Origin of the sequence: Polymorphospora sp. NPDC050346 (genome assembly GCF_040655695.1) — a bacterium.
Lineage (GTDB): Bacteria > Actinomycetota > Actinomycetes > Mycobacteriales > Micromonosporaceae > Polymorphospora > Polymorphospora lycopeni.
This window is the reverse complement of record NZ_JBFAKM010000011.1, coordinates 163,795-220,095: the sequence shown is the minus strand read 5'-3', so window position 1 is coordinate 220,095 and position 56,301 is coordinate 163,795. Positions and strand designations below refer to the sequence as shown.

Genomic DNA, 56,301 nt, shown 5'->3' with positions numbered 1-56,301 from the left:
CACCGGAAGGCCCCGGTCTGCTCGGGGCGGTCACAGGAACGAACCGTCGGCGGTGGCGGGTCGGCCCGCCACCAGCCATCCAAAATACACGGCTTGCCGCGCCGCCCCGTCGTACGCCGCGGGAGGTCAGGCCGCCAGCCAGACCGGCTGCCAGTCGGGCAGCTCGTGGTAGCGGCGCAGCTCGGCCAGGCCGGACAGGGTGCCGGCCCAACCCGCGTACGGCGGCCGCCCGGTGTCGAACCCGCTCTGCACCAGGGTCAGCCGGGTCCGGCCGGCGGAGCCCTCCAGTTCCCAGGTGTTCACCCCGGCCGGACCCCAGTCGACGGTCAGCCGGCGGCCGGGGGTGAGGTCGACGATCTTCGCCGGGTTGGGGTTGTTGTCGAAGCCGCCCATGGCGTACCGGCCGCCGACGTGCGGCTCGATCTCGATCGGGTAGCCGAACCAACTGCTGGCCGCCGCCGAGTCGGTCAACGACTCGAAGATCTTCTCGGCCGGCGCGTCGATCTCGACCTCGGCGCGGAGTTCGGCGGAGGTGAAGTCGACCCGAGGGGTGAGCGGCCGGCCCTCGAGGTGGTCGATCAGGTTGGCGATGGACAGCGCCCAGAAGGTGTTCAGGACGCCGCGGATGCTCTTGCCGGTGATCACGTCGGAGAAGTCGAAGTGGGTCTGCGAGAGGGTGATCAGGGTCGAGTCGGCGGACTCCGCGGTCAGGTCGATCGCGAGGGTGGTCTCCTCGCCGTCGAGCACCCAGGCCAGCCGCAGGCTCTGGTCGTCGACGTGCAGCAGCCGCTGGTGCGGTGCGTCGCCCTCGGGGGTGTGGCGGCCCCAGAACTCGTAGTGGTGCGGCAGTTCGACCTCGGCGTGCTCGGCGAACCAGGTGCGCAGCGCCCCGGCGTCGGTCAGTGCGGTGTGGACGGCGGCGAGTGGGGCGGCGACCCGGGCGCGCAGGGTCATCGGCTCAGTCACGGTCTTCTCCCTTGGGATAGCAGGCGACGGCGAGTTTGAACGCGTCGCCTTCGGCTCCGCCGTAGCGGGTGAACAGGTCCTGCAGCGCGGACTGCAGGTCGTTGAGGAACTGTTGGCGCTGTTCGGGTGGCACCCGGATCTCGCCGGACAACCCGACCGACGGCAGTTCGGGCGCCGTGCGGTCGAGGCCGGCGATGTCGGCCTGGACCTCCTCCATCAGGTCCAGGAGGTAGCCGAGGCTGAACTCGTCCTGCACGCGGCGCAGGCCGAGCCGGCCGACCAGGCGCGGGGACAGCCAGTAGGTCCGGGCGCTGGCCTGGTAGATCCCCTCGTGGATGCCCCGGACCTTGCGTTCGGCGACCTGGTCGACCAGTCCGGCGTCGACCAGGCGTTTGACGTGGTAGTAGACCCGCTGCGGGGTCTGGCCCAGCCGGGCCGCGACTTCGCCGCAGGTGCCGGGTTCGGCCAGTTCCCGCAGCACCTCGATGCGCTGCGGCTTGAGCAGGGTCTCGGCCTGCTCGATCTGCTCCAGGTACAGGACGTCTCTCATGGCAAAATCAGTTTGTATGTAAAGCCAGATTTTGTCAATCGGTTCGTCACGGCCGGACCGACGGCGTCGCGGCCCGGAGCCGGGTACCGTCCGGACATGCGCTTCGCTGAACTCGACACCGCCCGACCCATGTCCAAGATCGGTCTCGGGACCTGGCAGTTCGGTTCCCGGGAGTGGGGCTACGGCCCCGAATACGAGCAGATCGCGCGGGTGATCGTCCGCCGGGCGCTCGACCTCGGCATCACCCTCTTCGACACCGCCGAGGTCTACGGCTTCGGGCGCAGCGAACGCATCCTCGGCGCCGCCCTGGGCGACGAGCGGCCCCGGGCCGTGGTCGCCACCAAGCTCCTCCCGGTGCTGCCGCTACCGCCGATCGTGCAGCAGCGGGCCGTCGCCTCCGCGGCCCGGCTCGGCGTGCGAACCATCGACCTCTACCAGGTGCACCAGCCGAACCCGCTGGTCAGCGACCGGACCATCATGCGGGGGATGCGGACGCTGCAGGGCGTCGGGCTCGTCGGCGAGGTCGGCGTCAGCAACTACGACCTGCGCCGCTGGCGGATCGCCGAGGCGGCGCTGGGTGGCCGGGTGCTGTCCAACCAGGTCCAGTACAGCATCGTCGCCCGCGCCGCCGAGGACGACCTGATCCCGTACGCGGAGAAGGCCGGCCGGATCGTGATCGCCTACAGCCCGCTGGCGCAGGGTTTCGTCTCCGGCCGGTACGACAGCGCCAACCCGCCGCCGGGCGCGATCCGCCGGGCCAACCCGCTGTTCCTGCCGGAGAACCTGGAGCGTGGCCGGGGGCTGCTCGACACGCTGCGGGCGGTCGCCGACGCGCACGACGCCACCCCGAGCCAGATCGCGCTGGCCTACCTGATCCGGCACCCCAACGTGGTGGCCATCCCCGGCGCGTCCTCTGTGGAACAGGTGGAGGCCAACGCCGCGGCCGCCGACATCGACCTGCGCGACGACGAGTACGCCACCCTCGCCACCGCCGCCCGCGCGTTCCGTCCGGTGACCGGGCTCGCCGCCGTACCGGACCTGGTCCGCGCCCGCCTGCGCCGCTGACCGCCCCTGCCGGAGTCAGCCGCCCGGCTGCGCCGCTGGCTGTCCCCGCCGGAGCCAGCGGCCGCTGCGCCGTTGGTCGCCGCCGGCCGGAGTCAGCGGCGGCGGGGGAGCGGGAGCCCGCGCAGCAGCGTCCGCAGGTCGGCCGCGATCAGCACCAGGAGCAGGAGCACGGCCAGCCAGAATCCGATCCCGACACCGACGTAGTCGGACGCGTCGCGGTCGGCCGGCACCGTACCCAGGGCGTCGACCCGTGCGGTGAGCTGGCGCAACACCAGCAGTTCGCCGGCGACCAGCAGGACGGCGGCGGCGACGCAGAGCCGGCCCGGCAGGTCGGGCCGTGGCCGGCGGGCCGGTGACGGGCCGGTCTGCCCCGCCGGCCGGGCCCGGAGGCGGAGCGTGACGACGAGCGCCCCGATCACCACCAACGCGGCGGCGAGCAGTGGCAGCTGCGGCGGAAGCCGGTCCGACCGCCGGTCCGCCGGTGCGGCGAGATGGCCGTCCGACACCTCCGGAGCCGTGCCGGTGGCCAGGGTGCCGCCCCGGTAGGTGGTGGTCCCGCCGGCCTCGGCGCGACCGTAGCCGCCCGGCAGCCCGCACGAGACGGTGGCGAACGGCAGCCCGAAGCAGAGCACGACGGCGGCCAGCAGCACCGGGCGGGCCCATCCGTGCCGCGCGCGTACCGCCGGCGCCGGTGGTGCCGGCGGTGGTGGTGCGGGAACCCGGTCCGTCGGGGGTGCGGTCGGCGGCTCGGCCGTGGGCGGCGCCGGCATCCGGTCCGCGGGCCGGGGCGGTACGGCGACCAGCGCGCCCTCGACGACCGCGGTCTCCGGTCGTTCGACGGTGGTCGGGGCGACGCCGAGCCGGCTGTGCAGCACGTGGGCCGCCAGCGGGATCCGGCTGCCGCCACCGACGAGGAACACTCCGGCGAGCCGCTCCGGCGCTACCCCCGACGCCGTCACCACCCGTTCGGTGAGCGCGCCGACCCCGGCCAGGACCGGGGCGGCGACCGTTTCCAGTTCGTCGCGGGTCAGGTGGGTCGCCGCCGGCCGGCCGGGCAGCCGCAGCGGGGTGTGGCTGGTGCGCGACAGGCTCTCCTTGGCCGCCCGGACCTCCTGCCACAGCGGTACCCGGTCGCCGGCGTCGGCCGGGACCGGCCCGCCGACCAGGTGTGTGACGAGGGCGGCGTCGATGTCGGCGCCGCCGAGGTCGGCCCCGGCCCGGGCGACGACCTCGAGGTCCGCGCCGCGCCGCACCACCGCGACGTCGGTGGTGCCGCCGCCGATGTCGACGATCGCGAGCGCCGTGCCGGCCGGGTGCGGTCCCAGCCGGGCGGCGAAGTACGCCGCGGCGGCGACCGCCTCGCCGACGAGGCGCACCGGGCCGAGCCCGGCCCGGTCGGCCGCCTCGGCGAGCACCCGGCGGCGGGCCGCTCCCCACCCGTCCGGGCAGGTCAGCACGGTGTCGATCCGGCGGGTGGGCAGGCCCGCCTCGGCGCGTACCCGGGCCAGGACCGCCGCCAGCGCGTCGCGGACGTCGACCTGGTGCGCGCCGAGCAGGAGCATCCCGTCGTCGATCCGCCGTTTCGGGTGCGGCTCGAACCCCGCCGGGTCGACCCGGCCGAACCGCTCGGCGTCGCGGCCGGTCAGCAGGTCGGTGCCGGTGCGGGCGAAAACCGCCGACGGCAGCAACTCCGACCCGTCGAAGAGCAGGGGCCGGGGCGCGGCACCGGCACCGTCGAGCACGGCGACCGTGTTCGACGAGCCGAGGTCGATCGCCAGCCGGTACGCCCCCACGGCCGCCGAGCCTACGGCAGCCCCGCCACCGCGTCCCGGTACGCCGGCCATGACCATCGGCACTTCCGGCCGGCTCGCGCCCGGCGCAGGCTGGGCCGTACGCCGGAAACGCCGGCCCGTGACGAGGAGCCCGAATGCGCCGCTACAGTCCGACGGAACTGCTGCTGGTGGCGGGAATCGCGGGCCCGGTGCTGTTCGTCGTGGTGTCCACCCTCGACGGAGCGACCCGGACCGGCTACGACCCCGCCTACCACCCGATCAGCGCCCTGAGCCTCGGCGGCCGGGGCTGGCTGCAGATCACCAACTTCATCGTGTCCGGCCTGCTCGTGACGGCCTTCGCGGTAGGTCTCCGGCGCCACTGGCGGCCCGGCCCCGGCGCCCGGTGGGGGCCGGCCCTCGTGGGCATGTTCGGGATCGGCCTGGTGCTGTCCGGGGTCTTCGTGATGGACCCGATGCGCGGCTATCCGCCGGGTGCCGTGACCGGTGACCCGGCCACGTTCAGTTGGCACCACACCCTGCACGACCTCTTCGGCATGGTGGTGTTCCTCAGCCTGCCGCTCGCCTGCTTCGTCGCGGCGCGCCGGTTCGCCGCGCGGCCGGGCCGTCGGGGCCGGGCCGGATACAGCGTGCTGTCCGGGGTGGCCGGTCTGGTGCTCATGGGTTTCTTCGGCACGGCGTGGGAGACCGACGACGCGCTCACCGGCGTCGTGCAGCGGGTGATGATCGTGGTCGATTGGCTCTGGCTCGCGCTCCTGGCGTCGTGGCTGGTGGCCGACGCGCGCCGCGCGCGGGACGGGGACCCGGATGTGTTGCGGGCGGCGGACCAGGGGCGCGAGGGGTCCAAAACAGATCGAGGCTAAGCCGATCGCAGTAGGTACACCTGGCGCGCGCACACGGTACGGTGACTCCGGTCCCGTCGATCGACGCCGGTGAGCTGGGCTCCGCGCGCCCGTCGATGGGCGATGGCACACCCCCAAAAAGGAGGTTTCATGGCACGTAGCCGTATTGCTGGGGCAGCCGCCACAGTAATGGTTCTGCCGTTCCTGACCGTCGTGGCCGCGACGGCGCCGGCCGCGGCGGCACCCCCCGCCGCGCCGAAGACGAATCTGCCGAGCGACACCCGCTCGTTCGTCCCCAAGGCCGAGACGGTCGACGGCAAGGCGATCGAGGTGCCGCGGGAATACCAGCCGAAGTCCAGCGCGCGCAACCGGGCACAGACCCAGGCCGCCGGCACCCCGGCGGTCGGTACGGTCCGGCAGTGGGTCGCCCTCGACGACGTCCAGGGTGGCGCCTACCGCAAGGACTACACCCTGCGTGGCGTCGGCGACAAGATCGAGGTCTGGGTCGCCAACGACCTCGCGTTCCTGCCCGGTGACTGCCGTCTCCAGATCCCGTCGTCCACCGAGATCACCGACGCGCAGGTCGCGCGGCTGATCGACGAGTTCGACAACAACATGTACCCGAAGGAGACCGCCGCCTTCAGCACCCCGCCGGACCGGGACGGCAGCAACGCCGTTCTCGGCCCCGACGCGAACGGCAACGGCGGCGACTACACCGGTGACGGCGACAAGACCGTCGCGCTGATCGACAACGTCCGGGACGACAACTTCTACGACTTCCCGGCCGCGTCGTCCTACATCGCCGGCTTCCACTGGTCGTACTTCAACGAGCTGCTCGACCGCAACGTCATGACCATCGACGCGTACGACTGGGCGCACCGCACCGGTGACAACCCGCCGAACGAGCCGACGAACGACGTCTGCACCAGCCGGCCGGCCCGTCCGAACCTCTACGAGGGCACGTTCGCGCACGAGTGGCAGCACCTGCTCCACTACTACACGGACCCCTTCGAGGGCATCATGATCAACGAGGGGCTGTCGGACTTCGCGCAGACCCTCACCGGCTACACCGACGCCACCAAGACCGTGTTCGACCTGGGTGGTGACGGTCACCTCTACTGCTACCAGGGCTTCGGCACGGTCCAGACGCCGAACAACACCAACCCGCGTGACTGCGGTGGCCCGGAGAACTCCCTCAACCTGTGGAACGAGGGCAGCAACCCGAGCGCCGTGCTCGCCGACTACGGCAACGTCTACCAGTTCATGCTGTTCCTGTACGACCGGTACGGCACGGAGTTCATCTCGCGGCTGCACCAGGACGGCGACCTCCAGGGCCTGGCCAGCATCGAGGCGGCTCTGGCCGCCGAGGGCGAGAACGACCTCTACAAGGTCATCCACGACTACCAGACGATGACCCTGGTCGACAAGATCATCGGCGACTCCCGCTTCGGGCTGTCGCTCGGTGTGCCGAAGGGCCGGGTCACCTCGCCCAGCCTGCGTTCGACGGTCAACCTGGCCAACCCGGCGGCGAACATCACCCCGGGCGCGGCTCCGAACGGCGCGGACTTCGTGCCGCTCCAGAAGGCCAACGGTCAGGTCCTGCGCGGCCGTGACCTGCGGTCGGTGAAGTTCAACGGCTCGCCGTCGCTGCCGGCGGTCCCGCTGGCCTGGACCCTGGTCGACAACGACCCGGACCGGCCGGGCAACTCGGTGCTGTGGTCCGGCAACGGCAACAGCCTCGACGTCGGCGCGATCGCCTCGGTGGCCGTCCCGACGACCGACCCGACGCTGCGCTTCCTCGCCAAGTACGGCGCGGAGGCGGGCTACGACTACGGTTACGTGGTCGTGTCCACCGACGGAGGCGCCACCTACACGGCCATCGCCGGTGACAAGACCATCGACGGCCCGCTCGGCCCGTCGCTGAACGGCACCACGAACGGGTTCGAACCGCACTCGTTCGACCTGTCCGCGTACGCCGGTCAGACGATCCTGGTCGGGTTCCGCTACGTCAGCGACGGCGGCGTCAACGAGGGCGGTCTGCTCGTCGACGACGTCACGGTCGGTGGCACGACGGTCAGCGACGGCTCCAGCCTCGCCGCGTTCGACTCGCCGAGCGAGATCCGTCCGACCGACGTCCACAACTGGAACGTCCGGTTGATCGGCATCAACGAGCAGCTCAACCTGACCTGGCAGTTCGAGTTCGACGGCAAGGACAACTTCTCCGTCGGCTGGGCCCAGCTGCTGCTGCTCAGCGCGTTCCCGAAGGTCGTCGCGATCGTCGCGTACGACGAGCCGACCGAGCAGGTCACCCAGTACGCGCCGTACCAGCTCACGGTGAACGGCGTCGTGCAGCCGGGGGGCCAGGCTTTCTGAGCCTGACCCGCTGACAAGGTTGCGGGCACCCGTCGTCGCTTGCGGCGGCGGGTGCCCGTAGTCCTTTCCGGAGGACGGACCCGCGATACCCGTCAGCGGCGTGCCCGCCGGCCCGCTAGGGACGGAGTACGGCGAACCGCGCCGGCCCGGTGTGCCGGACCGCTGTCGTGGCCAGGCCGACCGTCACCAGGTCCTCGGCGAACGCGGCCAGGGTCGGATGACCGCGCCGGCTCGCGTACGCCCGAAAGCGGACCCCCACCATGCTGGCGGCGACGACCCCGGCACAGGCGAGCAGGACCGGCAGTAGCGGCCGGGTGCCGTCACGCCGGGCGAGCGCGGTGGCGGCCACGGCACCGGTGGCGAGCCGCCCGGCCAGCGGGGCCGGGGCGAGTCGGCTCGGCGTCCGGGGACTCTTGTCGGCGGCGAGTTCACCGGCGGCGGCGAGGGTGGCCAGGATCCGCAGCGGTCTGGCGACCGGGGGCCGGGCGCTGAGCGTGATACCGGCCAGCCCGGTCATGCTGCGCCCGCCGGTCGCCGCGCCCAGCACCACCGCCCGCCATGCCGTCCCCGCCCCGGCCCGGTGGCCGTTGCGGCGCCGGTGGCCGTCTTGGCGGAGATGGCCGCCGGAAATGTGCCGGGCGTGGGTGCGGATCCGGCGGGCCGGTCCGGCCACCGGCCGGGTGCGTCTCACCGCCGGCCCCGCCGGTCCGTGGCCGCGAGCACGGCGCTGGTGACGGCGCCGTACGCCAGGTGCGGAATGATGTCGCTCAGCCACGACCCGGCCGACCAGGTACGCGGGTCGCTGACCTTGAGCCCGGCCATCGGTACGTCGCTGGCGGCCATCGCGGCCAGCCCGATGACCACCGACGCGAGCAGCGGGTGGGGACGGAACCCGACGGCGCGCAGGGCACCGAAGGCGGCACCGACCGCGACGCCGGTGCCGATGCCGGACAGTGCGCCGAGGCCGGTGAGCCGGTTCTGCCGGGTGTCGCCGTCGCCGGGGACGTCGACCTTCAGCCGTCCGGTGATGGCTTCGACCGTCCGCTGCGGGGTGCTGCTCGCGGGGCGGCCGCGTTGGGCCATGTCGAGGTAGGTGACGGCGTCGAGGGCCGTGGTGCCGGCGGCACCGGCGGCCGCGCCGGAGAGGAGTCCTGACCACATGCTCTCTGGCTTCCCCGGCGTGACCGGGGCAAACGACCACCGGGTACGGGCGGGACACCGGCGGGCCGAAAACCGGTGGGCCGGTCCGGCCGGTGCGCCGAGAATGGCGCGGTGCGTATCCGGACGGTCGGCGTGGACGAGTTGGAGATCCTGCGGGACATCGAGCGGGCGGCCGGCGCCTGCTTTCGTGAGGTCGGGATGCCGGAGATCGCCGACGACGAGCCACCGCCGGTGGCGGTCCTGGCGGCCTACCGGCGGGCCGACCGGGCCCGGGTGGCGGTCGACCCGGCCGACCGGCCGGTGGCATACCTGCTCACCGATCCGGTCGACGGCAACGTCCATGTCGAGCAGGTGTCGGTGCGTCCCGACCACGCGCGGCGCGGGATCGGCCGCGCGCTGCTGGAGGACGCCGCGCGGCGGGCGGCGGCCGACGGGGTGCCGGCGCTGACCCTGACCACGTTCGCCGAGGTGCCCTGGAACGCGCCGTACTACCTGCGGTGCGGGTTCCGGGTGCTGGACGAGGAGCGGTGGACGCCGGGACTGCGGGAGATCCGGCGGCGGGAGGCCGGACACGGGCTGGACCGGTGGCCGCGGGTGTGCATGCGCCGGAAGCTGGTGAACCACCGCTGACCGGAATGGCCGCCGGAAATGGCCTCGCGATCTTGCACTTGCGGCCCGTTGAAGGCGGACGGGGTGGACAAGTGCAAGATCGCGAGGGGTCGGTGGTCAGCCCGCGGCGGGGGCCGGCAGCGGCAGCCGCATCAGGCGCAGCACGTTTCCGTGGTAGATCCGGTCCCGGTCCTCCTCGGTCAGCCCGAGCGCGTCGATGACCTTGATCGTCTCCCGGATGTACATCGGGCCGCCCTCCGGGTCGAACGGGCAGTCGGTGCCGAAGAGGACCCGTTCGGCACCGAAGAAGTCCAGCCCGCACCGGGTGCCGATCAGCGACCCGGACAACGCCGTGTCGGCGTAGAACCGGCGGAAGTAGTCGACCGGCCGCAGCGGCATCCGCTCCCGCAGCGCGGCGTAACCCCCGGGCGTACGGCTGCCGAGCTGGTCGCTCCAGCCCAGCCCGACCCGGCCCTCAAGGAACGGGATCATCGCCCCCATGTGGTGCGTGATGATCTTCAGATCGGGGTTCTCGACCATGATGCCGGAGAAGACCAGCCGGGCCATCGCCGCACTCGTCTCGTACGGCCAGCCCAGCGCCCACCAGATCTCGAACCGCGACGTGTCCTCGCTGGCGTAGTCGGCGGTGCCTGCGCCGCGGGTCGGGTGCATCCAGATCGGCAGGTCGCGGCGGGCCATCTCGGTGAAGATCGGCCGCAGCGGCGGGTCGTCCAGCGGCCGGCCGTTGACGTTCGTGAAGACCTGTACGCCCCGGGCGCCGAGCTGGTCGATGGCGAACGCCAGCTCGTCCAGCGCGGCGTCCGGGTTGTTCATCGGCAGCGAGGCGACGAACGCGGGAAACCGGTCCGGATAGCGGTCGCACAGCTCCCGCATCGACTCGTTGGCCAGCCGGGCCAGCGCGGGGGAGTCGGCCGGCCCGGCGAGTAGCTCGATCGGCGGCGACGAGAGGGTGAGGATCTGCTGGTAGTCGGCGCCGAACTCGTCCATCATCCGCAGCCGGGCCTCGACGTCGTGCAGGGCCGGCAGTTCCAGCCAGCGGCGCAGCGCGCCGGCGTCGACGACGAGTTCGCGCATCCGCTCGAAGTAGCGGGCCGGCAGGATGTGGCTGTAGGCGTCGAGTTTCACGGGGTTCCTCCGGAGGTCTTGCGGGCCCCGGCCGGTGCCGGCCGGCGGGACGTGGTGGCGGGCCGCGACGTGGTCGGCAGCCAGCGGGTGAGCCGGCGGTCGACGGCCTGCACCAGGGCGACCGCACCGAGCGCGACGGCGATGATGACCAGCAGGATGGCGAGCACCCCGGCGCCGTCGAAGCGGCCGCCGGCCTGGGTGACGATCCGGCCGAGGCCGATGACGGAGATGAACATCTCGCCGTTGATCATGCCGACGACGGCCCGGCCGACGCCGAGCCGGACCCCGGCCATGATCAGCGGGGCGGCGGCGGGCAGCATGATCTGCAACAGCACCTGGCGCTCGCTCGCCCCGTAGGAGCGGGCCATCTCGACCAGGTGGCCGGGAACCGTCTGGATCGCCGACGCGGTGTTGATGATCATGATGAACGCGGAGTACATCACCACGACCCCGACGATCGACCCGCGGCCGTCGCCCAGCAGCGAGAAGAAGATCGGCGCGAAGACCAGCGACGGCGCGGTCAGCAGCGCGTAGACGTAGACCCCGAGCGCCGCCTCGACCTTGCGGTAGCGGCCCATCGCCACCCCGACGACCAGCCCCAGCGCCAGCGAGATCCCGAAGCCGAGAGCGAGGTTGGTCAGGCTGGCCCCGAGACTGCTGACGATCATCCCGCTGCCGACCATGTCCGCCAGCCGGGCGACCACGGCGCTCAGCGGCGGCAGGAACGGCTGGTCGACGATCCGCCCGGCGATCTCCCAGACGACCGCACCCACGGCCAGGCTGATCACCCCGGCCGGCAGCCGCCGCGGCGACAGCAGCCCGGGTGCCCGGGCCGAGGTCAGTTGCCGCCCACCCGCGATGGTGCTCACGCCGTCACCTCGCTTCGCTCGGCACCGTCGTGTCCGGCACTGCACCTGATGGTTCGCTCGCTGCGCTCGCTCACGCCGTCACCCCGGCGCGGACGTCGCGGTGCTCCTCGTGCATGTCCCGCAGCCGGTCCCACAGGTACGCGGTGATCTGCACGTACTCGGGGGAGCGGCCGACCGCGCCGATGTCGTGCGAGCGGGGGCGGGCCATCGGCACCGGCACGATCTCGGCGATCCGGCCCGGCCGGGCACTCATCAGCACCACCCGGTCGCCGAGCAGCACCGCCTCCTCCATGCTGTGCGTGATGAAGACGACGGTGAGCTGCTGGCCCTCCCAGATGCCGAGCAGTTCCTCCTGCAACAGCCGCCGGGTCTGCTCGTCGACGGCACCGAACGGCTCGTCCATCAGCAGGACCTTGGGGCGTACGGCCAGGGCCCGGGCGATGCCGACCCGCTGCTGCATGCCGCCGGACAGTTCGCCGGGCCGCTTGGTCTCGAAGCCGGACAGCCCGACGGTCTTGATCAGCGTACGGGCCCGCTCCTCGCGCTCGGCCTTGCCGACGCCGCGCATCCGCATCCCGAAGGCGACGTTGTCGAGAACCGTGGCCCAGGGCATCAGCGCGAAGTTCTGGAACACCATGCTGCGGTCCGGGCCGGGGCCGCGCACCGGCTGCCCGTCGATGACGATGTCGCCGCTGTCCCAACCGATCAGCCCGGCGATCGCCTTGAGCAGGGTGGTCTTTCCGCACCCGCTCGGGCCGAGCACGGTGAGGAACTCGTTCTCGTTGACGGTCAGGTTGACGTCGTCCAGGGCGTTGACCGTGCTGCCGTCCTGGCCGACGAAACTCTTGTGCAGGCCGCTGATTTCGATCATCGGGGGTCCTTCGCGGAGTTGGTCCTGGCCCACGGGGTGAGCTTGCGCTCGCACCACCGGGCGATGGAGATGAGCAGCAGCGCCTCGGCCAGGATGATCACGATCGTGCCGTAGAGCAGCGGGGCCATGAACAGCCCGCGGTATTCGAGGATCAGGCCGCCGAGGGCGACCGAGACCATGAGCAGTTCGACGATGACCATGCCGGTGACGGCGCGGCCGAGGCCGAGCCGGATTCCGGTCATGATGGCGGGCAGGGCGCCGGGGAGCAGGATCTCCCGCCAGATCTGGCGCTCGGAGGCGCCGAACGAGCGGGCCATCTCGATCAGCCCGGGGTCGACGCCGCGCACCCCGGTCCGGCTGTTGACGATCACCATCACGATCGAGAAGACGGTGACCAGGATGACCCGCGAGGTCAGCCCGAAGCCGACCGACATCACCAGCAGCGGGATGATCGCCGCCATCGGGGTGACCAGCAGGATGTTGAGGTAGACGTCGCTGAACCGCTCCAGGGTCGGGAACCGGCCGAGCACGATCCCGACCGGTACGCCGACCACGACCGCGATCCCGAAGCCGATCGCCAGCGCCTGGTTGCTGACGTACAGCGCGTGCCACAGTTCGGGGTCGCCGAGCAGTTCGAAGGTGGCGGCGACGGTCTCGCCGAAGGTGGGGATCAGCAGCCCGCCCCACTCTCGCGCGTAGACCTCCCAGACGACGGCGAACACGACGAAGGTCAGGATCTGGTACGGCCGGTCGGAGTCGGCGATCCGGCGCAGGAGCCCCCGCCGGCGTGGCGGCAGCGGGCCGGCGAGGGTGCTCACGAGGTCGCCTTGACGAACGACAGGTCGGCGGCGTCGGCGGCGGTCATGCCGTCCTTGAGCACGCCGGCCCGGACGAAGAAGTCGATCGTGCCCTGCACGTTGGTGTCGGTCAGCGCCGCCGCGTCGAAGAGCCCGCCGTCGACGTAGCGCTGCGCGATCTGGGCGACGTTCGGGTCCTTGGTGTCCGGCAGGTGTTTGGTGACCAGGTCGACCAGGTACTGCGGGTTCTCGTTGATCTTGCGGTGTTCGGCGACCAGGGCGTCGACGAAGAGCTGGGTCACCTCGCGGTGGTCGCCGATGAAGTCCGCGTTGGCGTAGACGGTCTGCGGGTGCAGGTCGGGCAGGCTGGTGGCGAAGTCGGCGATCCGGGTGAAGCCGGTCTTGCCCGACGCCTCCAGGGTCACCGCGTCGGTGATCTCCAGCGGGGTCGCGTCGATCTCGCCGGCGAGCAGCGCCTGGGCGCGTACGTCGGAACCACCGATGGTCAGGTAGCGCGGTTCCTTGCCGGCGGCGCAGGTGCCGCGTACCCAGTCCTTCGCCATGGCGGTGGCGACCGCGCCCTCGCTGAAGATGCCGAACGGCCGGCCGGCCAGGTCGTCGCAGGTGTTGACGCCGGTGGTGCCGTAGACGGCCCACTGGTTGCCGACCACGTCGGCGATGATCCGGATCGGGGCCCCCTGCTGGATGGCGATCAGGGCCGGGCTGGTCGCCTCGGCGGAGAACGCGTAGTCGCCCTTGGCCAGGCCCTCGATGGCCAGCTCCGGTTCGGCGAGTTCGACGACCTTGACCTGGTGCCCCTCCTGCCGTACGGCGTCGAGCGCGGCCAGGATCGGGACGGTGGTGATGTCGGGCTCGATCAGGGCGACCGAGAAGGTCAGCGTGCCGTCGGCGTTGGTGGTGGCGCCACCGCCACCACCGCAGGCGGCGACGGCGGCGGTCAGCAGGGCGGCGGTGACCGCGGCCAGGGTGCGGCGGGTGGCCCGGGCGGTTCGTGTCGAGAGGCTTCGGTGGCTCATGGGGGTGCCTGCTCTTCCTCTGGTCACTCAACGTGAGTGGAAAGCGTTTGCCGTTTCCGCATGCTAGTGGCCCACCTAACACCGCCGTCAAGAGTCTGACATCAGCCCGTTACCTGAGCCGGGCTGTCACCTGCGGTTTTCCGGACCGATCGGGAGCGGGGGCCAAGGGCGGGCGGTGTCGGGGTGGCTTCGGTGTGGTCGGGTGTGGCAAAGTAACGGCAAACGTTCTCCGAACCGAAGTGAGGGTGCGATGGCCTCGCTCGCCGACGTGAGCCGGGAGGCCGGCGTCTCCGTCGCCACCGCCTCCCGGGTGCTCAACGGCGCCACCCACCCGGTCTCCGCCGACACCCGCTCGCGGGTCCTGGCCGCCGCCGAGCGCCTCGGCTACTCACCGAGTGCCCTGGCCCAGGCGCTGGTCACCCGCACCAGCCGGCTCATCGGGGTGATCGTCAGCGACATCGTCAACCCGTACTTCTCGGTGATCGCGCGCGGCGTCGACGACATGTCGACCCGGGCCGGATACGTCACGATGCTGTCCAACGCCGACCGGCGGACGAGTTCGGAGATAACCCGGCTGCAGACCATGCGTGACTACCGGGCGGCCGGGGTGATCTTCGCCGGTAGCGGCTACGTCGACGACCCGCGGACGCCGGAGCTGGCGAAGGCGGTCGCGGCGGCGCGCGAGCGGGGCGTGCTGTCGATCTCGCTGACCGAGCGCGACATCGACTGCCCGGTCATCACCGCCGACAACCGTGCCGCCGCGTACGACCTCACCGACCACCTGGTGTCCCAGGGGCACCGGCGGATCGTCTTCGTCGAGGGGCCGGCCGGCATGGTCGCCACCGAGCAGCGCCGCGCCGGGTTCCTCGACCGGATGACCGAGGCCGGTCTGCGCGACCTCGCGGAGTGCGTCGAGGGCGGGTTCGACTTCGAGGCCGGCCATGCGGCGGCGCTGCGGGTGCTGGCCAGCCGGGACCTGCCCGACGCGATCGTCGCCGCCAACGACGAGGCCGCCGTCGGCGCGCTCAACGCCCTGCGGCAGGCCCGGATCGACGTCCCCGGGCAGGTCTCCGTCGCCGGCATCGACGACCTGCCGGTGGCCCGGTTCGTCGGCCTGACCACGGTCAGCCTGCCGCTGTACGAGCTGGGCGCGATGGCCGCCCGGCGGGTGATCGACGCCGGCACCGCCGGCCCCGCCCCCGACCCGGGACCACCCGTGGTCCTCCCACACCGCCTGGTCCCCCGCGAAACAACGGCCCGCCGCCCCTGACCCCGTCGCCCCTGATCCCGTCGCCCTGACCTCGCGATCTTGCACTTGTCGCCCGACAAACCTGAGCAAAAGGGGGAGACAAGTGCAAGATCGCGGGGAGGGTGGGGCGGGGGGCGGGAGTAGGGGCTAGAAGGCGGTCAGGGTGATGCGGGCCGCGACCGGGGAGCCGTTGTGGACCAGGGACTCGAAGCCGCCGACGTCGTCGAAGGCGAAGCCGTACGCCCGGCCGTCGACCATGTGCTCGTGGACGACCCGCGAGTAGTGGTCGGTGACGTCCCGGGTGTAGAAGCCGGTCGGGTCGTACGTCGGCTGGGTGTGCGCGAACCCGAGCGTGGAGCGGTGCAGCGCGGCGCACAGCGTACGCGCGATCGGCCCCACCACGTGGTCGTTCGGGGCGTGCAGCCGGCCGTCGCAGCCGAACACGTCCTTTGTGGTCGGTCGCTGGAACGAGGCCACCTCGGCGCCGCCGCCGTCGGTGAACCGCAGTACCCCGGCGCCGTCGGTGCGGCCGTGGAACCTCTTGTCCGGCTCGTGCTGGAACGGCACCACGGTCAGCGTGGTGTCCCGGTAGGTGTCCCACGCCTGCGCGATGTAGCCGTCGAGGTAGGTGTCGCTGAAGACGGCGGTGTCGATGCCCTTGTGCGGTGACAGGACGCGCAGCCGGGTGCCGTCGGCGCGGGTGTGGATCAGCCGGCCCCAGTCGCCGGGCTGGCCGGCCAGCGCGTCGAAGATGCCGTCGCGGCCGCCCGCGACCAGATCGCCGGCGGTGCTGCTGCCGCCGTCGGCACCGGTGACCCCGACCGAGTGCGGCACGCTGAACATGTCGACCTGCGAGCTGTTGAGCCACAGCCCGTCGTCGTTGTAGGTGAACTCGCTCCAGTCGAACAGGATGCCGTGGTTGGGGTCGCCGGACGCCCATGGCGCCGGCTGCACGAGCCCGTCCGGGCTGAGGAAGAACTTCAGCTTCTCGCCGAACGACATGTAGACCCGGCCGGACAGGCCGCGCGGGATCTGCAGGGTGGTGGTGGCGCCGCCGGCCGGGCCGGCGATCGCGACGTCGGGTGCCGGGCTCGGCGGCAGCGACCCGCCCGACCAGGCGGTGAAGGTGCCGCCGGCGTCGACGTATCCGAGCCGGCCGGTGGCCAGGTTGACCCCGAGGACGTAGAGGTGGATCTGCTCGCCGCGGCCCGAGTTGTTGGTGACGTGGAGCGGCAGGTGGTCCGGCGGTAGGGCGGACGCCGGTGCCGCCCCGCCGAGCGCGACGGCGGTGGACGCGGCGGCCGCGACCACGGCCAGTCGGTGGAGCAGCTTCCGTCCTGTACGCATGTATCAACTCCTTACGGTTGCGGCCTTCTGGCCGCGCTCTGGGCACACTCATGCCCCGAACGAAATGCTCCTTCCTGGCCTGATATGGCCTGCCTGAGAGCGCTCTCTCGCTCGAATCCACCCTTACCCGGCAAGCGACCCATGTCAATAGATAGGGGTCCTAAAAATTACCCTCGCGTTACGGCGTCACATGGCGACGCGGCGTCACCCGGCCGGTGGAGGTGCCGGCGGCAGCCGGTCGGGCAGCAGCGCCAGGGTGGCCATGAGCTGGGAGTGGGCCGGCCGCGGCAGGTCGTCGGGGGCGAACCAGTCGAGCCGGTCGAACTTGTGCGGCTCGCCGATCTCGACCCGTGCCGGGTCGACGCGTACCGCGAAGACCACCGCGACCCAGTGCGACGGCGGGTCGTCGCGCAGCACGTTGCGTACGCCGAGCAGGGTGATCTCCAGCGGGTCGGCGGCGTACTCCTCGCGCACCTCGCGGGTGACCGCGTCCTCGAAGCTCTCGCCGAACTCCAGCGCCCCGGCGCCGGTGTCCCAGGTCCCGGGCTCGTCGCGGGCGCCCGGCCCGCGCCGGGCCAGCAGCAGCCGCCCGGCGCCGTCGTGACACACGAACACACAGGAAACCGACGGGGTACGTCGCATCGCCAACTCCATTTCTCGCGAACCGCCTCGGTGATCCGGGCGTCAGGTTTCCACACCGGGCACCCGTCAACCGCGGGCGGCGCGCAGCAGGCGGAGTTGGCCGATCTCGGCGACGTTCTTCATCAGTTCCGCGTTGGCCCAGCCCACCATGTGGGCGACGGTGAGCCCGGAGTCGGCCGGCCACGGGAACGGGGCGGGCCGGTCGAGGTCGGCGTCGGTGAGCCGGTCGAGCACCGCCAGCCACTCGGTGCGCAGGTCGCGCAGCCACGCCACCGCCCCGGCGCCGTCACCGGGCCACCGGACCTCGGTGCGGTCTCGTGGCGTACGACCCCGGGCGTGGTCGATGGTCACCGTCCACCACCAGCCGAGATGCCAGGTGGTCCAGGCGATCGTGGGCACCGGGACCGGCTCCGGCTCGGACTCCGCCCAGTCCGGCACCCACCGGCCGTCGGCGTCCGGACGTACGGTCCAGTGGACGCCGGCCGGCACCCAGAGGTGGTCGTCCGGCTCCAGCCGCTCCAGGTGGTATTCGAGCAGCGACCAGGTCAGGTCGAACTGCCAACGCAGCAGGTCGGTGCGGGATGCCGGCATCCGCCGATCCTCGCACCCGGGCAGGTTCGCGCTCGATCGCATTTTCGCGCCGCCGCCCGGGGACGTCGGCCGGGGACGGTTCAACGCGGTTTCAGCGGGCACACCTTATGTGAAGAGGAAGCGACGCAGGGGGTGAACGACGTGAAGGCAGTGGTTTACGAGGGACCGCGTTCGGTGACGGTGCAGGACGTACCCGATCCGAAGATCAAGAAGGACACCGACGCGATCATCAAGGTCACCTCGACCAACATCTGCGGATCCGACCTGCACATGTACGAGGGGCGGACGAACGTCGAGCAGGGCAAGATCCTCGGGCACGAGAACATGGGCATCGTCACCGAGGTCGGCAGCGGCATCGACCGGGTCAGGGTCGGCGACCGGGTCTCCGTACCGTTCAACATCGCGTGCGGCTACTGCCGCAACTGCCTGACCGGCTGGACGTCGTACTGCCTGCGGATGAATCCCATACCGGGCCGGGACGGCGCCGCCTACGGCTACGCCGACATGGGCCCGTACGACGGTGGCCAGGCCGAGTACCTGCGGGTCCCGCACGCCGACTTCAACCTGCTCGAACTGCCGCAGGGCGACGAGCAGGAGAACGACTTCACCATGCTCTCCGACATCTTCCCGACCGGCTACCACGGCACCGAACTGGCCGGCATGGAACCCGGCGACACCGTCGCGGTCTTCGGCGGCGGCCCGGTCGGGCTGCTCGCCGCGCACAGCGCGATGCTGCGCGGTGCCACCCAGGTCTTCGTCGTCGACAAGGAGAACGACCGGCTCGCGCTGGCCGAGAAGCTCGGCGCGACCCGGATCGACTTCACCGTCGCCGACCCGGTCGAGCAGATCGTCGACGCCACCCACGGGCGGGGCGTCGACCGGGGCGTGGACGCCGTCGGCTACCAGGCCCACGGCAAGGAGGGCGAGCAGCCCGCACGGGTGCTCGACAACCTGGTCGACGTCGTACGCAGTACCGGCGGCATCGGCGTGATCGGTGTCTACGTGCCCGAGGACCCGGGGGCCGTGGACGAGGGTGCCAAGCACGGCCGGATCGGCTTCAACTTCGGGAAGATGTTCTCGAAGGGACAGCGGATCGGGACCGGGCAGTGCCCGGTGATGCGCTACAACCGGCACCTGCGGGACATGATCATCAGTGGCCGTGCGACCCCGTCGATCGTGGTGTCGCACGAACTGCCGCTGACCGAGGCACCGGACGCGTACGACAAGTTCGACCGGCGCGTCGACGGCTACACCAAGGTCGTCCTCAAGCCCGAGATGACCGGCTGACCCGTACGGCCCGGAGCTGGCCGCCGTGACGGCGGCCAGCTCCGCTAGCCGACCAGGGTCTCCCACAGGGGCCGGTCGGCGCCGTGCACCAGGGCCGCCAGCCGGCGGGCCCAGAACTCCTCGCCGCCGGACTCGTCCCGCCAGGCCCACAGCCGGCGGGTGTGCCGGTGCAGCGGGTACTCGCGGGTGACGCCGATCGCGCCGTGGACCTGGTGTGCCGCGCGGGCCACCGCGGTCGCCGCCGTCCCGGCCTGCACCTTGGCCGCGGCCACGGCGAACCGCGTCGCGTCGGTGTCGTTGGCGAGCAGCAGTTGGTCGACGGCCGCCCCGACGGCGGCCGAGGTCGCGGCGACCTCGCCGGCCATCAGCGCGACCTGCTGCCGGACCACGTCCAACTGGGACAGCCGGCGGCCGAACTGGACCCGTTCGGTGCTGTAGCGCAGGGTCATCCGCAGCACCGCCCGCAGCGAGCCGGCGATCTGCACGGCGCGGACGAGCGCCGCCCGGTGCAGGAGGGTGTCGTGCGCCGGCGCCGCGACGGTCCGGCTCTCGTCCGGTACGACCGCGGCGAACTCGACGTCGTCGCGGGGCTCGTCGGCGAGGTTCCGGCCGGGACGCACCCGGACCTGCTCGACGCGGACGAGGGCCACCGCGGTCCGGTCCGGCGCGGTGGCCACCGGGACGAGCAGATGTCCGGCCCGCGACGCCCACGGCACCCGCCGCGCCGTGCCGTGGATCTGACCGTTCTCGGACCGTAGGTCCGCGTCGCCGGCGACGACGACCAGCCCCGTCGGCAGCCGGATGCCGGCGCGGGCGGCCAGCCAGCCGGCGAGGACGGACTGGTCGGCCACGGGCGTGGCCGCACCGTGTTCGGCCAGCGCGGCGGCCACCGCGAGGGCGTCGGCGGGGTCGCCGCCGGTGCCGCCGAACCGCTCCGGGATGCCCGCCCGGTCGAGTCCGGTCTCGGTCAGCGTCCGCCAGAGACCGTCCTCGTCGTTGTCGTGGTCGAGGCAGATCCGCCCGATCAACTGGTGCAGCTCTTCCATGGTTTCCTCGCTATCGCATGCCGATCGCGCGGGCCACCAGCCCACGCAGGATCTCGCTGGTCCCGCCACGCAGGGTGAAGCCCGGGGCGTGCAACTGGGCCTGCGCGAGCAGCCGGTCGTACCCGTCCGGAGCGTCGGGCGCCGGAGCGCTCGGGCGCCACCGCCGGGCCTCGTCGACGATCTCGTTCTCCAGCCGGGTCCCCATGTCCTTGACCAGGGCGGTGACCAGCGACGACGCCGTCCCGGCGTCGATCGAGCGGGCCACCCCGGTCGACATCTGGCGCAGCACCCACAGCCGGGCGTACGCGCGCCCGAGCACGCCGCCCACCTCGTCGCCGCCGCCGGCCAGCGTCGCGCTCATCCGTTCGAGCAGCGGGAACGTGGACAGGTAGCGCTCGGGTCCGCTGCGTTCGTGGGCCAGTTCGGCGGTCACCTGCGTCCAGCCCTGCCCGGGGGTGCCGACCACCATGCCGTCGGAGACGAAGACGTCGTCGAGGACGACCTCGTTGAAGTGGTGGCCGCCGTCGAGATACGGGATCGGGTTGACAGCGACGCCGGACGCGGACAGGTCGACCAGGAGCTGGCTGAACCCGGCGTGCCGGGACCCCGGGTCCGGGGCGGCGGTGCGGACCAGCGTGAGCATCAGGTGCGACCGGTGGGCGTGGCTCGTCCAGACCTTCGTGCCGGTGACCCGCCAGCCGCCGGCCACCTGCCGGGCCCGGGTCCGTACCGAGGCGAGGTCCGAGCCGCTGTCCGGCTCGCTCATTCCGATGGCGACGTACAGCTCGCCCCGGGCCATGGCGGGCAGCAGCCGGTCCCGTTGCTCCTCGGAGCCGTAGCGCAGCAGCCCGGGGCCGACCTGCCGGTCGGCGAACCAGTGGGCGGCCACCGGCGCCCCGGCGGCGAGCAGTTCCTCGACGACCGCCTGGCGCAGCAGGTTCGACGCCGCCCGCCCGCCGTACCGGCGGGGCCAGGTCATCCCGATCCAGCCGCGTACGGCCAGGGCCTTCGAGAACTCGGGGGAGAAGCCGCCGAGCCAGCTGTCGCACCGCGGCTCGAAGAGTCCCCGGTCGAGGGAGCCGGCGAGGAACTCGCGGACCCGGACGCGTTCCGCGCGGATCGCCGCGGCCTCCTGCTCGTCGGGTGGTGCGACGGGCCGCCACAGTTCGTCGAGGGGCGTGGTCACGCGGCGCTCCCGGCGCTTCCGGTGCTTCCGGCGGCGAACCGGCTCTGCCCGAGGGACCACAACTGCTGGTCGAGTTCGAGTTCCACGGCCTCGGCGTGGTCCCGTACGGCGGCCGTGCCGGCGAGCGTGGCCTTCGTCCGGGTCAGCAGTTCCCGGGGGGTGCCGGCGAGCCGGGCCGCCAGGGCGGTCGAGTACGCGACCACCTCCGCATCGGCGACGCAGCGCCAGGCCAGGCCGACCGCTTCGGCGCGGGCGCCGTCGAGGACCTCGCCGAACAGCACGATGGCGGCGGCGGCCGAGGGACCGACGGCGCGCCGCAGCAGCCAGCCGTGACCGCCACCGGGGTGCAGCCCGACCCGCAGGAACCGGGCGTCGAAGCGTGCCGACCCGGCCGCGATCCGTACGTCGCAGGCCAGCGCCAGGTTCATGCCGGCGCCGACGGCCGGCCCGTTGACGGCGGCGATGGTGGGCAGCGTGATCCGGCTGACCCGCAGGAAGCTGGCGTAGATGCCGCGCAGGGTCGCCTCGTCCGCCCCGTGCAGGGCGCCGAGGTCGGCGCCGGCGCAGAAGGCGCTGCCGGCGCCGGTGACGACGATGGCGCGGGTGGCGGGGTCGGCCTCGACGGTGTCGATCGCCGCGACGAACTCGTCGACCAGTTCGTGGGTCAGCGCGTTGCGGCGGTCCGGTCGGTTGAGGGTGATCGTGGCGACCCCGTCGGTGACGGAGGTCTGGACCTCGGGCATGGCGGTCTCCTGCGGTCGGCGGATGGGGGCGGGGCGAGCCGGCGGGGCGCCGGCCGGGGTCAGCGGGGCGGCATCCGGGTCGCCGCGTCGAGGCGTACCACCTCGCCGTTGAGTAGCCGGATCTCCAGGCAGGTCAGCACGAACTCGGCGATCTCGGCCGGGTCGGCCAGCCGGCGGGGAAAGACCGGCAGGGCGGTCAGCCGGTCCCGCAACGGTTCCGGCATCCCGGCGAGCATCGGGGTGTCCACTATGCCGGGACAGAGGCTGAGTACCCGGATGCCGAGGGCGCCCAGTTCCCGGGCCAGGGGCAGGGTCATCGAGGCGATGGCGCCCTTGGTCGCCGCGTACGCGGACTGTCCGATCTGGCCGTCGAACGCGGCGATGGAACTGATGTTGACGATGACGCCGCGTTCGCCGTCGGGGCCGGGCTCGTTGTCGGCCATCGCGTCGACGCAGTGGCGCAGCACGTCGTAGAGCCCGACCAGGTTGACGGCGACGACCGAGCGGAAGCGGTCCAGCGGATGGAGTTGCCCGTCGGATCGCCGGACCGGCGTGGGTGTGGCGACGCCCGCGCAGCTCACCAGGGCGTCGATGCCGCCGAGTGCCTGCCGGGCGGCGCCGATCGCGGCCCGTACCGAATCCGGGTCGGTGACGTCGACCGGTACGAAGGTGGGCCCGCCGGTCGCCGGTGGCGGGGCGCTCGACGGCAGGTCGAGGACGGCCACCCGACTTCCCGCGTCGTGCAGCCGCCGCGCGACGGCCCTACCGATGCCGGAGGAGCCCCCGGTCACCACCACCCGTGCGTTTGTTGCGTCCACGTCACACCGCCTTGAAGTCTTTGTTAGGTGCATCTTGCGTCTTAGGCATATTAGGCGCATGATTGCCGTCACATCACTAGTCCGTACGGCCCAAGCCGCTCCAGAAGCCCCCTGAGCTGCCCGGACTCGACCCCGACCCGATGGAGGCGTGGTGCATGCGCTGACCGAGGAAGCCCTCAAGGCCCGGCTCTCGACGCGCCAGGTACGGGTCCCCGAGCACGCGGTCATCGGTGCGACGGACGACGTCGAGGCTCTCGCCGGCCGCCTTCCCGGCCCGACCATGGTCAAGGCCCTCGTGCCGCTGACCGACCGGGCCCGGCGCGGGCTCGTCGTCCGGGCCGCCGACCCGGGGGAGGCGGCGACCGCCGCCAGGGCGATGCTCGGCTCCACCGTGGCCGGTCACCGGGTCGACCGGGTCCTGGTCGAAGAGCTCGCCCCGGACGGCACCGAGTACTACCTCGCGGCCGGCTTCGACTACGCGCACGGGGTGCCGGTGCTGCTGTTCGGCCCGGGCGGCTCGGGTGTCGAGGGGCGGGCCGCCCCCCGGCGGATCCCGTTCGCCATGGCCGACCCCGGCGGCCTGACGGCGCTGCCCGAACCGCTGCGCCCGGTCGCCCGGGCGCTCGTCGAGGAGTTCCTGGACCTGCGGGCGAAGCTGGTCGAACTCAACCCGGTACGCGTCGGCCCGGCCGGCGCCATCGTGCTCGACGCGAAGGCCGCGCTCGATCCGGACGTGCCGGCCCCGGCCGGGGCGGTCGAGGTCGGCGTACCCGACGAGGCCGACCGGCGCCTGCGGGAGCTGGCGCGCAGCCTGCCCGGCGGCACCGAGGTCCGGTTCGGGCGGCTGGACGGCACCGTCGGACTGATCAGCGCCGGCGGCGGGGTGCTCGCCATCGTGCACGACGCGCTGCGCCGGCACGGCCTGCGCCCGGCCAACTTCTCCGACGTCTCCGGCGGCAGCGCCACCACCGAACTGCTGGGCGCCGTCGCCGGCGAGGTGCTCGCGCTGCGGCCGGAGGGCATCCTCATCGTCACCGGGATCACCTCCAGCATCTCGGTGACCGGGTTCGCCGAGGCGATGGTGGCGGCGCTGGCGCCGCTGCGGGACCGCCCCGACGACGAGCGACCGGTGATCGTCGCCCGGATGGCCGGCCCGGACGAGGCGGACGCGGCGCGGATCATGAGCGCCCTCCCGCACTGCGTCGCCGTCGGCCGGGACACCGCCGTGGACAGTGCCGTCGCGCTGCTGGCCGACCGGATCGTGGCGAGGAGGGGCGATGGGAATCCTGCTTGACGCCGAAACCAGGGTCTGTGTCGTCGGCATCACCGGGGGACGGGCCCGCGCGGACACCGAGCGGAACCTCGCGTACGGCACCCGGATCGTGTGCGGGGTCGCGCCGGGCCGGAGCGGTCAGCGGGTCGCCGGGGTGCCGGTCTACGACAGCTGCGCCGAGGCCGCCGCCGACCACCGGATCGACGCGGTGATCGCCTACCTGCCGCCCCGGGTCTACCGGTCTGCGCTCGACGACATCCTGGCCGTCGGTCCGGCGTGGGTGCATGCGGTCACCGAGGGCATCCCGCTGCACGACAACGTGGCCGGGCTGGCCGCGGCCCGCGCGGCCGGGGTCCGGCTGATCGGGCCCAACACCAGCGGCATCATCACCCCGGGCCAGGCCAAGGTCGGCTTCCTCGGCCACGCCACCTGGCTGATGAGTCCCGGTCGGGTCGCGGTGCTGTCCCGCTCCGGCGGCTTCACCCACGACCTGGCCTACCTGGTCAGCCAGGCGGGCTACGGGGTGTCGACCGCGGTCGCGATCGGCGGTGACGCGGTCGTCGGACAGTCCTTCGCCGACCTGATCGAGCTGTGCGAGGCCGATCCCGGCACCGATGCCGTGGTGATGTACGGCGAGGCCGGCCCCGCACTGGAGCATCAGGTGGCCGACGCGATCGCCGCCGGCCGGTTCGGCAAACCCGTCGTCGCGCTGATCGCCGGCGACTTCCTCGACGACCACGAGCGGGGCAGCGTCTTCGGCCACGCCGGCGCCTTCCTGGAGGGACCGGACACCCGCGCCGCCGCGAAACGCGACGTGCTGCGCGCCGCCGGGGCGTACGTGGCCACGTCCGTCGACGACATTCCCGGCCTGCTGCGGGCAGCCGGAGTTCCGAGGAACCAGCAGTGACGACCGGAGGTGACGACATTCCCATGCATACAACGACCGCGTCCGACGCGGCTGCGCGCGGCTCCGCGCGGAGCGGCGATGACGTGCACATCTCGTTCCAGGACATCGGCATCGTCTTCCCGACCGGGACCCGGGCGCTGGCCGGCGTCACCCTCGACGTGTACGAGGGCGAGTTCCTGGCCATCGTCGGGCCCAGCGGCTGCGGCAAGTCCACCCTGCTCAACATGGCCGCCGGCCTGATGACGCCGACGGTGGGCCGGGTCGAGTACCGGGGCCGGCAGGTGCGCGGCCCGAACCGGCAGGTCGGCTACGTCACCCAGAAGGACCAGTTGCTGCCCTGGCGGACCGTCGAGAAGAACGTGATGCTGCCGCTGGAGTTCCGCGGGGTCACGGCGGCCGAGGCGAAGCGCCGGGCCGGCGCGGTCATCGAGCAGGTGGGCCTGCGCGGGTTCGAGAACAGCTATCCCGGCCAGCTCTCCGGCGGAATGCTCAAGCGGGCGTCGCTGGCCCGCACGATGGTCTACGCGCCGGACACCTACCTGATGGACGAGCCGTTCGCGAGCCTGGACGCGCAGCTGCGCATGGTGATGCAGGACGAGCTGTTGCGGATCTGGCGGGAGACGAAGAGCACCTTCGTCTTCGTCACCCACGACCTGGCCGAGGCGATCAGCCTGGCGGACCGGGTCGTGGTGATCAGTGCCCGGCCCGGCGTGGTCAAGATGACGGCGGAGGTCCACCTCGGCCGGCCGCGCAGCGCGATCACCGCGCACGAGTCTCCCGAGTTCGCCGGCCTGCTGTCGCGGCTGTGGAAGGCGCTCGACCAGCCGAGCGAGGAGGTCCGTTCATGACGACCGTCACCGAGGCCCGGCGTACCGGCGGCCTGGAGGCCGAGATCGCGGCGGTCGAGACCCGGGTCAAGCGCAACGCCCGGCGGCGCTCCCGGCTGATCCTGCTGATCCAGGTCGTGATCGTGGCGACCGGTCTGACCCTGTGGGAGGTGCTGTCCCGTGCCTTCGGGTGGGAGTTCTGGGTCTCCAGCCCGTCGGCGGTCTGGGAGCAGCTGACCACCTGGGCGCGCACCGACGAACTGTGGAGCGGCCTGCAGGCCACGCTGCTGGTCACGGTGCTCGGCTTCGTTCCGGGGGCGTTGATCGGGGCGCTGACCGGCTTCCTGTTCGGTTGGTTCCGGACGCTCGGCCGGATCTGCGAGCCGTTCGTGCTGGCGCTGTACACGCTGCCGAAGATCGCGCTGGCGCCGCTGTTCGTCCTGTGGTTCGGCATCGACCTGCTGCCGAAGGTCGTCCTGGCCGCGGTGCTGGTGTTCTTCCTGGTCTTCTTCACCACCTTCCAGGGCGCCAAGAGCGTCGACCGGTCGCTGCTGGAGATGGGCTACCTGATGGGCGGCGGCAAGCTCGCCGTCTTCCGCAAGATCGTCATCCCGACCTCCGCGGTCTGGGTCTTCTCCGGCTTCAAGATCTCCCTGCCGTACGCGCTCATCGGGGCCGTGGTGGGTGAGTTCATCGCGGCCACCGAGGGCATCGGATTCATGATCAAGAATGCGACGAACGAGTTCAACACCGCCGGCGTCTTCGCCGGACTGGTGATCCTCATGGTCGTCGCGACGGCGCTGACCCAGGCGCTCCGTCTCGCCGAACACAAGCTCCTGCACTGGAACGAGGGGAGCTGAGCGCCACCCGCGATCCGCGGGCGGCGCACGGGGGCACCGATCTGTCTCACCATCACTCAGGCGACCGAAGCGTCGCCCGGGAGGCCGCGCCATGACACACACGACAACCACCGTTCCCGCCAGATCCCGTCGACTCCGGGCCGTCGCCCTGGCCGCGGCCGTACTGCTCGGCGCCGGCGGCCTCGCCGCCTGCGGCTCCGACGAGGCGGCCGGCCCGGACGGCAGCCTCAAGAAGCTCGACATGACCTTCACGATCTCGTCGACCAGTCTCGCCCACCAGCTCGTCTTCGCCGCGCGCGACGGCGGCTACCTGGAGAAGTACGGGATCGACGCCCGGTTCGTGACCGCCGAGTCGTCGTCGGTGGCGATCGCCGCGCTGGCCTCGAACTCCGCGCAGGTCGCGTTCGTCGGACGTACCGACGCCCTGCTCACCACCGCGCAGGGCAAGCAGATGGTGTACGCGTACAAGCAGTCCACCGGCTTCCTCACCAACGTCACCGTCTCCAAGGCGTTCGCCGACCGTAACCCGGGATGGGAGTCGAAGTCGGTCGAGGACCGGCTGCGCCTGCTCAACGGCGCGACGATGGCGCAGGCCTCGGCCAACGGCGTACTGACCCGGGTCTTCGACGACGCCATGTCGTCCGTCGGCGGCAAGGTCACCAACACCTACATCGCCGTCAACACCATGCCGACCGCGCTGACCCGCGGCTCGGTCGACGCCTACATGGCCCCGTCGCCGTTCCAGGAGACCTCGGTGCAGCGGGGTGAGGGTGTCATGTTCATCAAGGGCACCGACCTGCCGGCCTCCGGCGGCGAGACGATCGTGCAGGGCGCCACCGTGGTCAGCAAGAGCTTCCTCGACTCCGACCGGGAGAGCGTCGTGCGGGTCATGGCGGCGTTGCAGGCCACCGCCGAGGCGATGAAGGCCGACCCGGACAAGGCCAAGCAACTGGCCAAGGAACGGCTCAACACCATCGACGCGTCGATCTTCGACGTCATGTGGCCGGACGCGTACAAGGTGATCATCGGCCCGCTGGAGCACCCGATCTCGGCCGAGGACATCACTTTCATGATCGAGCACGACGCCGCGGGCGTAGCGGAGGCGCAGAGTCTCGACCCGGCGGCGCAGATCGTGCCGGCGGACCTGCTCACCGACGCCAAGGCGCTGGTCAGCGAGGTCGGCTTCTAGGTCGTCGTCCGGCCGGAGCGGATCCGCACCACCGCTGCGGCCGGACGCCCCGACGACCACCGACCCGCCCGACACCACAGGGGAACCATGAATCTCGATGACGCGCCCGCCCAGGCCGAACTGCGGGCCCGGGCCCGTGCCTGGCTCGCCGCGCACGCGGCACCCCGTACCCCGGCCAGCGTCGACCGGGCCGACGACGACGCGGCGGTGGCCCGCGGCCGGGCCTGGCAACGGACCAAGTTCGAGGCCGGCTGGGCCGGCCTGACCTGGCCCCGGCCCTTCGGCGGGGCGGGTCGGCCGCTGATCGACCAGATCGTCTGGGACCAGGAGGCGGCCCGGTTCGACGTGCCCGAGGAGACGTTCATCGTCTCCACCATGCTGGCCGGCCCCACCATCATCGACGCCGGCACCGACGAACAGCGGGCCCGGCACCTCCCGCCGATGCTCGACGGTCGCGCGGTGTGGTGCCAGCTGTTCAGCGAGCCGGCGGCCGGCTCCGACCTCGCCGGGGTGACCACCCGGGCGGTCCGCGCCGGCGACGGCTGGGTGGTCACCGGGCAGAAGGTGTGGAACTCCGGCGCGCACTACGCCGACTGGGGACTGCTGCTGGTCCGCACCGATCCGGACGCCCCCAAGCACGCCGGCATGAGCTACCTGCTGCTGGACATGCGCAGCCCCGGCATCACCGTCCGGCCGATCCGGCAGATCACCGGCGCCGAGCACTTCAACGAGGTGTTCCTCGACGAGGTGTACGTGCCCGACTCGGAACTGCTCGGCGCACCCGGGGACGGCTGGCGGATCGCCCGGCTGACCCTCGCCCACGAACGCGAGGGGCTGGTCGTGCGGCGCCGGGTCGACGTCGACGCCTTCCTGGAACTCGTCCGCTCGGCCCGGATCGACGGCGCGCCGGCCGCCGGCCGCGCCGACGTCCGGCAGCAGGTCGCCGAGATCTGGATGCGGGCCCAGGCCCTGGAGCTGCTCAGCAACCGGGTCACGACCTCCATTGCCCGGGGTCGTGCACCGGGGGCCGAGGGCTCGGTGGGCAAGCTGCTCGGCGCCGCGCTCGTCAACCGGGTCGGCCGCCTGTCCCTGTCGTTGCAGGGCGCCGACGGTCTGCTCGACGGCCCGGAGGCCCTCGACGACGGCAGGTGGCAGCACGCCTTCCTGGACGCCACCGCCCGCCGGATCGCCGGCGGGAGCGACGAGATCCAGCGGGACATCATCAGCGAACGTGTGCTCGGCCTGCCCCGGGAGCCGCGTGTGACCAAGGATGCGAGGACGTCATGAAGGACTCCGTGGTACTCGTGACCGGAGCCGGCCGGGGCATCGGCCGGGGCGTCGCGGTCGAACTGGCCGCCGCCGGGGCCCGGGTCGTGGTCAACGACCTCGGCACCGACGCGGCCGGCGGCGGCAACGACGACACACCAGCGTCCTCCACAGTGGACGAGATAGTCGCCGCCGGCGGCGAGGCGGTCCTCAACGGCGCCGACGTGGGCGACTGGGCGGCCGCCCGGGCCGCCGTCGACCAGGCGATCAGCACGTACGGGCGGCTGGACGCGGTGGTCAACTGCGCCGGCTTCCTGCGCGACCGGATCTTCCACCGGATGAGCGAACAGGAGTGGGACGACGTCATCCGGGTCCACCTCAAGGGCTCGTTCAACATCAGCCGGGCCGCCGCCGAACGGTTCCGCGAACAGGGCTCGGGCGCGTTCGTGCACATGGCGTCCACCGCCGGGCTGATCGGCAACTTCGGCCAGGCCAACTACTCGGCGGCGAAGATGGGCATCGTCGGGCTGTCCCGGTCGATCGCGCTGGACATGGCCCGCTTCGGCGTACGCTCCAACGCCATCGCGCCGTTCGCCTGGAGCCGGCTCATCGGCACCCTGCCCGAGGAGACGCCGGAGCAGCGGGCCCGGGTGGCGAAGTTCCGCGAGATGCGCGCCGAGATGGTCGCCCCGCTGGTGCACTTCCTGCTCAGCGCCGACGCCGCCGACGTGACCGGCCAGGTCTTCGTGGTACGGCGCAACGAGATCTTCCTGATGAGCCAGCCCCGCCCGATCCGGTCCATCCACCACGGCGACGGGTGGGACGTCGAATCGCTCCGCGAGCGCCTGGTGCCGTCGTTCCGCACCGGCTTCACCCCGCTGGAGCGCTCGGGCGACGTCTTCTCCTGGGATCCGATCTAGGACGGGATGACCATGACCATCGACCTCGACACGCTCCTGGGCTGGCAGTTCCCGGTCATCGAGCAGTCGTACGACGAACGTGACGCGATCCTCTACGCGCTCGGCGTCGGGCTCGGCACGGACCCGACCGACGAACGGCAGCTGCGCTTCCTCTACGAGGAGGGCATGGTCGCCTTCCCGACCCTGGCCCTGGTGCTCGGCCACCCCGGTCCCTGGTACAGCGACCCGGCCACCGGCATCGACTGGATCCGGGTCGTGCACGGCGAACAGGACCTGCGCATCCACCAGCCGCTGCGGCCCCGTGACGACATCGTCTGCCACACCCGGGTCACCGACGTGATCGACAAGGGCCCCGGGCGGCCCGCCCTGGTCTACTGGGAACGCCGGGTGAGCCGCCGGGAGACCGGCGAGCCGCTGTGCACGCTCTCCTCCACCCTGGTCTGCCGCAACGACGGCGGGTTCGGTGGCCCGTCCGGACCGGCCCGGCCACGTGCCGCCGTGCCCGACCGGCCGGCCACCACCTGGTGCGACCTGCCGACCTCGCCGCGCGCCGGGTTGATCTACCGGCTCAGCGGCGACCGCAACCCGCTGCACGTCGACCCCAGGGTGGCCCGGGAGGCCGGCTTCGAACGGCCGATCCTGCACGGGCTGTGCACGCTCGGCGTGGCCGCGCACGCGATCCTGCGCAGCGTCCTGGACTACCGGTCCGAGCGTCTGGTCGGGCTCTCCGGGCGGTTCTCCGCGCCGATGCTGCCCGGTGAGACGGTCCGCACCCACCTGTGGCTCGAAGGCGACGACATCGCCTTCCGCTGCGTCAGCCTGGACCGGGACCTGACCGTGATCGACGGCGGCCTGGCCACCCTGGCCGGCGCCGCCGAGACCGTCGGGGCGGCGGCATGACCGGCTACCGGCATCTGCACTACACCGTCGCCGACGGGATCGCCCGGATCCGCCTCGACCGGCCGGACCGGCTCAACGCGCTCACCTCGGTGATGGCCGACGTCGAACTGCCCGAGCTGTGCCGGCGGGCCAGCGCCGACCCGGCGGTGCGGGTGGTGGTGCTCACCGGTACGGGCCGCGGCTTCTGCTCCGGCGCCGACCTCGGCGAACGCATCGACGCGGTCACCACCGGCGCCGACCCGACCCGGCTCCAGCAGCCGCTGGGCAGCTTCGTCCGGGCGGTGTGGGACATCCCCAAGCCGGTCGTCGCCGCGGTGAACGGGGTGGCCGCCGGCGGCGGCATGTCGCTGGCGACCGCCGCCGACTTCCGCGTCGTCGCCGAGTCGGCCCGGTTCGAGCCGGCGTTCGTACGGCGGGGACTGATGCCCGACGGCGGGCTGACGTACACGCTGCCGGCGCTCGTCGGCCGGTCCCGGGCGCTGGAGATCCTGATGTTCGGCACCCGGGTCGACGCGGCGCGGGCGGTGGAGATCGGGCTGGCCGACCGGGTGGTCCCCGACGACCGGCTCGACGAGGCGGTGACGGAGTTCGCCGGCCGGCTCGCCGCCGGCCCCGCGCTGGCGCTGTCGTTCACCAAACGCGCCGTGCAGCGGGCCGACGGCGGCGACCTGGCCGGGGCGCTGGAGTTCGAGAGCTGGGGGCAGCGGGTCTGCCTCGGCTCGCGGGACTTCGCCGAGGGCCGGGCCGCGTTCGCCGAACACCGCACACCCGTCTTCGAGGGGCACTGAATGACGTACACCGACATCCTGGTCGGCCACGACGGCGGTACGACCACGATCACGATCAACCGTCCGGAGGTGCTCAACGCCCTACGGATGGAGACCATCGAGGAACTGACCGACGCGTTCACCCGCGCCGACGCGGACCCGACCGTGGGTGTGGTGGTGCTGCGCGGTGCCGGCGAGCGGGCCTTCTGCGTCGGCGGCGACCAGAAGGTGATGGTGTCGGCCCTGGACCGGGCCGGCTGGCTGCGGCTGGCCGGCAGCCTGCGGGACCTGTTCGCCGCGGTCCGCCGCTGCGGCAAGCCGGTCATCGCCGCCGTGCAGGGCTGGTGCATCGGCGGCGGCCACGAACTGCACTGCTTCTGCGACCTGACGATCGCCTCCGCGTCGGCCCGGTTCGGGCAGGTCGGGGCCCGCGTCGGCGGCGCACCGATCTTCAACACGAGGCTGCTGCCGCGGCTGGTGGGGGAGAAGCGGGCCCGGGAGATCCTGTTCCTCTGCGACACCTACACCGCCGACCAGGCCCGGGAGATCGGCCTGGTCAACAAGGTGGTGCCGGACGACCAGTTGGACGCCGCCGTCGACGCGATGTGCCGGGACCTGCTCGCCAAGAGCCCGACCGTGCTGCGGGCGCTGAAACTCGGCGTCAACGTCGACGACGTCCTCTCCGACGCGTACCTGCCGCTGATGGTCGACTCCCTCGCCGGGTTCTTCGGCTCGCCCGAACAGCGCGAGGCGACCACCGCGTACGCCCAGAAACGGCAACCCGACTTCTCGCCCTACCGGAGTGCACCGTGACGACGACAGATCGCCCGCTCGACGGGGTCCGGGTACTTTCCTTCGAGCACGCCTGGGCCGCGCCCTACGGCACCATGATGCTCGCCGACATGGGCGCCGACGTGGTGAAGGTCGAACCGCCCGGCGTCGGCGACCACGTCCGCGCCTGGACCCGCAACGACCTGCGGGGGCTGAGCCCGCACTTCCTCGCCGTCAACCGCAACAAGCGGTCGGTCGTGCTGGACCTGAAGACCCCCGACGGGCTGGCCACCGCCCGCGGTCTGGCCGCCCGCGCCGACGTGGTCGTGGAGAACTTCTCCCCGGGCAGCCTGGACCGGCTCGGGCTGGACTACGCGACGCTGAGCGAGGCCGACCCGGCCCTGGTCTACTGCTCGGTCAGCGGCTTCGGCACGTCGGGGCCGTACCGCGACCGGCGGGCGTACGACCTGCTGATCCAGGCCGAGGGCGGACTGATGTCGGTCACCGGGGAGGGGCCCGACCAGCTCGCCAAGGTCGGCGTACCGGTGGTCGACATCATGGCCGCGATGGTGGCCGCGTTCTCCGTGGTCTGCGCCCTTCGCGACCGCGAACGGCACGGCCGGGGCCGGCACATCGACGTCGCCATGCTCGACGTCGCCGCCTCGGTGATGGCGTTCAACGTGTTCAGCCACGGCATATCCGGTGTGGTGCCGCAGCCGCTGGGCACCGCGCACCCGCTGCTCGCCCCGTACGAGATCTATCCGACCCGGACCGGGCCGGTCGCGATCGCGATCCTCACCGAGGCGCACTGGGCCGTGTTCTGCACCCTGCTCGGCCGGCCGGACCTGCGCGACCAGGCCGAGTTCGCCACCGCGCCGATGCGGGTGGAGAACCGCGACCGGCTCAACGAACAGCTCCGGCCGATCCTCGCCGACCGGGACCAGGGCGAACTGGTCGACACCCTGGCCCGGCACGGGCTGGCCTGCGCGCGGGTCAACGACGTACCGGCGCTGGTGGAACATCCGCAACTCGCGCACCGGAACTTCTTCTCCTCCTGGGAGCTGGCCGGACGACAGATGGTGGCGCCCGGCGCCCCGTGGCGGGCCGTCGCCGAAGCCGAGGGCGGCACGCCGGTGGCTCCGGCCGCCGACCGGTTGCCGGCCGAACGCCCCGGCCAGGACACCGACGCGGTGCTGCGGGACTGGCTGGCCCCGGCGGCGGAGGCGACGGCGTGAACGCCGGGATCGTGGCCTACGCGGCCTACCTGCCCCGGCACCGGCTGACCGCGTCCGACGTCGCGGCGGCCCGCACCGGCACCCCCGGCGGCCGGGGCGAGCGGCGGGTGGCGGCCTTCGACGAGGACGCGCTGACCATGGCCGTCGAGGCGGGCCGCCTGGTGCGCCGGCTCGGCGGCACACCCGCCTCGGTCGTCGTCAGCACCACCAACCCGCCGTACGCGGGCAAGAACAACGCCAGCGCCGCGCACGCCGCGCTCGCCCTGCCCGACGACGTACCCGCGTACGACCTCGGCGGCTCCTACCGGTCGGTCCTCGGGCTGCTCGGCACGGCCGCGCCCGGCACCCTGCTGCTGGCCGCCGACGTCACCGTCGGCCGCCCCGGCGGCACCGACGAACTGGACCGTGGCGACGCCGCCGCGGCGGTGCTCCTCGGCCCGGCCGAACAGGCCGCGGTACGGGTGGTCGAGCGGGCCACGGTCACCGAGGAGTTCCTGGACCACTGGCGGGCACCGGGCACGCCGTTCGCCAACCAGTGGGAGGAGCGGTTCGCCGTCGAGCGCTACCTGCCGCTGCTGGACCGGGTCCTGGCCCGGCTCACCACCGCCTCGGTCGACCACGTGGTGATCTCCTCGCCCGGGCCCCGGACGGCCCGTACGGCGGCGAAGCGGCTCGCCCCGTACGGCCCGGTCCGCGACCTGGCCGGGGTCGGGCACGCCGGCGCCGCCGATCCGCTGGTCCGCCTGGCCGGCACCCTCGACCGGGCCGAACCGGGGCAGACGATCCTGCTGCTCGTCCTGGCCGACGGCTGCGACGCCCTCGTGCTGCGCTGCACCGACCGGCTTCCCGCCGCCCGGGCCACCCCGACGGTCGACCGGCAGCTCGCGGCGGCCCGCCCCGTCCGCTACCTCGACTACCTGGCCTGGCGAGGGCTGCTGGACCGCGCCGGTCCGCGCCGGCCCGACCCGGCGGTCGCCAGCGGCCCGGCGAGCGCCCGCAACAGCCGCTGGAAGTTCGGCCTGGCCGCGTCGCGGTGCGGCTCCTGCGACGCGGTCCAGGCCCCGCCGCAGCGGGTCTGCGTGCGCTGCGGCGCGGTGGACGGCGCCACCCCGGTGCCGCTCAGCGAGGCCGGCGCGTCGATTCGCACCTTCAGCGTCGACCGGCTCGCGTTCAGCCTGAACCCGCCGGTGGTCGCCACCGTCGTCGACTTCGACGACGGCGGCCGGCTGGAGATGGAACTGGCCGACCCGGACCCCGACCGGCTGCGGGTGGGGGGCCGGGTGCGGATGGTGTTCCGGCGCCGGCACGCGAGCGGCGGGGTGCACAACTACGCCTGGAAGGCGAGCCTGGAGGAGGAGACCGGTGACTAGCAGAGGTTTGCGGGACCGGGTCGCGATCGTCGGCATGGGCTGCACCCGCTTCGGCGAGCGGTGGGAGTCGTCCGCCGGCGACCTGCTGGTCGACGCGGCAACCGAGTGCCTGGCCTCGGCCGGGATCACCGGCCCCGACGTCGACGCGTACTGGCTCGGCACGATGGACTCCGGCTACGCCGGGCTCACCCTGTCGACCGCGCTCAAGACCGACTACCGGCCGGTGACCCGGGTGGAGAACCTGTGCGCCACCGGCTCGGAGGCGTTCCGTAACGCCTGCTACGCCGTCGCGTCCGGGGCGTACGACGTGGTGATGGCCGTCGGCGTGGAGAAGCTGAAGGACTCCGGCTTCTCCGGCCTGGTCCGCCGGGACCCGCCCGACGACGGTTCGGCGGTGGAGAGTTCGGCGCCGGCCGCCTTCTCCTACCTCGTTCCGGCCTACGCCGACGCGTACGGCGTCGACGACGCCACCATGCGCGACGTGCTCACCCACATCGCGGTGAAGAACCACGCCAACGGGGCGCTGAACCCCAGGGCCCAGTTCCGGACGCCGGTGTCGGCCGAGACGGTCAACCGGGCCCCGCTGGTCGCCGGCGCCCTCGGCGTCTACGACTGCTCCGGGGTCGCCGACGGCGCCGCCGCCGCGCTGATCGTCCGCGCCGAGGACGCCCACCGCTACACCGACCGGCCGCTGTACGTCAAGGCACTCGCCGTGGCCAGCGGCCGGGGCGACGGGGCGCTCGACGACCGGGTCTCCTTCACCAGCTTCCCCGAGGTGGTGCGCTGCGCGCAGGACGCGTACCGGCAGGCCGGCGTCACCGACCCGCGCAACCAGATCTCGCTGGCCGAGGTGCACGACTGCTTCACCCCGACCGAACTGGTCCTGATGGAGGACCTGGGCTTCTCCGAACGCGGGCAGGCGTGGCGGGACGTGCTGGACGGCGCGTTCGACCGCACCGGCCGGCTGCCGGTCAACGTCGACGGCGGGCTCAAGGCGTTCGGGCACCCGGTCGGGGCCAGCGGGCTGCGGATGCTGCTGGAGTGCTGGCTGCAGATGCGCGGCGAGGCGGGCCGGCGGCAACTCGACAACCCGACCCTCGGCCTGACCCACAACCTCGGCGGGCGGCCCGGAAAGTGTGTGTCCTTCATCGGCATCGTAGGGAGTGAACTGTCGTGAGCGAGACCCGACGGGTGGCGGTGGTGACCGGGGCCGGCGGTGGCATCGGCGCCGAGATCGCCAAGGCACTGGCGGCGGCCGGCTTCGCGGTCGTGGTCAACGACATCGGCGCCGACCTGGCCGGCACCACCTCGGACGCGGCCCCGGCGAACACGGTGATCGACGAGATCACGGCGGCCGGCGGCACGGCGGTGGCGAGCTTCGCCGACGTCGGCGACTTCGACCAGGCGGCGGGCATCATCGACACCGCCGTCGACGAGTTCGGCCGGATCGACGTCCTGATCAACGCGGCCGGCATCGTCCGGGACCGGATGATCTTCAACCTGGCCGAGGACGAGTGGGACGCGGTGATCCGGGTCCACCTGAAGGGCACCTTCAACACCACCCACCACGCCTCGCGCTGGTGGCGGCAGCACCGCGGCGGCGACTACCGGCTGCTCAACCTCATCTCCGGGGCCGGCCTCTTCGGCGCCCCCGGCCAGCCCAACTACGCGGCGGCCAAGATGGGCATCCTCGGCCTCACGCTGTCGTGCGGCAACGCGCTCAAGCGCTACGGCGTCACCTCGATCGCGGTGTCGCCGGGCGCGGCGACCCGGATGACCGAGGCGGTGCCCGGCGACCGGGCCGCGCAGGTCGGCATCCGGCACGACGACGAGATGGCACCGGCCAACGTGGCGCCCGGCGTGGTCTACCTGGCGCAGCCGGACCGGGCCTGGCTCAACGGGCAGACCGTCGGCATCCGCGGCTACCGGCTGATCCTCTACACCGGCCACGAGGTGAGCCGCGAGATCGTCGGCACCCGCCCGTGGAGCGTCGCCGAGGCCGGCGAGGCGATGGAACGCGTCTTCCGGCCCGCCCTGGAACGCCGGGGCATCTTCGACACGCAGGTCGCCTGATGGCCCGCGGAGCCGCCGTCGTCGGAATCTACGAGCACCCCGACCGGCTCAGCCCGTCGGCCAGCGCCATGCAGTTGCAGGCGATCGCGGCGGCTGCGGCGCTGCGCGACGCCGGGCTGAAACCATCCGATGTGGACGGACTGTTCAGCGCCCTGGACGGCGGCCTGACCAGCCGCCTGGCCATGGCCGAATACCTGGGGCTGGCACCGACGGTCGTCGACACCACCATGGTCGGCGGCGCCTCGTTCGAGTTCCACGTCGCACACGCCCGCAGCGCCATCCTGGCCGGCAAGTGCGAGGTCGCGCTGATCACGTACGGCGCGACCAACCGCAGCGCGGCCGTACGGATCGGCACCGGCGCCCCGCCGAGCTACGGCGACGACAACCCCGGCGAGAACATGGAGGCGCCGTGGGGGGCCACCCTCATCGCCAACTACGCCATGGTCGCCACCCGGCACATGCACGAGTACGGCACCACGCCGGCCCAGCTCGCCGAGATCGCCGTCGCCACCCGGCACCACGCCGTACGCAACCCGGACGCGGTCGCCGCGATGAAGGCACTCGGCTTCCGGCACACCGGCCCGCTGACCGTCGACGACGTGCTCGCCTCCCCGGTGGTCGCCGACCCGCTGCGCAAGCTGGAGTGCTGCATGGTCTCCGACGGCGCGGGAGCGGTCGTGCTCGCCTCCGACCGGGTGGCGGAGGCGACCCGCAAACCGCCGGTCTGGGTGCTCGGCAGCGGCGAGGCGGTCAAGTACACCACCAACGGCGGCGACATCTGCCGCACCGCCGCCGCCCGGTCCGGGCCGATCGCGTTCGCCGAGGCGGGCGTGACCCCCGCCGACATCGACGTGGCGATGATCTACGACTCGTTCACCGTCACCGTGCTGACGGTCCTGGAGGACCTCGGCTTCTGCGCCAAGGGCGAGGGCGGCGCCTACGTCGAGGGCGGCCGGCTGCGGTTCGACCGGCCCGGCGGCCCGGCGCTGAACACCGACGGGGGCGGCCTCTACTCCAACCACCCCGGCATGCGCGGGCTGTTCCTGCTGATCGAGGCGACCCGGCAGATGCGCGGCGAATCCACCGCCCAGGTTCCCGGCGCCCGGCTCGCCGTCGCCCACGGCAACGGCGGCATGCTCGGCAGCCGGCACGCCGGCGGCACCGTGATCCTCGGAAGTGAGCGGCCATGAGCGACCGGACGACCCCCACCGATCCACCGTCCTTCGCGGCCGGGCTGCTGCCGGCGGTCCTCGACCGGGACACCGCGCCGTTCTGGGCGGCGGCCCGGCTGCGGCGGCTGACATACCAGACCTGCGACGCGTGCGCCGCCGTGGTCTTCTTCCCGCGCCGGCACTGCCCCGGCTGCCTGTCGGCGGCGCTGACCTGGCACGACTCCGCCGGGCTGGGCGAGGTCTACACCTACTCGGTGGTCCGCAACAGCCGCGATCCGCGCTTCGCCGACCGGGTGCCGTACTGCGTCGCCTGGATCGACCTCGACGAGGGCTTCCGGATGATGTCCAATGTGGTCGAGGTCGACCCGGACGCGATCACCGTCGGGCTGCGGGTCAGGGTCGACTGGCGGGCCTCCGGCGACTGGCTGCTCCCGGTCTTCGTCCCCGCCGACCCGGCGGGCGCGACGGCCCCGGCCGTCCCCGCGAACCCGGCGGTCCGGGCGGACCCGGCCGATCCGGCACCGGCGGTTGGGCCCGGCGATGACTGACCCCACGACCCGGCCCCTGGGCACCCTCACCCTGCCGGTCGACCGGATCAAGGTCCGCGAGCTGGCCCGGGCACTGCGCGCCGACCCCGAGACCGTCCCGCCGACGTTCACCGTCGTCGCCGCGCACCACACGCCGGCCGGCGGCTCGCCGAACGAGCTGATCATCGCGGCGGCGGGCCTGGACCAGCCGCGGGTGCTGCTCGGCGAGCTGTCCTGGACCTACCGGCGCCCGCTCCGGACCGGGGAGACCCTGACCGGGACGGTACGGCTGGACGACCGCACCGTCCGACGGGGCCGGCGGGGCGGGGAGATGGTCCTGGCCACCGGCACCACGATCTGGTGCGACGAGGCCGGTGCCGAGGTGCAGCGCGGCCGGGTGGTCCTGATCCAGCCGGAGGCGCCGGCGACCGGTGGCAGCACCGTCACCCGGCCGGCCGCGGCCGGCCCGCTGCCGGAGGCCGAACCGACCGCCGACGGGCCGCCGGCAGCCGCCGACCCGGACACGCTCCGGCTGTCCCGGACCGACATCGTGCGCTACGCCGGTGCCGCCGGCGACTTCAATCCCGTGCACCACGACGAGGGCCACGCCGTCCGGCTCGGGTTTCCGGGGGTCTTCGCGATGGGCCTGCTGCCCGGCGGGATCCTCGCCGCCGAGGCGGCCCGGGTCCTGCACCCCCGGCAGCTGGCCGCCGTGGCGATCCGGTTCACCGGCCAGACCTGGCCCGACGTGACGTACCGGCGGCACCGTGACCCGCTGCCGGCCACCGACGACCGGGGCGGGGGAATCGAGCTGGGCCTGACCGGACCGGCCGGCGAACAGACCGTACGGGTACGCGCGTACCCCGGACAGCAGGGCGGTGCGTGATGGACTTCGCCTACTCGACCGACCAGGAGGCGTGGCGGGAGGTGGTCGCCGCCTTCCTCGACGACCGCGCCCCGCTGGCGAAGACCCGGGTACGCGCCGAGCGGGGCGACGGCCCCGACACCGACCTGTGGCGCCGGATGGCCGACCTCGGGCTGCACGGCCTCCACGTACCGGAACACAACGGCGGCCAGGGCTTCGGCGTGGAGGAACTGGCGATCGTGCAGGAGGAGATGGGCGCCCGGCTGGTCGGCACCCCCTACGTCGCCTCCACCGTGCTGGCCGCCACCCTGCTCGCCGCGCTCGCCGACGCCGAGCCGGCGGCGGCCGACCTGCTCGCCCGGGTCGCCACCGGGGACCTGACCGGCACCGTCGCGCTGTGGGGGCCGGGCACCGGATGGGTCGACGACGGCCCCGGCGTCCGCGCCGCCCCGGCCGGCGCCGGATCGGTCACCCTGACCGGAACCAGGACGCTCGTGCCGTACGGCGCGGACGCGGACCTGCTCCTGGTCACGGCCCGGCACGACGACCGCCCGGCGCTGGTCGCCGTGACCGGTGCCGCCGCCGGGCTGGACCGGCGGACCGTCAAGGGGCTGGACCTGACCACCCGGTACGCCACGGTCACCTTCGCCGGCACCCCCGGCGTCCTGCTCGCCGAGGGGGAGGCGGCCCGGGCTGCCCTGGACCGCCTGGCCGACCACGCGTACGCGCTGCTCGCCGCCGAGATGGTCGGCGGTGCCCGGGCCTGCCTGGAGAACGCGGTGGAGTACGCCGGGCAGCGGCACCAGTTCGGCCGGCCGATCGGCTCGTTCCAGGCGGTCAAGCACCTCTGCGCCGACATGCTCGCCGAACTCGAACTGGCCCGCTCGGCGGTGCTGTTCGCCGTCTGGGCCGTCCAGACCGGCGACCCCCGGGCGGCGTCGGCCGCCAGCACGGCCAAGGCCCTGGCCGGCGACGCCTACCTGTTCATCGCCGATGCCGCCCTGCACATCCACGGCGGCATGGGCTTCACCTGGGAACACGACTCGCACCTCTACCTGCGCCGGGCGCGGGCGGCCAGCCTGCTGTTCGGCGACGCCGGCCACCACCGCGAGCGGTTCCTCCGGCACGCCGGCTTCGGTCCCGACCCTGTCCCCGCTCCGTGACGAAAGGAACGCCATGAGCATCCTCACCCCGACCCAGCTCACCGCCGAACTCGAGGGCCAGTACTACAGCCCGAAGATGCAGTGGTGGTGCGCCCACGCCGACCTCGTCGACTCCGACGGCGTGTCCTGGTCGTTCTACTTCTGGCCGGCGCTGGGTTCCCTCGACGAGGCGTGGATCGCCACCCTGTACGTCGGCGACGAGGTGGTCGACCTCACGTCGCTGCACCTGCCGGTCGGCACCCTGAAGGCGTCCCGCGACGGCGTCGACGTCGCCTTCGGCGACCAGTACATCCGGGGTACGTATCCGGACTACGAAATCCATGTCGAAGGCGTCCACAATGGTGAGCGGGTATCGTTGACCCTGCGGATGTCGGCCCGGATGCCGGCGTTCGAGGCGCTGCCGAACCTGCGCGGCATCACCTGGCACTACGTGCCCCAGTTCAGCACCACCGGCACGGTGACCCGGGGCGACCGGGCCCGCGAGGTGACCGGCTCGGGCTACCTGGAGCGCCGGCGCGGCCGGTTCTGGGCGCCGGGGGTGGCCCGGGGCATCTGGGAGAGCATCCCGGCGGCCTCCACCGGAGGTCTCAGCGTTCCGCTGTTCTACAAGGTGTGGCGCGACGACGGCACGGTCCAGCTGGAGACGCTGACCTTCACGGTGGACGGTAAGGACCTGGTCGATTTTGGAGACGTCGAAGTGGACATCCTGGAGACCGCGAAGCTGCCCGGCTTCGAGGACATCGACCACCCGATGCGGTTCCGGCTGCGGGCCGAGGGCGACGGCGGCCGGGCCGAACTGGAGGTGATCCGGTCGCCGCACCGGCTTATGATGCGAGACTATTTCGTCGACCCCGACCGCGACGCCAAGTTCACCGGGTTCTATGGTCCGGGCGAGACCCGCGGGACGATCGAGTACGCGGGCGAAAAATACGCGGTCCAGAGCAGGAGCTTCGGAAGTGCTCTCTTCTTCACCCGCCGCAGTGCCTCCTGAGCGGCGCGCATCGGTGGCGCCCGGCCCGCACCGCGGGCCGGACGCCGGCGTACGCCTCAAGCGTGACCGGCGCCCGCCCAAGGCGTCGGTCATGCTCGCGGCCGACATCCGGGCGCACATCCTCGGGCACGCGCTGCCGGCGGGCAGTGTCCTGCCGTCCGAGGCACAGCTGGTCAGCGACAGCGGGCTGGGGCGGGCGACGGTGCGCGAGGCGCTGCGGCTGCTGGAGGCCGAGGGCCTGATCGCGATCAAGCGCGGGCCGCAGGGCGGGGTGACGGTGCAACGGCCCGACCTGTCCCGGCTCAGCCGGTCGCTGGCACCGTTCCTCACTCTCTCCGAGGCGCCGCTGCGGGACCTGTTCGTCTTCCGCAAGGCGGTGGAGCCGACGGCGGCGTCGCTCGCGGCGGTCCATGCCACCGACGAGCAGCGGGATCGGTTGCTGCGGCTGGCCGACCACGATCCGCACTCCGGCTACTCCAACGAGATCGCGTTCCACGAGCTGGTCGCCGAGTCGGCCGGTAACGAGCTGATGCGGGTGCTGCTGCTGGTGCCGTACGACCTGCTGCGGCTGCACCTGGACGTCGAGGACATCACGGCCGACGACGTCGGGGAGGCCAACGCGGCGCACAAGGCGATCGCCACCTTCATCGCCGACGGCGACCAGCAGCGGGCCGGCCGGGCGATGCTCAAGCACGTGGAGAGCTTCGAGGAGATGATGCAGCGGCACAACCGGCTGGACCAGCCGATCGTGCCCCGGGAACGCTGGCTGCGGGAGTGGCGGACGGCCAGCGGCGGCCTCGGTGACGGCGGTGACCTGGGCGACTGACACCGGCGCCCACGACCACCGGGCCGGCGAGCGGACCACCGCCCGCCGGCCCGTCCGTGTCGGCGCCCCCGACCGGTCCGCCGTGGCGCCGGCCGGCCGGGCGGGTCGGTCGCGCAAAGAGGGACCGGCCACCGCGGGAGGAGGATCCACGGTGGCCGGTCCGGACGGCCCCCGCCCGGACCGGCGGGGGCCGTACCTGTGGTGATGCCTATCGGCGGGTGGGCTTGTCGCTGGTCACGTGCCCGGTGAGCCGCCCGACCACGTTCAGGTGGACCTGGCCCTCCTCGATCTCGGGCAGGCCCTCGGCGTACACGCCGTTCGCGAGGTACGTCGACTGCCGCTGGTATTCCTCGGCGAGCGCGTCGGTCCGCAGGTAGCCCTGCGTCGCGATGCAGTTGCCGACCGGGTCACCGGCCAGCGTCGCGGGCAGCGGCCCGGTGGGGCACTCCTTGCCGTACTGGGGGATGTATTCCGGCTTCGGGTCGATCCAGGGCGTGCACGGCACCCCGCCGTCGGGGCACCGGTCGTACTTCCTGAGCGCGCCCAGGAACGTGGACAGCAGGTGGTCCGACCCGGTGGTTCCGAGCAGGAACTTGCCCGGCAGGTGCTCCTCACCGAAGAGCAGCCCGTTCAGCCGGTCGTTGGTGCGCAGCGCCTTAGGGAACCCGGCCTCGGTGTACGCCTGAAGGAGCATCAGCCGCTCGTTGAGCTTGTCGGCCGCCTTGGCCAGGTCGCTGGTCGGGTTGCCGAGGGCGGTCACCACGTTCTGGTAGTAGACCTTCTGCTTGCCGTGTAGCAGGCCGACGACCGAGAGCCAGGTCGCGTCCTGGGCGCCGGACACGGTGGCGAGCCGGGTGCTCCGCTCCACCTGGGGCTTCATGGTCGACCACTTGTTGTAGACCATCTGGTTCGGTTCGACCTTGCTGTGGTGGCCGGTCCGGTTGTTGGTGAACTCGACCTTGCCGGCGGGGCCGGTGTACTGCACGGTCCGGACGTCCCTCCAGGCCGCTCCCGGCCACCGGTCCTTGGTCCGTACCCGGATCGTCAGGTCGATGTCGGCGGTGAAACCCGTCTCCATCTGCGTCTCGTACCAGTCGTGGTTGAGGTACGAGGCGTCGTAGCAGGCGGTCAGGATCGGGCGGTCCTCCTCCGGCAGCATGCTGTACGCGGTGTGGTAGGCGTGCGGCAGCCCGTTGAGCAGGGCGCCGTCCGGGGTCGACACCCGGGGGCCGGTTCCCGAACAAGGCAGCACCGTCGGAAGGGCCTCGGTCGTGATCCGGGCCGGCGGTGCCTGGTCGCCCGGACCGAACGGGTCGACCTTGTTGTCGCCGGCGGCGACCCGCAGTGCGGCCAGCTCCCGGCTGACCCCGTCGAGCGCGGTCCGGTACTCCTTGATGAGGTTGGTGTACAGCTCGTTGGTCTTGCCGTCCTGCGGGTTGCTGAACGACCGGACCACACCCGTGATCTCGGTGCCCCGGCCGCTGAGCGCCGCGAGCTGGTTCCTGACGTCGGGGGTGGTCCGGCTGAACTCCTCGCTCTGGTGTGCCATGCCGTTGAACGCCCGGGCCGCGGACAGCCACATTCCGGCGTTCGGTACGCCCTGGTGGACGGTGTCCACCCGGGGGAGGGGGAGCCCCGGTGCCCACCCTTTGCCGCGGGCCAGATCCGCCAGCAGGTAGAGCGATCCGTGGGTGGAGTAGTTCAGCAGCGTGTTGCGCAGGTTCGCGGCGGCCGGCCCCGACTCGAGCTGGGTCAGGGTGAGCGGGGACATGCGGGCGTTGTTCTCGCCGTAGTAGTAGAACGTCGTCAGGGCGTCCCAGTACTTTTCGTATTGCAGCTCCCGCCCGGTCCTCTGTTCGTAGCGCAGGTTCTGCACGCCCGTGACGCCGAAATCCTGCAGGATGACCTGGCTCAGCGCGAGGTGGGTCGAGTTGGCGGCCGCGTCCATCTTCGCGTCCAGCGACAGCAGGGTGTTCTGGATGTCGGTGAGCTGTCGGCGGATCTCTTCGATGTCGCCCTGCATCCGGCCGAGCTGCGTCACGATGTCCTCGTGGATGGCGACCAGCGCCTTCTCGATCCGGTCGAACCGCACGTTCATCTCGGTTCGCAGCTCGGTGATGTCCTGCCGGACCCGGGCGACCTCCTCGAGGATGAGCGTCGTCGGGTCCGGACCGGGGAGGAACACCTCGGTCAGCGACATCACCGCGCCGAGGATGTTGCCGGTCAGGGCCATGGTGCTCAGTGACGTCAGCGCCCCGACGACGCTCTTGCCCACGATCTTGGGAAGGTACTCGCTGATCGCGGTGGCGATCGTCACGCCGGCCTTGCCGACCGCGGAGACCTTCTTGCCGATGGCCTTGTCCTTGAACCCGATGAGATGGGCCAGGGCCTCGATGCCCTTGCCGAGATCGTCGATGACCGCCTTGCGTTCCTTGGCCGCGTCCAGGGCGAGGGCGAGTTCCCGCTTGGCCCGCTCCTCGTCGGTGGGGGCGGTCGGCGGGTTCTTCGCCGCCTCCGCGGCCGCCTTCTTGGTGGCGTCGTCGGTCGCGGCCTCCAGGGCGTCGAGTCGCTTCTTGAGCTGGGCGTTGGCCCGGGCCTCGTACTCGACCGGGTTGTTCCGGGCCGATTCGAGTTCGGCGAGGTCGAGGCCGGGCACCTTGGCGGCCAGCGTCTCGACGTCGTCGTCGACGGCCACTCCGGCGGCCGCGCCGATCCGCGCGTCCCAGGCGTCCCCGAGGGCGCCGTCGGTCCGGCCGGCCCGGGCGGTCTCGATGAAGACCCGGTTCTGCTCTTCGTAGAGGTGCGTCAGGTAGGCGTAGTTCTGGTACGAGCCGCTCACCTGGTGCCGCTGGATGGGCTCGGCGTCGAGGCCGGCGCCCCAGGTGCTGGCCACCACCTTTGAGACCTGCGGGGTGGCGATCTTGGCCATGGCCGGTACGGCGAGCACCGCGTCGACGCCGTTGACCATGAAGCCGTAGCTCGATCCGATGGTGGCGATGCGGTCGTGCCGTGCGGTGACCGCGGCGTCGAGTTGGTCGATCAGCGCCGTGATCTGCTCGGCGGTGGCCTCCGGGTTCGCCGCTCGCCAGTCGAGTACCGCCGCCGACACCACCATGCGCCGGACGCTGGTCGGGTCACCGCCGTGGTTGCTGAGCTGGACCGCGAAGAGCTTGTCGCGCAGGCCGGCCTCGTCCCAGGTGACGGTGGAGCCGTGGGCGACGGAGGCGCTGCCGGTGACGAGGGCGGTGACGATGGCGCCGGTGGTGACGGCCCGCTGCCACCACCGGCGCCGTGAGGCTCTGGTCGGTGGCCGCAGGTCCGGCGGATCGTGTGCGGCGGTGCCGGCGGATACGGGTGTTGCCACGCGGGTTCCCCAATCTTTCGACGGATCACGCTGGATCCGGATCGGCTCAGGGTGCCGCCCCGCACTGGAAACCCGGTTAAAAGTCACTGGTACGGATGATCACGATGTCCTTCCAGCAACCAATACATCAGCCTGTTGCAATGGTGTGTGTCGCACAGTATGGTGTTTGGCATGGACGAAGTAACGGCCGGGCACCTGCAAGAGCTGCGACGCGGCACCGTCGTGCTCGCCTGCCTGGTGCTCCTCGAAACCCCCGGCTACGGCTACGGCCTGCTCGAACGCCTCAACGAGGCCGGGTTCGCCGTCGACGCCAACACCCTCTACCCGTTGCTGCGCCGGCTCGAGAAGCAGGGCCTGCTCACCAGCCTGTGGAACACCGACGAACCCCGTCCCCGCAAGTACTACCGGGTCAGCGACGACGGCCGCCGCGTCGCCGAGACACTGCGCGCCGACTGGGACGCCCTGCGCGCCTCGATCGACGCCCTGCAGGTATGACGCCACAACACCCGACCCGACCGCCGCGCGGCCGCGCGACCCGCGACCACACCCCGCCGAAGAGGATCGTCATGACCGACACCAACACCCTCACCGACCGATACATCGCGGCCGCGCTGCACTCCGTGCCGACCGCCGAGCGCGACGACCTCGAGCGCGAGCTGCGCGCGTCCATCGCCGACGCCGTCGACGGACGCGTCGAGGCCGGCGAGACCCCGCCGGCCGCCGAGCGCGCGACCCTCGAAGACCTCGGCGATCCCGCCCACCTCGCCGCCCGCTACCTCGACCGGCCCACCTTCCTGCTCGGGCCCGCCTACTACTTCACCTGGCTGCGCCTGCTCAAGACGCTCCTGCTGATCGTGCTGCCGATCGGCGCGATCGCCGCCGTCGCCGTCGACCTGCTCGACGGGATGCCGCCGCAGCGGATCGTCGGCACGGTCGTCACGTCGGTGCTCGCCATCGGCGTGCACCTGACCTTCTGGACCACGCTCGTCTTCGTCGTCCTCGAACGCAGCGGCGCGAAGAACGCCCGGCCGGCCGGTGCCAAGGGCGTCCCGTCCTGGTCGCTGGACATGCTGCCGGACGTCGCCCGGCGTACGACCGGCGTCGCCGAACTCGTCGTCATGATCGTCGGCACCGTCCTGTTCGCCTTCGTCGTCATCTGGCAGCAGCAGGTCGGCTTCGTCCGCGACGACGCCGGTGACCCGGTGCCGTTCCTGCGGCCGGAGCTGTGGGGCTTCTGGATCCCGGCGCTGTTCGTCCTGCTGGCCGTGTCCGTCGCCCTCGCCGTCGCCCGCTACCGGGCCGGCCGCCCGAGCGGGACGCTCGTGCTCGCCAGCGCCGCGCTCAACGTGGTCGGCTGGACGGCCGCCCTGGTCCTGCTGCTCCGCGGCGAACTCGTCGACACCCGGTTCTTCGACCGGCTCGACGTCACCGCGGCGACCGGCGACTGGAACGTGGTCTACCAGGTCACCGCCGTCATCATCGCGGCCACGGTGCTCTGGACGATCGTCGACGACGTGGTGAAGTGGCGCCGCGCGGCGCGCGACGCCGGCTGACCCGGGCACCCGCGACGGCCGGCCGCACCACGCGGCCGGCCGCCGTCGCGTTCAGCCGTGGGGCCCGTCCCCGGGCGGGTCGTCCGCGCGCGTCGGCGCGACGGAGTTGCCGGTGAGGTCGTTGTCCCACATCCGGCCGGCCGACCGGGTGCCGGCCCCGGTCATCCACAGGCCGTGCGTCTGGGTGGCGTGCGCCGGGTCGTCCCAGATCCGGTTCCGGCTGACCGTCGACCGCACCAGCGGCGCGGCGACGGCGATGCCGGCCCGGACCGTCGGCGGGTCGGGCAGCCGGTACGCCGTACCGGCCGCCGGCACGGAGCCGTGCCACCCGTGGCGGGCCCCGTGCGGCCGGGCCAGGACGAGCGTCGTCGCCGAGTTGGCGGCGACGAACGCGGTCACCGAACCGGCGGTCACCGTCTTGCCCCGGTGGCCGTCGACCGGCCAGTGGGCCGCCGTGTCGGTCAGCGACGCCGGCCCGTACGTCACCGTCGTCCCCGAGCCGGCACCGGCCGGCGCGGTCTGCATCCCGTTGTGGCGTATCCGGTTGTTCGTCACCACCGCGTCGGTGAGCGCGCAGTCGAACCGGATCCCGTCCAGGCCGTTGGCCCAGATGTCGTTGCCGTCGATGACGATGCCGCCCGCCGGCCCGATCGAGCCCGGCAGGTCGTGCTCGCGGTAGCCGTGCCGGCCGTTGCCGCTGATCCGGTTGCCGCGCACCGTGTACGGGCCGGGCGTGTTGCCGATGCTCACCCCGTCGAGGGTGTTGCCGTCGATGAGACAGTCGCTGACGATCCCGCCTCGGCCGCCGACGCCGACGGTGCCCTCCCCGGAGACGTCGAATCCGGCCTCCGCGTTGCCGACCAGGGTGCAGCCGGAGAGCAGCAGCCCGTCGGCGCCCCAGTCGGAGATGCCGAACCGGTTGCCCTCGGCGTGGCAGCCCGACACGTGGATGCCGCGCGGCCGGTCCCAGGCCGCGTCCTGGAGCTCGAAGAAGATGCCGCTCTGGCCGTTGCCGACGGTGGTGCAGTTGGTGATCGTCAACCGCTCGACGTCACCCCAACCGCCGATCCCGACACCGATGCCCGCGCCACCCTTCTCGTGGTGGATGTCGAGCCGGCCGCAGTCGATCGCGATCACCCCGTCGATCACGCAGTCCTGGAGGAAGTCGCAGCCGAGCCCGGTCGCCGCCGTGCCGTGGATGTAGAGGTCACGGAAGCGGCCGCGCAGCACGTACTGCAACCCCAGGCCCTTGGCCTGTACGTCGTACTCGGGCAGCTCCACACCGGTGCCGTCGATCTCGAAACCGGCGAACGTGCAGTCGACGATCGGGTTGCCACGCCCGGCGCCGTGCCACAGCGTGGTGAAGAACGCCAGCGGCGTCGGATCGCCGCGGTTGCCGGGATTGGCCAGCACGAACCGGGTCAGCCCGATCCCGGCGCCGATCAGCGACACGCCGCTTCGCCACACCGTGCCGGCGTCGCGGATCGAATAGACCCCCGGCGGGCAGCGCAGCACCCGCGGCCGCCCGTCGGCGGCGTACCCGGCGCCCAGCTCGTCCACGGCGCGCGCGAACGCGGGCTGGTCGTTGGTGACCCCGTCACCGGTCAGCCCCCGCTCGTGGGCGTCGTACGTCAGCGGAACGTCGATCGTGCGCCCTCCCGTCACCCGTCGCCAGCCAGCGGCGACCCGGGGAGTTCCCGGCGACCCGGGACGCACACCTGCGGGGTGCCGGCGACCCGCGCCGGCACCCCGGGCGCCGTCACAACTGCGGCGCCACCTCGGCGGCGACCAGCTCGATGTGGGCCAGGTCGTCGAGGTCCAGCACCTGCAGGTAGACCCGCTCGGTGCCGACCTCGGCATACCGGCCGATCTTCTCCACGATCTCGGCCGGCGAGCCGGCCAGCCCGTTGGCGCGCAACTCGTCCGGTTCCCGGCCGATCGCCGCGGCGCGCCGGTTCACCTCCTCGTCCGTACGCCCGCAGCACAGCACCAGCGCGTTCGACAGCCGCAGGCTGCCCGGATCGCGGCCGCCCTCGGCGCAGGCGGCCCGGACCCGCTCGAACCGCGTCCGGGTGTCGTCGATCCCGGCGAACGGCACGTTGAACTCGTCGGCGTACCGGGCGGTCAACTGCGGGGTGCGCTTCGCGCCGTGGCCGCCGAGCAGCACCGGCGGGCGCGGCGACTGCGCCGGCTTCGGCAGGGCGGGGGAGTCGGACAGCTGGTAGTACTTGCCGCTGAAGTCGAACGTGTGCCCGACCGGCGTGTCCCACAGCCCGGTGATGATCGCGAGCTGCTCCTCCAGCCGGTCGAACCGCTCCCGGAGGGGCGGGAACGGGATGCCGTACGCGGTGTGCTCGGTCTCGAACCACCCGCTGCCGATCCCGAACTCGACCCGGCCACCGCTCATCTGGTCGACCTGCGCGACCGCGATCGCCAGCGGCCCCGGCAGCCGGAACGTCGCCGCGGTCATCAGCGTCCCGAGCCGGATCCGGCTGGTGTCGCGGGCCAGCCCGGCGAGCGTCACCCAGGCGTCGGTCGGGCCGGGCAGGCCGTCGGCGTCGCCCATCATCATGTAGTGGTCGGAGCGGAAGAAGGCGCCGTACCCGGCGTCCTCGGCGAGCCGGGCGACGGCGAGCAGTTGGTCGTAGGAGGCACCCTGCTGAGGTTCGGTGAAGATCCGCAGTTCCATGGGGCGAGCATACGAACCGGGCCGGGACGCCGCCCCGCACGCGCCGTAACGGTGACGGGTCACCCTCCGCCGACCGGCCCACCGTCACGGTAACTCGCCGTGTAGTAGTCGCCGACCTGCTTGCGGAAGTCGACGGCCTTACCGGTGTCGGGGTCGAACTGGGGGGCCTCCTTCACCTGGTCCCTGGTCCGGTCGAGGTACACGGTCCGGTTCAGGTGGTCGACGTGGGTCACGGTGCCGACCGGGAGCATCACCCGCCGGCCGAAGATCCACGGCCCGGTGTCGACGATCAGGTGCCCGGTGTCCGGCGGTGCCTCCTCGACCGAACCGATGCCGCCGTCGGTCGCCTCCACCTCGTAGCCGACCAGGTCGACCTCGGTTCCCGGCCCGCCCTCGTCGGTCTCCGCCTCACGGCGCTGCTCGGTCGGCCCCTCGTCCGCCGCCGCGCCGCGGTAGCCGCCGGCGAGGATGGCCTGGTCGCGCCACAGCCACGGATCGAAGATGAACGGCTGCATGGTCGCCTCCGGATCGGCTCGTCGTTCCCCGCGTCCTACCCGCCCGCCGCCCCGATCATGCCGGCCGGGTGCGTCCGGACCGGTCCGACACCGCCCGCCGGCCCGGTCTCGCACCGTGCTGCTCGCCCGGTCCGGCGCCGCGATGCTCGACCTGGTCCGGTGCCGCGACACCCGACCGGACCCGCCGCCACGCCGCTTCGCCGGGAACCCGTCGCCACGCCGTGGCCCCTGACCCGTCGGCGGGGCGCCGGGCACTACGCTCTCGTCGGCGGATCGGCCCGACGGGGGAGGCGCGCGTGAAGGACCTGAAGGCACTCGACGAGATCGACTGGACCGGGCTCGAACACGCCTACGGCCCCGCCGGTGACGTCCCCGACCAGTTGCGGGCGCTGGCGGCCACCGATCCATCCGAAGTGGACAAGTCCCTGCACGCCCTGTACGGCAACATCTTCCACCAGGGATCGCGCTACCAGGCGACGGCGTACGCGGTGCCGTTCCTCACCGGACTCGCCGCCGACCCGGCCACCACCGGCCGGGACGAGATCCTCAGCCTGCTGGCGAGCATCGCGATCGGCTACGACGAGTCGTGGCTGCCCGACGGCCTGCCGATCCTCGAACACCGGGCCGAACTCGACCGGCTGCGCGCCACCGACCCGGAGACCGAACGGGCCAGGGTCGCCGCCTGGGTCGAGGCCGCCGCCGACGAGAGCGAACGCACCTCCCGCGAGTTCGAGGCGTCGCTGTTCGACCCGCAACTCGTCACCGCCAACCAGCAGTGGGCGGTCGACGCCTACGACGCCGTCCGCGCCGACCTGCCCCACCTGCTGCCGCTGCTCGGCGACGCCGACGCCACCGTCCGTACCGCCTGCGCCTACCTGCTCGGCTGGTTCCCCGAGGACTCCGCGACGCTGGGCCCGGCGCTGCTGGACCGGATCCGCGAGGACACCTCACCCGTGGTCCGGGGCACCGCCCTGATCGCGTACGGGCTGCTGGCCGGCCCCGCCGCCGCCGACGTGGTGGCGGCCCTGGACGACCCGGCCCCGGTCGTACGCGCCGCCGCCGCGATCGCCGCCGCCCGGCTCGGCGCGGTCGACAGCGACCGGGTGGTGGCGGTGCTGGTCGAGACGATGACCGCCGAGGCGACGACCCGCCGCAATCGGCTGCCGTTCCTCGACGGCAACCTGCCGGGCTACGCCGCGCTCGCCCTCGCCCAACCCGCGCAGCACGTCGACCGGGCCGTCGACGCGGTGCTGACCGTGCTGCCGACCACCGCGCCCTACCCGGCCGTACCGCTGGTGTCGGCGCTGCTCGGCGCCGTGTTCCCGGACGGGCGGGTGGCGCCCGGCACCCCGTTCGGCGGGTTGACCGACCGGCAGCGGCGGGCGGTCGCGGGTCTGGCCGCGGCCGACTTCGCCTGGCACGGCGGCCAGCCCGGCACCACCTACGTCAACCTGAACGAGGTGGTCCGCGCCTACGGCCTCCCCGACCAGCTCGAGGCCCTGAAGACCTACACCGCATCCTGACCCGCCCGCCGTGTGCGCTGAGCCGCCGCGCTGATCAAGGGCTAGTCGTGGCCGTCCCGGGGTGGAATGCCCGGGACATCCCCTTGATCGCGCGGGGTGGCGGTCGCGCCGGGTGGCGGTCGCGCCGGGGTGGCGATCGGGCGGGGTGGACGTGGGTGCGGTCAGGGCGTGAGGTCGTCAGCGTCGAGGGCGGACTGCTCGGTGGACCGCCATGCGTCGCGGTCGAGCGGGACGGTGCGCTCCGCCAGCCGGCGCAGCGCGGCCGTGGCGGCGTCGTGCCACTTGGCGCCGCTGTAGAGGACGTAGCCGACCAGGCCCGGAGCCGGTTCCCAGGCGATGGCCGCGTTGCCGCCCAGCAGCCCGGTGAACACCCGCGCCGGCCGGCCCGCGACCAGGCCGGCGTCCACCGTGTTCGTCACGTACATCTGGTCCTCGAGCCCGCCGCCGGTGCGCAGGCCGACGACGACCAGGCCGCTGCCGAGCGCCGCCTGCTCGTCCAGGGTGACCGTGCCGTAGCGGACCTGCCGGACGGTCGGCGACGCGTACGGCCCGGTGTGGACGACCCGGAACCCGGCCGGCGCGGTCACCACCGGCCGGCCGCCGGCGGCCGTGGTGGCCGCCGCGATCCGGGCGAGGTCCGCCTCGGGCAGGTCGCCGCGGATCCGCGCGTGCCGGTCGCCGAGCGGCCACACCAGCCAGCCGGGGCCGGCGTCGGCGTCGACCCCGCCGACCGGCACGGTCCGGGCCGGGGTCGGGGCGCGGTCGACCGGGTACGTCACGACCGCGCCGCCCCGGCCGAGCACGCCGGAGGTACGGCGGACGACCGCGGTCCACGGGCCGTCCTGCGCGTCCAGGTCGCAGCGTTCGAGGCCGTGCCCCGGCGGGGTGCCGGGGTCACCGATGGCGAGCGCGGCGACCGGGGGGCCGGCGGTGGTGGCCGGCCCGGCGAGGTCGACGGGGCACGGCACGGCCCGGGGGGTGGCCGCCGGGGCGGCGGTCCCGGGGGATGCCGTGGCCGGGCCGGGGCTCGCGGCGGCGCCCGGCGCGTCCGGGCCGGCAGCGGCCGGTGTGTCCGGGCCGGAGCCGCGCAGGCCGAGGAAGCCGGCCACGATCACCGCCGCGACCAGCGTCACGGCGATCGTGGCGAGCCAGCCCGGCGGTGTCCATCTCGGCTCCGGCGGGCCGTTCTCGATGACGTCCACCCGTCCCACCCCTCTTCCGGCTGCCGGCATTATCCCCGGAGCGGGGGCCGGCCGCATTACCGGATCCCGGCGAGCGGTGCCGGTGAACCGTTCCGGACGGGTGGTAAACAGTTTCCGCAAATGGAGTCCGCGGTCACGCACGCATTTCAATTTTCGCCTGGCCGGATCGATTTCGCCCCGGCCGAGTCGATTTTAGTCAGGCCAAGTCAATTCCATCCGGCGGCATCGCGAATGGACGGTACGGCGGATTGGTCAGCCCTGTTCCGTACGCCGTCGCCCGACCCAGATCAGCGTCGCCACCCCGGTTCCGAGCAGTGCCGTACCGGCCAGCAGGAAGGGCGTGACCCCCATTCCGGTGCCGGTGGCCGGCAGGCTCTTGGTCGACGCGCTCGGGGTCTGCTCCTGCGGTGCCTCGGTGGCCTCGGTCGCCTCGTCGGCCCAGGGGTCGCCCTCCCACTGCGACTCCTCCGCCCAGGGGTCCGCCTCCCCGGGGGTGGGCCGGTCCTCCTCGACGGCCGGCGTCGGCTGGTCGGGCTGGTTGGGATCGGGTGGCGTGATGACGATGCCGGCGACCGACGAACTGGTCGCGGAGTGGTCGGGGTGCACCTCGAGGGCGTCGAAGCGCCAGGTGCCGGGCGGGATCGGGTTCATGAAGGTGCAGGCCCACTCGCTGCTGGCGGGCACCAGCACCGAGCAGCCGAAGACCTGGTCGCTGGCCTGCTTGGCGTAGACGGTGACGGTGCTTCCGGGCGTGGCGCGGCCGCTGACCTCCGGGTGCTCGACGGCGCGCGTGGAGCCCGAGGGGGGATAGTTGATTTCCGCCCAGGCGGGGCCGGAAAAGGCGATCGCGCCGGTGGCGACGGCAGCGCCTATTGTGATCCGCAGGGTTGATCGAGAACCATTCATCAGTGCCTCCTTGGCCGGGCCGCTTCGTTTCGGACATTACTTCCGGAAGGGTCTGGATTTCGGAGAAGGAATTGACTCGCGCGGGACATACAGCGGTCGACGTAGCAGGGTGACATTCCCGGCAATAGGTGTATTTCGCTACGGGGTCTGGCGGCCGGGGAACATGTTCGGTCGATCTGTGGCCCCGGCGCCCGTAGGCTCCCGCCATGACACACGCGGAGCGGGCCGTCGTGGTCGGCGCCAGCATCGCGGGCCTGCTGGCCGCCCGCGCTCTCAGTGAGACGTACGCCCACGTCACCGTCGTCGACCGTGATCCGTTGCCCGACGCCTCGGCCGCCCGCCGGGGCGTACCGCAGGGCCGGCAACTGCACGTCCTGCTCGCCCGGGGCCGGGAGGTGCTCGAGGAACTCTTCCCCGGACTGTCCGAAGAGGTCGCCGCGCTCGGCGGTGCCATGGTCGACCTCCAGGACGACGTCCACTGGTACAACGACGGGTTCCGGATGCGCCGCGCTCCGTCGCCGATGACCGCGTTCGGGGTGAGCCGTCCGCTGCTCGAACACGTCGTCCGGGCCCGGGTCCGCGCACTGTCCAATGTGACCCTGCTGCCGGACACCGAGGTGCTCGGCCCCACCGCGACGCCGGACGCCCGCCGGGTCACCGGGGTACGGGTACGGGCACGTACCGCCGACGCGGGGGAGTCCACGATCGACGCCGACCTGGTCGTCGACGCCGGCGGGCGCGGCTCCCGCACCCCGGTGTGGCTCGACCGCCTGGGCTACGCCCCCGCTCCCGAGGAGCGGGTACGGGTCGACGTCACCTACGTCACCCGCACCTACCGCCGCGAACCCGACCAGTTGGAGGGACTGCTCGGCGCGCTGACCAACGCCACCCCCGCGCTGCCACGCGGCGGGATCGTCGCCGTGCAGGAGGGGGACAGGTTCGCCGTCGCCATCTGCGGCATGCTCGGCGAGGAACCGCCGCACGACGACGAGGACCTGGTCCGCTACGCCGAGACCCTCGCCGCCCCGCAGATCGGCGCCCTGCTCCGGTCGGCGGTTCCGGCGTCCCCGCCGGTCCGGATGCGCTTTCCGGCCAGCCTGCGCCGCCGCTACGAACGGCTGCGCCGGTTTCCCGACGGCTACCTGGTCGTCGGCGACGCGCTGTGCAGCTTCAACCCGATCTACGGCCAGGGGATGACGGTCGCCGCGCTCGAGGCGCTGCTGCTGCGCGACCTGCTCGCCGCCGGCGGCACCCGGCTCGCCCGACGGTTCTTCCAGGGCGCCGCCAGGGTCGTCGACGGCCCGTGGGCGATCTCGGTCGGCACCGACCTGCGCTTCCCGGCGGTGCCCGGTCGCCGTACGCCGAAGGTGCGGTTCGTCAACGCGTACGTGGAACGGGTGCACGCCGGGGCGGTCGCCGACCCGGAACTGGGGGCGGCGTTCCTGCGGGTGCTGAACCTGATCGACCCGCCGACCCGGCTGCTCGCGCCGCGTACGGTCTGGCGGGTGCTGCGGGCCGGCCGGCGCCGCCCGCCCGTGCCGGTCGCCTGAACGTCGCCGGCCCGGACCGGCCGGGGCCTCCCCCGGGAGTGTCCGGCCGGGTGCGGGAGCCGGCGGTTGGGGCGCGGGGGCGCCGACGGGGCGGGGGCGTGCGCCGAGTGCA

The 56,301-nt window shown here is 72.7% G+C and carries 54 protein-coding genes; 31 read left to right on the top strand and 23 right to left on the bottom strand.

Annotated elements, in window-relative coordinates; all coding sequences use genetic code 11:
- Positions 1-126 precede the first annotated feature (126 nt).
- Both AB0I42_RS14555 and AB0I42_RS14550 read right to left on the bottom strand, forming a co-directional pair.
- Positions 127-966: an SRPBCC family protein gene (locus AB0I42_RS14555; RefSeq protein WP_357537495.1), complete on the bottom strand. Its 840-nt coding sequence runs from the start codon at positions 964-966 to the stop codon at positions 127-129.
- Positions 959-1,516: a helix-turn-helix domain-containing protein gene (locus AB0I42_RS14550; RefSeq protein WP_357537493.1), complete on the bottom strand. Its 558-nt coding sequence runs from the start codon at positions 1,514-1,516 to the stop codon at positions 959-961. Before AB0I42_RS14550 ends, AB0I42_RS14555 begins: the two co-directional genes overlap by 8 nt.
- Before the next feature lie 96 nt (positions 1,517-1,612).
- Between AB0I42_RS14550 and AB0I42_RS14545 the strand changes: the two genes are divergently transcribed.
- Positions 1,613-2,581, top strand: coding sequence for an aldo/keto reductase (locus AB0I42_RS14545; protein ID WP_357537491.1), 969 nt, complete (start codon positions 1,613-1,615; stop codon positions 2,579-2,581).
- A gap of 92 nt (positions 2,582-2,673) precedes the next feature.
- On the opposite strand, the gene AB0I42_RS14540 is transcribed toward AB0I42_RS14545, so the two are convergent.
- Entirely contained in the window at positions 2,674-4,374 is a 1,701-nt protein-coding gene (locus AB0I42_RS14540; protein WP_357537490.1) for an Hsp70 family protein, read from the bottom strand.
- 134 nt (positions 4,375-4,508) lie between these two features.
- On the opposite strand from AB0I42_RS14540, the gene AB0I42_RS14535 reads away from it, so the two are divergent.
- The gene (locus tag AB0I42_RS14535) at positions 4,509-5,234 is read left to right on the top strand and encodes a DUF998 domain-containing protein (RefSeq protein WP_357537489.1); all 726 of its coding nucleotides are present in this window, start codon (positions 4,509-4,511) and stop codon (positions 5,232-5,234) included.
- A 129-nt stretch (positions 5,235-5,363) separates the two neighbouring features.
- The gene (locus AB0I42_RS14530) at positions 5,364-7,586 is read left to right on the top strand and encodes a choice-of-anchor J domain-containing protein (protein ID WP_357537488.1); all 2,223 of its coding nucleotides are present in this window, start codon (positions 5,364-5,366) and stop codon (positions 7,584-7,586) included.
- 115 nt (positions 7,587-7,701) lie between these two features.
- Here the strand turns inward: AB0I42_RS14530 and AB0I42_RS14525 are convergent, their stop codons facing one another.
- Together AB0I42_RS14525 and AB0I42_RS14520 are read right to left on the bottom strand one after the other, a co-directional pair.
- Positions 7,702-8,277: a hypothetical protein gene (locus AB0I42_RS14525; RefSeq protein WP_357537486.1), complete on the bottom strand. Its 576-nt coding sequence runs from the start codon at positions 8,275-8,277 to the stop codon at positions 7,702-7,704.
- Positions 8,274-8,747, bottom strand: coding sequence for a hypothetical protein (locus AB0I42_RS14520; RefSeq protein ID WP_357537484.1), 474 nt, complete (start codon positions 8,745-8,747; stop codon positions 8,274-8,276). Before AB0I42_RS14520 ends, AB0I42_RS14525 begins: the two co-directional genes overlap by 4 nt.
- Before the next feature lie 111 nt (positions 8,748-8,858).
- Between AB0I42_RS14520 and AB0I42_RS14515 the strand changes: the two genes are divergently transcribed.
- Positions 8,859-9,377 carry a GNAT family N-acetyltransferase gene (locus tag AB0I42_RS14515; protein ID WP_357537483.1) on the top strand — a complete coding sequence of 173 codons (519 nt, stop codon included), beginning with the start codon at positions 8,859-8,861 and terminating at the stop codon, positions 9,375-9,377.
- Positions 9,378-9,473: 96 nt separating this feature from the next.
- Here the strand turns inward: AB0I42_RS14515 and AB0I42_RS14510 are convergent, their stop codons facing one another.
- The 5 genes from AB0I42_RS14510 to AB0I42_RS14490 all read right to left on the bottom strand — a co-directional run bounded on the left by AB0I42_RS14510 (position 9,474) and on the right by AB0I42_RS14490 (position 14,076).
- Positions 9,474-10,502: an amidohydrolase family protein gene (locus AB0I42_RS14510; RefSeq protein ID WP_357537482.1), complete on the bottom strand. Its 1,029-nt coding sequence runs from the start codon at positions 10,500-10,502 to the stop codon at positions 9,474-9,476.
- The gene (locus tag AB0I42_RS14505; RefSeq protein ID WP_357537481.1) at positions 10,499-11,371 is read right to left on the bottom strand and encodes an ABC transporter permease; all 873 of its coding nucleotides are present in this window, start codon (positions 11,369-11,371) and stop codon (positions 10,499-10,501) included. The genes AB0I42_RS14510 and AB0I42_RS14505 overlap by 4 nt, the downstream gene beginning before the upstream one ends.
- A gap of 70 nt (positions 11,372-11,441) precedes the next feature.
- Positions 11,442-12,242 carry an ABC transporter ATP-binding protein gene (locus tag AB0I42_RS14500; protein WP_357537480.1) on the bottom strand — a complete coding sequence of 267 codons (801 nt, stop codon included), beginning with the start codon at positions 12,240-12,242 and terminating at the stop codon, positions 11,442-11,444.
- Positions 12,239-13,060, bottom strand: coding sequence for an ABC transporter permease subunit (locus AB0I42_RS14495; RefSeq protein WP_357537479.1), 822 nt, complete (start codon positions 13,058-13,060; stop codon positions 12,239-12,241). The genes AB0I42_RS14500 and AB0I42_RS14495 overlap by 4 nt, the downstream gene beginning before the upstream one ends.
- Positions 13,057-14,076: an ABC transporter substrate-binding protein gene (locus tag AB0I42_RS14490; protein WP_357537477.1), complete on the bottom strand. Its 1,020-nt coding sequence runs from the start codon at positions 14,074-14,076 to the stop codon at positions 13,057-13,059. The genes AB0I42_RS14495 and AB0I42_RS14490 overlap by 4 nt, the downstream gene beginning before the upstream one ends.
- Positions 14,077-14,326: 250 nt before the next feature.
- Between AB0I42_RS14490 and AB0I42_RS14485 the strand changes: the two genes are divergently transcribed.
- The gene (locus AB0I42_RS14485) at positions 14,327-15,346 is read left to right on the top strand and encodes a LacI family DNA-binding transcriptional regulator (RefSeq protein ID WP_357537475.1); all 1,020 of its coding nucleotides are present in this window, start codon (positions 14,327-14,329) and stop codon (positions 15,344-15,346) included.
- A gap of 126 nt (positions 15,347-15,472) precedes the next feature.
- Here AB0I42_RS14485 and AB0I42_RS14480 read toward each other — a convergent pair whose 3' ends face one another.
- From AB0I42_RS14480 to AB0I42_RS14470, 3 genes are all read right to left on the bottom strand, one after another.
- Positions 15,473-16,672, bottom strand: coding sequence for a glycoside hydrolase family 64 protein (locus AB0I42_RS14480; protein WP_357537473.1), 1,200 nt, complete (start codon positions 16,670-16,672; stop codon positions 15,473-15,475).
- Between the two features lie 204 nt (positions 16,673-16,876).
- Positions 16,877-17,314 (bottom strand): NUDIX domain-containing protein, encoded by a 438-nt coding sequence (locus tag AB0I42_RS14475; protein ID WP_357537472.1) that lies wholly within the window; start codon positions 17,312-17,314, stop codon positions 16,877-16,879.
- 66 nt (positions 17,315-17,380) lie between these two features.
- Positions 17,381-17,905, bottom strand: a complete 525-nt coding sequence (locus AB0I42_RS14470) for a DinB family protein (RefSeq protein WP_357537470.1) — start codon at positions 17,903-17,905, stop codon at positions 17,381-17,383.
- Positions 17,906-18,037: 132 nt separating this feature from the next.
- Here AB0I42_RS14470 and AB0I42_RS14465 point away from each other — a divergent pair, with 132 nt between their 5' ends.
- Positions 18,038-19,192 carry a glutathione-independent formaldehyde dehydrogenase gene (locus AB0I42_RS14465; protein ID WP_357537468.1) on the top strand — a complete coding sequence of 385 codons (1,155 nt, stop codon included), beginning with the start codon at positions 18,038-18,040 and terminating at the stop codon, positions 19,190-19,192.
- Positions 19,193-19,236: 44 nt separating this feature from the next.
- Here AB0I42_RS14465 and AB0I42_RS14460 read toward each other — a convergent pair whose 3' ends face one another.
- From AB0I42_RS14460 to AB0I42_RS14445, 4 genes are read right to left on the bottom strand one after another with little or no spacing between them, the layout of a single operon-like run.
- The gene (locus AB0I42_RS14460) at positions 19,237-20,238 is read right to left on the bottom strand and encodes an acyl-CoA dehydrogenase family protein (RefSeq protein ID WP_357537467.1); all 1,002 of its coding nucleotides are present in this window, start codon (positions 20,236-20,238) and stop codon (positions 19,237-19,239) included.
- 10 nt (positions 20,239-20,248) lie between these two features.
- Positions 20,249-21,424: an acyl-CoA dehydrogenase family protein gene (locus AB0I42_RS14455; RefSeq protein ID WP_357537465.1), complete on the bottom strand. Its 1,176-nt coding sequence runs from the start codon at positions 21,422-21,424 to the stop codon at positions 20,249-20,251.
- Positions 21,421-22,167 carry an enoyl-CoA hydratase gene (locus AB0I42_RS14450; protein ID WP_357537463.1) on the bottom strand — a complete coding sequence of 249 codons (747 nt, stop codon included), beginning with the start codon at positions 22,165-22,167 and terminating at the stop codon, positions 21,421-21,423. Before AB0I42_RS14450 ends, AB0I42_RS14455 begins: the two co-directional genes overlap by 4 nt.
- 59 nt (positions 22,168-22,226) lie before the next feature.
- Complete coding sequence (locus tag AB0I42_RS14445; protein ID WP_357537461.1) at positions 22,227-22,985, bottom strand: SDR family NAD(P)-dependent oxidoreductase; 759 nt, start codon at positions 22,983-22,985, stop codon at positions 22,227-22,229.
- A 151-nt stretch (positions 22,986-23,136) separates the two neighbouring features.
- Between AB0I42_RS14445 and AB0I42_RS14440 the strand changes: the two genes are divergently transcribed.
- The 21 genes from AB0I42_RS14440 to AB0I42_RS14340 all read left to right on the top strand — a co-directional run bounded on the left by AB0I42_RS14440 (position 23,137) and on the right by AB0I42_RS14340 (position 43,092).
- Positions 23,137-24,279: an ATP-grasp domain-containing protein gene (locus tag AB0I42_RS14440; RefSeq protein ID WP_357537459.1), complete on the top strand. Its 1,143-nt coding sequence runs from the start codon at positions 23,137-23,139 to the stop codon at positions 24,277-24,279.
- Positions 24,263-25,165, top strand: a complete 903-nt coding sequence (locus tag AB0I42_RS14435) for a CoA-binding protein (RefSeq protein WP_357537458.1) — start codon at positions 24,263-24,265, stop codon at positions 25,163-25,165. The genes AB0I42_RS14440 and AB0I42_RS14435 overlap by 17 nt, the downstream gene beginning before the upstream one ends.
- Positions 25,166-25,188: 23 nt before the next feature.
- Positions 25,189-26,013, top strand: a complete 825-nt coding sequence (locus AB0I42_RS14430; protein WP_357537456.1) for an ABC transporter ATP-binding protein — start codon at positions 25,189-25,191, stop codon at positions 26,011-26,013.
- On the top strand, positions 26,010-26,852 hold the full coding sequence (locus AB0I42_RS14425; RefSeq protein WP_357537454.1) for an ABC transporter permease: 843 nt from the start codon (positions 26,010-26,012) through the stop codon (positions 26,850-26,852). The genes AB0I42_RS14430 and AB0I42_RS14425 overlap by 4 nt, the downstream gene beginning before the upstream one ends.
- A 91-nt stretch (positions 26,853-26,943) precedes the next feature.
- Positions 26,944-28,041, top strand: coding sequence for an ABC transporter substrate-binding protein (locus AB0I42_RS14420; protein WP_357537452.1), 1,098 nt, complete (start codon positions 26,944-26,946; stop codon positions 28,039-28,041).
- A gap of 87 nt (positions 28,042-28,128) precedes the next feature.
- Entirely contained in the window at positions 28,129-29,328 is a 1,200-nt protein-coding gene (locus tag AB0I42_RS14415) for an acyl-CoA dehydrogenase family protein (protein ID WP_357537450.1), read from the top strand.
- Positions 29,325-30,227, top strand: coding sequence for an SDR family NAD(P)-dependent oxidoreductase (locus tag AB0I42_RS14410; protein WP_357537448.1), 903 nt, complete (start codon positions 29,325-29,327; stop codon positions 30,225-30,227). The genes AB0I42_RS14415 and AB0I42_RS14410 overlap by 4 nt, the downstream gene beginning before the upstream one ends.
- Before the next feature lie 12 nt (positions 30,228-30,239).
- Positions 30,240-31,127 carry a MaoC/PaaZ C-terminal domain-containing protein gene (locus tag AB0I42_RS14405; RefSeq protein ID WP_357537446.1) on the top strand — a complete coding sequence of 296 codons (888 nt, stop codon included), beginning with the start codon at positions 30,240-30,242 and terminating at the stop codon, positions 31,125-31,127.
- Positions 31,124-31,915 (top strand): enoyl-CoA hydratase-related protein, encoded by a 792-nt coding sequence (locus AB0I42_RS14400; RefSeq protein ID WP_357537444.1) that lies wholly within the window; start codon positions 31,124-31,126, stop codon positions 31,913-31,915. The genes AB0I42_RS14405 and AB0I42_RS14400 overlap by 4 nt, the downstream gene beginning before the upstream one ends.
- Positions 31,916-32,707: an enoyl-CoA hydratase-related protein gene (locus tag AB0I42_RS14395; protein WP_357537442.1), complete on the top strand. Its 792-nt coding sequence runs from the start codon at positions 31,916-31,918 to the stop codon at positions 32,705-32,707.
- The gene (locus AB0I42_RS14390; RefSeq protein ID WP_357537440.1) at positions 32,704-33,900 is read left to right on the top strand and encodes a CoA transferase; all 1,197 of its coding nucleotides are present in this window, start codon (positions 32,704-32,706) and stop codon (positions 33,898-33,900) included. The genes AB0I42_RS14395 and AB0I42_RS14390 overlap by 4 nt, the downstream gene beginning before the upstream one ends.
- A complete protein-coding gene (locus AB0I42_RS14385) occupies positions 33,897-35,270 on the top strand; it encodes an OB-fold domain-containing protein (RefSeq protein WP_357537439.1) in 1,374 nt (457 codons plus the stop codon). Before AB0I42_RS14390 ends, AB0I42_RS14385 begins: the two co-directional genes overlap by 4 nt.
- Complete coding sequence (locus AB0I42_RS14380) at positions 35,263-36,447, top strand: acetyl-CoA acetyltransferase (RefSeq protein ID WP_357537437.1); 1,185 nt, start codon at positions 35,263-35,265, stop codon at positions 36,445-36,447. The genes AB0I42_RS14385 and AB0I42_RS14380 overlap by 8 nt, the downstream gene beginning before the upstream one ends.
- On the top strand, positions 36,444-37,343 hold the full coding sequence (locus AB0I42_RS14375) for an SDR family NAD(P)-dependent oxidoreductase (protein ID WP_357537435.1): 900 nt from the start codon (positions 36,444-36,446) through the stop codon (positions 37,341-37,343). Before AB0I42_RS14380 ends, AB0I42_RS14375 begins: the two co-directional genes overlap by 4 nt.
- Entirely contained in the window at positions 37,343-38,533 is a 1,191-nt protein-coding gene (locus AB0I42_RS14370) for a thiolase (protein ID WP_357537433.1), read from the top strand. The genes AB0I42_RS14375 and AB0I42_RS14370 overlap by 1 nt, the downstream gene beginning before the upstream one ends.
- Positions 38,530-39,063 (top strand): OB-fold domain-containing protein, encoded by a 534-nt coding sequence (locus AB0I42_RS14365; protein ID WP_357537431.1) that lies wholly within the window; start codon positions 38,530-38,532, stop codon positions 39,061-39,063. Before AB0I42_RS14370 ends, AB0I42_RS14365 begins: the two co-directional genes overlap by 4 nt.
- Positions 39,056-39,928, top strand: a complete 873-nt coding sequence (locus AB0I42_RS14360) for a MaoC family dehydratase N-terminal domain-containing protein (RefSeq protein ID WP_357537429.1) — start codon at positions 39,056-39,058, stop codon at positions 39,926-39,928. The genes AB0I42_RS14365 and AB0I42_RS14360 overlap by 8 nt, the downstream gene beginning before the upstream one ends.
- Positions 39,928-41,070, top strand: coding sequence for an acyl-CoA dehydrogenase family protein (locus tag AB0I42_RS14355; protein WP_357537427.1), 1,143 nt, complete (start codon positions 39,928-39,930; stop codon positions 41,068-41,070). Before AB0I42_RS14360 ends, AB0I42_RS14355 begins: the two co-directional genes overlap by 1 nt.
- A 13-nt stretch (positions 41,071-41,083) precedes the next feature.
- The gene (locus tag AB0I42_RS14350; protein WP_357537425.1) at positions 41,084-42,061 is read left to right on the top strand and encodes a hypothetical protein; all 978 of its coding nucleotides are present in this window, start codon (positions 41,084-41,086) and stop codon (positions 42,059-42,061) included.
- Positions 42,062-42,074: 13 nt separating this feature from the next.
- Positions 42,075-42,887, top strand: coding sequence for an FCD domain-containing protein (locus AB0I42_RS14345; RefSeq protein ID WP_357537424.1), 813 nt, complete (start codon positions 42,075-42,077; stop codon positions 42,885-42,887).
- Positions 42,871-43,092, top strand: coding sequence for a hypothetical protein (locus AB0I42_RS14340; RefSeq protein ID WP_357537422.1), 222 nt, complete (start codon positions 42,871-42,873; stop codon positions 43,090-43,092). Before AB0I42_RS14345 ends, AB0I42_RS14340 begins: the two co-directional genes overlap by 17 nt.
- A gap of 3 nt (positions 43,093-43,095) precedes the next feature.
- On the opposite strand, the gene AB0I42_RS14335 is transcribed toward AB0I42_RS14340, so the two are convergent.
- Complete coding sequence (locus AB0I42_RS14335; protein ID WP_357537420.1) at positions 43,096-46,251, bottom strand: hypothetical protein; 3,156 nt, start codon at positions 46,249-46,251, stop codon at positions 43,096-43,098.
- A 171-nt stretch (positions 46,252-46,422) separates the two neighbouring features.
- Here AB0I42_RS14335 and AB0I42_RS14330 point away from each other — a divergent pair, with 171 nt between their 5' ends.
- Positions 46,423-46,746, top strand: coding sequence for a PadR family transcriptional regulator (locus tag AB0I42_RS14330; RefSeq protein ID WP_357537418.1), 324 nt, complete (start codon positions 46,423-46,425; stop codon positions 46,744-46,746).
- 71 nt (positions 46,747-46,817) lie between these two features.
- On the top strand, positions 46,818-47,804 hold the full coding sequence (locus AB0I42_RS14325) for a permease prefix domain 1-containing protein (RefSeq protein WP_357537417.1): 987 nt from the start codon (positions 46,818-46,820) through the stop codon (positions 47,802-47,804).
- Positions 47,805-47,855: 51 nt separating this feature from the next.
- Here AB0I42_RS14325 and AB0I42_RS14320 read toward each other — a convergent pair whose 3' ends face one another.
- From AB0I42_RS14320 to AB0I42_RS14310, 3 genes are all read right to left on the bottom strand, one after another.
- Positions 47,856-49,469 carry a right-handed parallel beta-helix repeat-containing protein gene (locus AB0I42_RS14320; RefSeq protein WP_357537415.1) on the bottom strand — a complete coding sequence of 538 codons (1,614 nt, stop codon included), beginning with the start codon at positions 49,467-49,469 and terminating at the stop codon, positions 47,856-47,858.
- A 94-nt stretch (positions 49,470-49,563) separates the two neighbouring features.
- Positions 49,564-50,493 (bottom strand): LLM class F420-dependent oxidoreductase, encoded by a 930-nt coding sequence (locus AB0I42_RS14315; protein WP_357537413.1) that lies wholly within the window; start codon positions 50,491-50,493, stop codon positions 49,564-49,566.
- Positions 50,494-50,552: 59 nt separating this feature from the next.
- Entirely contained in the window at positions 50,553-51,008 is a 456-nt protein-coding gene (locus tag AB0I42_RS14310; protein ID WP_357537411.1) for a PRC-barrel domain containing protein, read from the bottom strand.
- A gap of 296 nt (positions 51,009-51,304) precedes the next feature.
- Here AB0I42_RS14310 and AB0I42_RS14305 point away from each other — a divergent pair, with 296 nt between their 5' ends.
- Complete coding sequence (locus tag AB0I42_RS14305; RefSeq protein ID WP_357537410.1) at positions 51,305-52,531, top strand: HEAT repeat domain-containing protein; 1,227 nt, start codon at positions 51,305-51,307, stop codon at positions 52,529-52,531.
- A gap of 161 nt (positions 52,532-52,692) precedes the next feature.
- Here AB0I42_RS14305 and AB0I42_RS14300 read toward each other — a convergent pair whose 3' ends face one another.
- Together AB0I42_RS14300 and AB0I42_RS14295 are read right to left on the bottom strand one after the other, a co-directional pair.
- The gene (locus AB0I42_RS14300; protein WP_357537408.1) at positions 52,693-53,733 is read right to left on the bottom strand and encodes a hypothetical protein; all 1,041 of its coding nucleotides are present in this window, start codon (positions 53,731-53,733) and stop codon (positions 52,693-52,695) included.
- A gap of 252 nt (positions 53,734-53,985) precedes the next feature.
- Positions 53,986-54,639, bottom strand: a complete 654-nt coding sequence (locus AB0I42_RS14295; RefSeq protein WP_357537406.1) for a hypothetical protein — start codon at positions 54,637-54,639, stop codon at positions 53,986-53,988.
- A gap of 206 nt (positions 54,640-54,845) precedes the next feature.
- On the opposite strand from AB0I42_RS14295, the gene AB0I42_RS14290 reads away from it, so the two are divergent.
- Positions 54,846-56,189 (top strand): FAD-dependent monooxygenase, encoded by a 1,344-nt coding sequence (locus AB0I42_RS14290; RefSeq protein WP_357537404.1) that lies wholly within the window; start codon positions 54,846-54,848, stop codon positions 56,187-56,189.
- The last annotated feature ends 112 nt before the right edge of the window (positions 56,190-56,301 follow it).

Coding starts and splice junctions, on each gene's coding strand:
- AB0I42_RS14550 (WP_357537493.1), bottom strand. CDS start 1,516: ATGAGAGACGTCCTGTACCTGGAGCAGATCGAGCAGGCCGAGACCCTG.
- AB0I42_RS14545 (WP_357537491.1), top strand. CDS start 1,613: ATGCGCTTCGCTGAACTCGACACCGCCCGACCCATGTCCAAGATCGGT.
- AB0I42_RS14535 (WP_357537489.1), top strand. CDS start 4,509: ATGCGCCGCTACAGTCCGACGGAACTGCTGCTGGTGGCGGGAATCGCG.
- AB0I42_RS14530 (WP_357537488.1), top strand. CDS start 5,364: ATGGCACGTAGCCGTATTGCTGGGGCAGCCGCCACAGTAATGGTTCTG.
- AB0I42_RS14520 (WP_357537484.1), bottom strand. CDS start 8,747: ATGTGGTCAGGACTCCTCTCCGGCGCGGCCGCCGGTGCCGCCGGCACC.
- AB0I42_RS14500 (WP_357537480.1), bottom strand. CDS start 12,242: ATGATCGAAATCAGCGGCCTGCACAAGAGTTTCGTCGGCCAGGACGGC.
- AB0I42_RS14490 (WP_357537477.1), bottom strand. CDS start 14,076: ATGAGCCACCGAAGCCTCTCGACACGAACCGCCCGGGCCACCCGCCGC.
- AB0I42_RS14485 (WP_357537475.1), top strand. CDS start 14,327: ATGGCCTCGCTCGCCGACGTGAGCCGGGAGGCCGGCGTCTCCGTCGCC.
- AB0I42_RS14480 (WP_357537473.1), bottom strand. CDS start 16,672: ATGCGTACAGGACGGAAGCTGCTCCACCGACTGGCCGTGGTCGCGGCC.
- AB0I42_RS14475 (WP_357537472.1), bottom strand. CDS start 17,314: ATGCGACGTACCCCGTCGGTTTCCTGTGTGTTCGTGTGTCACGACGGC.
- AB0I42_RS14470 (WP_357537470.1), bottom strand. CDS start 17,905: ATGCCGGCATCCCGCACCGACCTGCTGCGTTGGCAGTTCGACCTGACC.
- AB0I42_RS14460 (WP_357537467.1), bottom strand. CDS start 20,238: ATGGAAGAGCTGCACCAGTTGATCGGGCGGATCTGCCTCGACCACGAC.
- AB0I42_RS14450 (WP_357537463.1), bottom strand. CDS start 22,167: ATGCCCGAGGTCCAGACCTCCGTCACCGACGGGGTCGCCACGATCACC.
- AB0I42_RS14435 (WP_357537458.1), top strand. CDS start 24,263: ATGGGAATCCTGCTTGACGCCGAAACCAGGGTCTGTGTCGTCGGCATC.
- AB0I42_RS14430 (WP_357537456.1), top strand. CDS start 25,189: ATGCATACAACGACCGCGTCCGACGCGGCTGCGCGCGGCTCCGCGCGG.
- AB0I42_RS14425 (WP_357537454.1), top strand. CDS start 26,010: ATGACGACCGTCACCGAGGCCCGGCGTACCGGCGGCCTGGAGGCCGAG.
- AB0I42_RS14420 (WP_357537452.1), top strand. CDS start 26,944: ATGACACACACGACAACCACCGTTCCCGCCAGATCCCGTCGACTCCGG.
- AB0I42_RS14415 (WP_357537450.1), top strand. CDS start 28,129: ATGAATCTCGATGACGCGCCCGCCCAGGCCGAACTGCGGGCCCGGGCC.
- AB0I42_RS14410 (WP_357537448.1), top strand. CDS start 29,325: ATGAAGGACTCCGTGGTACTCGTGACCGGAGCCGGCCGGGGCATCGGC.
- AB0I42_RS14405 (WP_357537446.1), top strand. CDS start 30,240: ATGACCATCGACCTCGACACGCTCCTGGGCTGGCAGTTCCCGGTCATC.
- AB0I42_RS14400 (WP_357537444.1), top strand. CDS start 31,124: ATGACCGGCTACCGGCATCTGCACTACACCGTCGCCGACGGGATCGCC.
- AB0I42_RS14395 (WP_357537442.1), top strand. CDS start 31,916: ATGACGTACACCGACATCCTGGTCGGCCACGACGGCGGTACGACCACG.
- AB0I42_RS14370 (WP_357537433.1), top strand. CDS start 37,343: ATGGCCCGCGGAGCCGCCGTCGTCGGAATCTACGAGCACCCCGACCGG.
- AB0I42_RS14365 (WP_357537431.1), top strand. CDS start 38,530: ATGAGCGACCGGACGACCCCCACCGATCCACCGTCCTTCGCGGCCGGG.
- AB0I42_RS14360 (WP_357537429.1), top strand. CDS start 39,056: ATGACTGACCCCACGACCCGGCCCCTGGGCACCCTCACCCTGCCGGTC.
- AB0I42_RS14355 (WP_357537427.1), top strand. CDS start 39,928: ATGGACTTCGCCTACTCGACCGACCAGGAGGCGTGGCGGGAGGTGGTC.
- AB0I42_RS14350 (WP_357537425.1), top strand. CDS start 41,084: ATGAGCATCCTCACCCCGACCCAGCTCACCGCCGAACTCGAGGGCCAG.
- AB0I42_RS14330 (WP_357537418.1), top strand. CDS start 46,423: ATGGACGAAGTAACGGCCGGGCACCTGCAAGAGCTGCGACGCGGCACC.
- AB0I42_RS14325 (WP_357537417.1), top strand. CDS start 46,818: ATGACCGACACCAACACCCTCACCGACCGATACATCGCGGCCGCGCTG.
- AB0I42_RS14315 (WP_357537413.1), bottom strand. CDS start 50,493: ATGGAACTGCGGATCTTCACCGAACCTCAGCAGGGTGCCTCCTACGAC.
- AB0I42_RS14310 (WP_357537411.1), bottom strand. CDS start 51,008: ATGCAGCCGTTCATCTTCGATCCGTGGCTGTGGCGCGACCAGGCCATC.
- AB0I42_RS14295 (WP_357537406.1), bottom strand. CDS start 54,639: ATGAATGGTTCTCGATCAACCCTGCGGATCACAATAGGCGCTGCCGTC.
- AB0I42_RS14290 (WP_357537404.1), top strand. CDS start 54,846: ATGACACACGCGGAGCGGGCCGTCGTGGTCGGCGCCAGCATCGCGGGC.